This window comes from Pantoea sp. DY-15, assembly GCF_019795935.1.
Lineage (GTDB): Bacteria > Pseudomonadota > Gammaproteobacteria > Enterobacterales > Enterobacteriaceae > Pantoea > Pantoea leporis.
In genome coordinates, this window is sequence record NZ_JAIMIF010000003.1 from 517,463 (window position 1) to 574,971 (window position 57,509).

52 protein-coding genes, 1 tRNA gene, 3 pseudogenes and 1 other annotated feature (2 of these 57 running past the window's edge) are annotated in these 57,509 nt (G+C 53.8%); of the genes and pseudogenes, 29 read left to right on the forward strand and 27 right to left on the reverse strand.

What is annotated here, in order from left to right; all coding sequences use genetic code 11:
• The 3 genes from K5Y32_RS14910 to gndA all read left to right on the forward strand — a co-directional run.
• Positions 1-442: the 3' portion of a glycosyltransferase family 1 protein gene (locus tag K5Y32_RS14910; RefSeq protein ID WP_222184801.1), read on the forward strand. It extends 725 nt beyond the left edge of the window; the window shows 442 of its 1,167 coding nt (coding positions 726-1,167); its start codon lies beyond the left edge, outside the window; its stop codon occupies positions 440-442.
• Positions 439-1,554 (forward strand): glycosyltransferase family 4 protein, encoded by a 1,116-nt coding sequence (locus K5Y32_RS14915; protein ID WP_255602664.1) that lies wholly within the window; start codon positions 439-441, stop codon positions 1,552-1,554. The genes K5Y32_RS14910 and K5Y32_RS14915 overlap by 4 nt, the downstream gene beginning before the upstream one ends.
• A 134-nt stretch (positions 1,555-1,688) precedes the next feature.
• Complete coding sequence (gene gndA / locus K5Y32_RS14920; protein ID WP_222184803.1) at positions 1,689-3,098, forward strand: NADP-dependent phosphogluconate dehydrogenase; 1,410 nt, start codon at positions 1,689-1,691, stop codon at positions 3,096-3,098.
• Positions 3,099-3,220: 122 nt separating this feature from the next.
• Here gndA and K5Y32_RS14925 read toward each other — a convergent pair whose 3' ends face one another.
• The 15 genes from K5Y32_RS14925 to hisL all read right to left on the reverse strand — a co-directional run bounded on the left by K5Y32_RS14925 (position 3,221) and on the right by hisL (position 16,923).
• Complete coding sequence (locus tag K5Y32_RS14925; protein WP_222184805.1) at positions 3,221-5,188, reverse strand: hypothetical protein; 1,968 nt, start codon at positions 5,186-5,188, stop codon at positions 3,221-3,223.
• Positions 5,189-5,192: 4 nt separating this feature from the next.
• A complete protein-coding gene (locus tag K5Y32_RS14930; RefSeq protein WP_222184806.1) occupies positions 5,193-5,531 on the reverse strand; it encodes an EamA family transporter in 339 nt (112 codons plus the stop codon).
• Positions 5,528-6,997: a UbiA family prenyltransferase gene (locus K5Y32_RS14935; RefSeq protein WP_222184816.1), complete on the reverse strand. Its 1,470-nt coding sequence runs from the start codon at positions 6,995-6,997 to the stop codon at positions 5,528-5,530. Before K5Y32_RS14935 ends, K5Y32_RS14930 begins: the two co-directional genes overlap by 4 nt.
• A gap of 32 nt (positions 6,998-7,029) precedes the next feature.
• Positions 7,030-8,145 carry a succinylglutamate desuccinylase/aspartoacylase family protein gene (locus tag K5Y32_RS14940; protein WP_222184818.1) on the reverse strand — a complete coding sequence of 372 codons (1,116 nt, stop codon included), beginning with the start codon at positions 8,143-8,145 and terminating at the stop codon, positions 7,030-7,032.
• 112 nt (positions 8,146-8,257) lie between these two features.
• Positions 8,258-9,055 (reverse strand): ABC transporter substrate-binding protein, encoded by a 798-nt coding sequence (locus tag K5Y32_RS14945; protein WP_222184820.1) that lies wholly within the window; start codon positions 9,053-9,055, stop codon positions 8,258-8,260.
• 66 nt (positions 9,056-9,121) lie between these two features.
• Positions 9,122-9,598, reverse strand: coding sequence for a YbaK/prolyl-tRNA synthetase associated domain-containing protein (locus K5Y32_RS14950; protein WP_222184821.1), 477 nt, complete (start codon positions 9,596-9,598; stop codon positions 9,122-9,124).
• Between the two features lie 88 nt (positions 9,599-9,686).
• Positions 9,687-10,298, reverse strand: a complete 612-nt coding sequence (gene hisIE, locus K5Y32_RS14955; protein ID WP_101763386.1) for a bifunctional phosphoribosyl-AMP cyclohydrolase/phosphoribosyl-ATP diphosphatase HisIE — start codon at positions 10,296-10,298, stop codon at positions 9,687-9,689.
• Entirely contained in the window at positions 10,292-11,068 is a 777-nt protein-coding gene (gene hisF, locus K5Y32_RS14960) for an imidazole glycerol phosphate synthase subunit HisF (protein ID WP_222184823.1), read from the reverse strand. Before hisF ends, hisIE begins: the two co-directional genes overlap by 7 nt.
• Entirely contained in the window at positions 11,050-11,787 is a 738-nt protein-coding gene (gene hisA / locus K5Y32_RS14965; protein ID WP_101763388.1) for a 1-(5-phosphoribosyl)-5-[(5-phosphoribosylamino)methylideneamino]imidazole-4-carboxamide isomerase, read from the reverse strand. Before hisA ends, hisF begins: the two co-directional genes overlap by 19 nt.
• Positions 11,787-12,377: an imidazole glycerol phosphate synthase subunit HisH gene (gene hisH, locus K5Y32_RS14970; protein WP_101763389.1), complete on the reverse strand. Its 591-nt coding sequence runs from the start codon at positions 12,375-12,377 to the stop codon at positions 11,787-11,789. Before hisH ends, hisA begins: the two co-directional genes overlap by 1 nt.
• On the reverse strand, positions 12,377-13,444 hold the full coding sequence (hisB, locus tag K5Y32_RS14975; RefSeq protein ID WP_137386098.1) for a bifunctional histidinol-phosphatase/imidazoleglycerol-phosphate dehydratase HisB: 1,068 nt from the start codon (positions 13,442-13,444) through the stop codon (positions 12,377-12,379). The genes hisH and hisB overlap by 1 nt, the downstream gene beginning before the upstream one ends.
• On the reverse strand, positions 13,441-14,517 hold the full coding sequence (hisC, locus tag K5Y32_RS14980; RefSeq protein ID WP_222184825.1) for a histidinol-phosphate transaminase: 1,077 nt from the start codon (positions 14,515-14,517) through the stop codon (positions 13,441-13,443). Before hisC ends, hisB begins: the two co-directional genes overlap by 4 nt.
• Positions 14,514-15,821: a histidinol dehydrogenase gene (gene hisD / locus K5Y32_RS14985; RefSeq protein ID WP_222184826.1), complete on the reverse strand. Its 1,308-nt coding sequence runs from the start codon at positions 15,819-15,821 to the stop codon at positions 14,514-14,516. The genes hisC and hisD overlap by 4 nt, the downstream gene beginning before the upstream one ends.
• Positions 15,822-15,825: 4 nt before the next feature.
• Entirely contained in the window at positions 15,826-16,725 is a 900-nt protein-coding gene (gene hisG / locus K5Y32_RS14990) for an ATP phosphoribosyltransferase (RefSeq protein ID WP_137386095.1), read from the reverse strand.
• Positions 16,726-16,778: 53 nt separating this feature from the next.
• Positions 16,779-16,900: a sequence feature (His leader region), on the reverse strand.
• Entirely contained in the window at positions 16,876-16,923 is a 48-nt protein-coding gene (gene hisL, locus K5Y32_RS14995) for a his operon leader peptide (RefSeq protein WP_100396937.1), read from the reverse strand. (Overlaps the previous feature by 25 nt.)
• Positions 16,924-17,099: 176 nt before the next feature.
• Here hisL and K5Y32_RS15000 point away from each other — a divergent pair, with 176 nt between their 5' ends.
• Positions 17,100-17,927: an SDR family oxidoreductase gene (locus tag K5Y32_RS15000; protein WP_222184828.1), complete on the forward strand. Its 828-nt coding sequence runs from the start codon at positions 17,100-17,102 to the stop codon at positions 17,925-17,927.
• Positions 17,928-18,027: 100 nt separating this feature from the next.
• Here K5Y32_RS15000 and K5Y32_RS15005 read toward each other — a convergent pair whose 3' ends face one another.
• Genes K5Y32_RS15005 through puuD form a run of 3 tightly spaced genes read right to left on the reverse strand, consistent with a single transcriptional unit; the run spans position 18,028 to position 20,648 of the window.
• Positions 18,028-19,305 (reverse strand): FAD-binding oxidoreductase, encoded by a 1,278-nt coding sequence (locus tag K5Y32_RS15005; protein WP_222184830.1) that lies wholly within the window; start codon positions 19,303-19,305, stop codon positions 18,028-18,030.
• Positions 19,306-19,329: 24 nt separating this feature from the next.
• The gene (gene puuR / locus K5Y32_RS15010) at positions 19,330-19,887 is read right to left on the reverse strand and encodes an HTH-type transcriptional regulator PuuR (protein ID WP_008104818.1); all 558 of its coding nucleotides are present in this window, start codon (positions 19,885-19,887) and stop codon (positions 19,330-19,332) included.
• A complete protein-coding gene (gene puuD / locus K5Y32_RS15015; protein WP_222184831.1) occupies positions 19,884-20,648 on the reverse strand; it encodes a gamma-glutamyl-gamma-aminobutyrate hydrolase in 765 nt (254 codons plus the stop codon). The genes puuR and puuD overlap by 4 nt, the downstream gene beginning before the upstream one ends.
• 213 nt (positions 20,649-20,861) lie before the next feature.
• On the opposite strand from puuD, the gene K5Y32_RS15020 reads away from it, so the two are divergent.
• Positions 20,862-22,277 (forward strand): glutamine synthetase family protein, encoded by a 1,416-nt coding sequence (locus K5Y32_RS15020; RefSeq protein WP_255602665.1) that lies wholly within the window; start codon positions 20,862-20,864, stop codon positions 22,275-22,277.
• 371 nt (positions 22,278-22,648) lie between these two features.
• Positions 22,649-24,007, forward strand: a complete 1,359-nt coding sequence (locus K5Y32_RS15025; protein WP_101763400.1) for an APC family permease — start codon at positions 22,649-22,651, stop codon at positions 24,005-24,007.
• 170 nt (positions 24,008-24,177) lie between these two features.
• Here the strand turns inward: K5Y32_RS15025 and ygbI are convergent, their stop codons facing one another.
• Complete coding sequence (gene ygbI / locus K5Y32_RS15030) at positions 24,178-24,939, reverse strand: DNA-binding transcriptional repressor YgbI (RefSeq protein WP_222184833.1); 762 nt, start codon at positions 24,937-24,939, stop codon at positions 24,178-24,180.
• Positions 24,940-25,198: 259 nt separating this feature from the next.
• Between ygbI and ltnD the strand changes: the two genes are divergently transcribed.
• From ltnD to K5Y32_RS15055, 5 genes are all read left to right on the forward strand, one after another.
• A complete protein-coding gene (ltnD, locus tag K5Y32_RS15035; protein ID WP_154190111.1) occupies positions 25,199-26,107 on the forward strand; it encodes an L-threonate dehydrogenase in 909 nt (302 codons plus the stop codon).
• Between the two features lie 2 nt (positions 26,108-26,109).
• Positions 26,110-27,369 carry a 3-oxo-tetronate kinase gene (gene otnK / locus K5Y32_RS15040; RefSeq protein WP_255602666.1) on the forward strand — a complete coding sequence of 420 codons (1,260 nt, stop codon included), beginning with the start codon at positions 26,110-26,112 and terminating at the stop codon, positions 27,367-27,369.
• Positions 27,366-27,992, forward strand: a complete 627-nt coding sequence (locus K5Y32_RS15045) for an aldolase (RefSeq protein WP_222184835.1) — start codon at positions 27,366-27,368, stop codon at positions 27,990-27,992. Before otnK ends, K5Y32_RS15045 begins: the two co-directional genes overlap by 4 nt.
• Positions 27,992-28,771 (forward strand): HPr family phosphocarrier protein, encoded by a 780-nt coding sequence (locus K5Y32_RS15050; protein WP_222184837.1) that lies wholly within the window; start codon positions 27,992-27,994, stop codon positions 28,769-28,771. The genes K5Y32_RS15045 and K5Y32_RS15050 overlap by 1 nt, the downstream gene beginning before the upstream one ends.
• Positions 28,772-28,887: 116 nt before the next feature.
• Entirely contained in the window at positions 28,888-30,240 is a 1,353-nt protein-coding gene (locus tag K5Y32_RS15055) for a GntP family transporter (protein ID WP_137386087.1), read from the forward strand.
• 97 nt (positions 30,241-30,337) lie between these two features.
• Here K5Y32_RS15055 and sbcB read toward each other — a convergent pair whose 3' ends face one another.
• Positions 30,338-31,759: an exodeoxyribonuclease I gene (gene sbcB / locus K5Y32_RS15060; protein WP_110866679.1), complete on the reverse strand. Its 1,422-nt coding sequence runs from the start codon at positions 31,757-31,759 to the stop codon at positions 30,338-30,340.
• A gap of 201 nt (positions 31,760-31,960) precedes the next feature.
• Here sbcB and dacD point away from each other — a divergent pair, with 201 nt between their 5' ends.
• From dacD to tmaR, 4 genes are all read left to right on the forward strand, one after another.
• Positions 31,961-33,127: a serine-type D-Ala-D-Ala carboxypeptidase DacD gene (gene dacD / locus K5Y32_RS15065; protein ID WP_192233442.1), complete on the forward strand. Its 1,167-nt coding sequence runs from the start codon at positions 31,961-31,963 to the stop codon at positions 33,125-33,127.
• Between the two features lie 88 nt (positions 33,128-33,215).
• Positions 33,216-33,680 carry a GyrI-like domain-containing protein gene (locus K5Y32_RS15070; protein ID WP_222184839.1) on the forward strand — a complete coding sequence of 155 codons (465 nt, stop codon included), beginning with the start codon at positions 33,216-33,218 and terminating at the stop codon, positions 33,678-33,680.
• A 283-nt stretch (positions 33,681-33,963) separates the two neighbouring features.
• On the forward strand, positions 33,964-35,022 hold the full coding sequence (locus tag K5Y32_RS15075) for an FUSC family protein (RefSeq protein WP_222184841.1): 1,059 nt from the start codon (positions 33,964-33,966) through the stop codon (positions 35,020-35,022).
• Between the two features lie 161 nt (positions 35,023-35,183).
• Positions 35,184-35,504: a PTS system regulator TmaR gene (gene tmaR, locus K5Y32_RS15080; protein WP_222184843.1), complete on the forward strand. Its 321-nt coding sequence runs from the start codon at positions 35,184-35,186 to the stop codon at positions 35,502-35,504.
• 83 nt (positions 35,505-35,587) lie between these two features.
• On the opposite strand, the gene K5Y32_RS15085 is transcribed toward tmaR, so the two are convergent.
• The 3 genes from K5Y32_RS15085 to K5Y32_RS15095 form a co-directional block, all read right to left on the reverse strand.
• Complete coding sequence (locus K5Y32_RS15085) at positions 35,588-36,415, reverse strand: glycosyltransferase family 8 protein (RefSeq protein WP_222184845.1); 828 nt, start codon at positions 36,413-36,415, stop codon at positions 35,588-35,590.
• Positions 36,416-36,433: 18 nt separating this feature from the next.
• Positions 36,434-37,816, reverse strand: coding sequence for a D-arabinono-1,4-lactone oxidase (locus K5Y32_RS15090; RefSeq protein WP_222184847.1), 1,383 nt, complete (start codon positions 37,814-37,816; stop codon positions 36,434-36,436).
• 74 nt (positions 37,817-37,890) lie between these two features.
• Positions 37,891-38,532, reverse strand: a complete 642-nt coding sequence (locus K5Y32_RS15095) for a TetR family transcriptional regulator (RefSeq protein ID WP_222184848.1) — start codon at positions 38,530-38,532, stop codon at positions 37,891-37,893.
• 213 nt (positions 38,533-38,745) lie between these two features.
• Here K5Y32_RS15095 and K5Y32_RS15100 point away from each other — a divergent pair, with 213 nt between their 5' ends.
• From K5Y32_RS15100 to K5Y32_RS15120, 5 genes are all read left to right on the forward strand, one after another.
• Positions 38,746-39,573: a MetQ/NlpA family ABC transporter substrate-binding protein gene (locus K5Y32_RS15100; protein WP_222184850.1), complete on the forward strand. Its 828-nt coding sequence runs from the start codon at positions 38,746-38,748 to the stop codon at positions 39,571-39,573.
• A gap of 12 nt (positions 39,574-39,585) precedes the next feature.
• Complete coding sequence (locus K5Y32_RS15105) at positions 39,586-40,716, forward strand: methionine ABC transporter ATP-binding protein (protein WP_222184852.1); 1,131 nt, start codon at positions 39,586-39,588, stop codon at positions 40,714-40,716.
• Positions 40,697-41,353: a methionine ABC transporter permease gene (locus K5Y32_RS15110; RefSeq protein WP_192233454.1), complete on the forward strand. Its 657-nt coding sequence runs from the start codon at positions 40,697-40,699 to the stop codon at positions 41,351-41,353. The genes K5Y32_RS15105 and K5Y32_RS15110 overlap by 20 nt, the downstream gene beginning before the upstream one ends.
• Positions 41,354-41,450: 97 nt before the next feature.
• Entirely contained in the window at positions 41,451-42,650 is a 1,200-nt protein-coding gene (locus K5Y32_RS15115; protein WP_222184854.1) for a M20 family metallopeptidase, read from the forward strand.
• A gap of 11 nt (positions 42,651-42,661) precedes the next feature.
• Positions 42,662-43,954, forward strand: coding sequence for an NtaA/DmoA family FMN-dependent monooxygenase (locus K5Y32_RS15120; protein WP_222184856.1), 1,293 nt, complete (start codon positions 42,662-42,664; stop codon positions 43,952-43,954).
• A 75-nt stretch (positions 43,955-44,029) separates the two neighbouring features.
• On the opposite strand, the gene K5Y32_RS15125 is transcribed toward K5Y32_RS15120, so the two are convergent.
• Positions 44,030-44,105: transfer RNA gene (locus K5Y32_RS15125), tRNA-Asn, on the reverse strand.
• A gap of 507 nt (positions 44,106-44,612) precedes the next feature.
• Here K5Y32_RS15125 and K5Y32_RS15130 point away from each other — a divergent pair.
• From K5Y32_RS15130 to cbl, 5 genes are all read left to right on the forward strand, one after another.
• Positions 44,613-45,536 (forward strand): sugar ABC transporter substrate-binding protein, encoded by a 924-nt coding sequence (locus tag K5Y32_RS15130; RefSeq protein WP_061717661.1) that lies wholly within the window; start codon positions 44,613-44,615, stop codon positions 45,534-45,536.
• Between the two features lie 33 nt (positions 45,537-45,569).
• The gene (locus K5Y32_RS15135; protein WP_222184858.1) at positions 45,570-47,054 is read left to right on the forward strand and encodes a sugar ABC transporter ATP-binding protein; all 1,485 of its coding nucleotides are present in this window, start codon (positions 45,570-45,572) and stop codon (positions 47,052-47,054) included.
• Positions 47,055-47,068: 14 nt separating this feature from the next.
• Positions 47,069-48,100, forward strand: coding sequence for an ABC transporter permease (locus tag K5Y32_RS15140; protein ID WP_222184860.1), 1,032 nt, complete (start codon positions 47,069-47,071; stop codon positions 48,098-48,100).
• A gap of 570 nt (positions 48,101-48,670) precedes the next feature.
• Positions 48,671-49,588, forward strand: a complete 918-nt coding sequence (gene nac, locus K5Y32_RS15145; protein WP_008109351.1) for a nitrogen assimilation transcriptional regulator NAC — start codon at positions 48,671-48,673, stop codon at positions 49,586-49,588.
• A gap of 172 nt (positions 49,589-49,760) precedes the next feature.
• Positions 49,761-50,720 (forward strand): HTH-type transcriptional regulator Cbl, encoded by a 960-nt coding sequence (gene cbl, locus K5Y32_RS15150; protein WP_008109354.1) that lies wholly within the window; start codon positions 49,761-49,763, stop codon positions 50,718-50,720.
• Positions 50,721-50,783: 63 nt separating this feature from the next.
• On the opposite strand, the pseudogene K5Y32_RS25045 reads toward cbl, so the two are convergent.
• Positions 50,784-51,120, reverse strand: a pseudogene (locus tag K5Y32_RS25045) (transposase).
• A gap of 69 nt (positions 51,121-51,189) precedes the next feature.
• On the reverse strand, positions 51,190-51,792 hold the full coding sequence (locus K5Y32_RS25050) for a transposase (RefSeq protein ID WP_370635111.1): 603 nt from the start codon (positions 51,790-51,792) through the stop codon (positions 51,190-51,192).
• Positions 51,793-51,947: 155 nt separating this feature from the next.
• Here K5Y32_RS25050 and K5Y32_RS15165 point away from each other — a divergent pair, with 155 nt between their 5' ends.
• From K5Y32_RS15165 to K5Y32_RS15180, 4 genes and pseudogenes are all read left to right on the forward strand, one after another.
• On the forward strand, positions 51,948-52,793 hold the full coding sequence (locus K5Y32_RS15165; protein ID WP_222184862.1) for a GNAT family N-acetyltransferase: 846 nt from the start codon (positions 51,948-51,950) through the stop codon (positions 52,791-52,793).
• Entirely contained in the window at positions 52,793-53,719 is a 927-nt protein-coding gene (locus tag K5Y32_RS15170) for a glyoxylate/hydroxypyruvate reductase A (RefSeq protein ID WP_222184864.1), read from the forward strand. Before K5Y32_RS15165 ends, K5Y32_RS15170 begins: the two co-directional genes overlap by 1 nt.
• 144 nt (positions 53,720-53,863) lie before the next feature.
• Positions 53,864-54,569, forward strand: a pseudogene (locus K5Y32_RS15175) (aminotransferase class III-fold pyridoxal phosphate-dependent enzyme).
• 118 nt (positions 54,570-54,687) lie between these two features.
• Positions 54,688-54,867, forward strand: a pseudogene (locus tag K5Y32_RS15180) (Lrp/AsnC family transcriptional regulator); the annotation flags it as partial.
• Positions 54,868-55,184: 317 nt separating this feature from the next.
• On the opposite strand, the gene K5Y32_RS15185 reads toward K5Y32_RS15180, so the two are convergent.
• A protein-coding gene (locus K5Y32_RS15185; protein ID WP_222184866.1) for an Ig-like domain-containing protein crosses the window boundary here: on the reverse strand, positions 55,185-57,509 show its 3' portion. It continues 129 nt past the right edge of the window; 2,325 of the gene's 2,454 nt are visible here — the last part of the coding sequence; the start codon falls outside the window, past its right edge — the gene reads right to left on this strand; its stop codon occupies positions 55,185-55,187.

Sequence of the window (57,509 nt, forward strand, 5' to 3'; positions counted from 1 at the left end):
CTTAGTTATTAGCGGTTATAATGGCTGGGATAATGAGGACCTTTTTAGATTGTTTCGTAAGGGGCAAAATGAGGGTTGGTTGAAATATCTCGGGTTTGTTCCGGGGAATGATCTTCCCGCATTATATAGTGCTGCAAATAGTTTCGTTTTCCCTTCAATTTATGAAGGCTTTGGTTTACCTGTGCTAGAAGCAATGGCTTCAGGTACGCCAGTAATATGTTCCAACGTGAGTTCTTTACCAGAAGTCGTTGGTAATGCTGCACTAACACATGATCCACAAGACGTTGATAATCTCTCTTTTTATCTTAGAATGATGATTGAAGATATTGATAAAAGACAGTTAATGATAGATTCGGGGCTTGCCAGAGCAAAGCAATTCACTTGGTCACTATGTGCAGATAAGACAATCGAAGCCTATAAGCAGGTCGCTGAATCCTTATGATAAAAGTTCTTCATTGCTACAAAACATATTATCCAGACACATTTGGCGGTATTGAGCAGGTTATCTATCAACTTGCTGAGGGAGGGGGAAGGGCAGGTATTGAGTCTACTGTTTTCACTCATAGTCCCCATGGTGCAAGTAATAACGAAAAAATAGACAGTCACTCTATTTATCGAGTTAAAACTTTATGTGAATTTGCTTCTACGCCGTTCTCATTTAAAGCCATTAGAGACTTTAAAGCTCTTGCGGCTGTCGCTGATATTATCCATTATCATTTTCCCTATCCTTTTATGGATTTTATGCATTTTGCATCGCGCATAAAAAAACCTTCTGTAGTGAGTTACCATTCAGATATTGTTAAGCAGAAGTCTTTATTAAAAATTTACTCTCCATTAATGAATGGTTTTTTAAAGAGTGTTGACCGAATAGTAGCGGCTTCACCAAATTATGTGGAAAGCAGTCCTACACTACAACAATTTAAAAATAAAGTTGATGTTATTCCCTATGGTTTGGATAAGAAGTTTTATCAAAATACTTCTTCAGCTGTGCTTGATAAGTGGCGCGCACGCTTTAGGTCTGGTTTTTTCCTTTTTGTTGGTACTTTTAGATATTACAAAGGGCTTCATATTCTTATCGAAGCCGCACAAAATAGCGTTTATCCGATAGTTGTTGTTGGTGCAGGCCCGATTGAAGCTGAACTTAAATATCAAGCAGATCAATTGGGCGTCAATAATATCTTCTTCTTAGGGGCGCTTGAAAATGAAGATAAGTCGGCGTTGTTACAACTTTGCACCTGTTTGGTTTTTCCTTCTCATTTACGGTCAGAAGCGTTTGGTATTTCCTTACTCGAAGGAGCACTGTATTCCAAGCCTCTTATTTCGAGTGAAATCGGTACGGGAACTACCTATATCAATATAGATAAGTTGACTGGATTGGTCGTACCGCCTTCAAATCCTGCCGCACTGCGGGCCGCAATGGATTCCATCTGGAACAATCCATCGCAAGCCCAAATCTACGGCAAAGCCGCATATGAGCGTTTTGAAGCTTTGTTCACAGCAGATCGGATGATTGAAAGTTACACAAATCTCTATAATTCCCTGTTAAATAAGTAGTTAATTTTAAGATTATTTCATTCCATCACCGCACCAATCATTACCCTTTATTGGCTATCCTGAGTTAACATATTGGTCACTTATAGGGTGGTGTTACTGGTAACACCATGCGGGACAACTGACAGGAGTATGTAATGTCCAAGCAACAGATCGGCGTTGTAGGTATGGCAGTTATGGGCCGTAATCTGGCTCTTAACATTGAGAGCCGCGGTTACACTGTTTCTATCTTCAACCGTTCGCGTGAAAAGACTGATGAAGTCATCGCTGAGAACCAAGGTAAGAAACTCGCTCCTTTTTATACTGTTGAAGAGTTTGTTGAATCATTGGAAAAACCACGTCGTATTCTATTGATGGTACAAGCAGGTGAAGCGACTGATAAAACTATCGCATCCCTTACTCCTCACTTGGACAAGGGCGATATCCTTATCGATGGCGGTAACACCTTCTATAAAGACACCATCCGTCGTAACAAAGAGCTGTCAGATCAAGGTTTCAACTTTATCGGCACCGGTGTTTCAGGTGGTGAAGAGGGCGCATTGAAAGGCCCTTCAATCATGCCGGGCGGTCAGAAAGAGGCTTACGAGCTGGTTGCACCAATCCTTGATGAAATTGCTGCACGTGCGGAAGATGGTGAAGCCTGTGTTGCCTACATCGGCCCGAATGGCGCTGGTCATTACGTGAAGATGGTGCACAATGGCATCGAATACGGCGATATGCAGCTGATTGCTGAAGCTTATGCTTTGCTGAAAGGTGCGTTAGGTCTGAACAATGAAGAGTTGGCTAAAACCTTCACTGAATGGAACAATGGTGAGCTGAGCAGCTACCTTATTGATATCACCAAAGACATCTTCACTAAGAAAGATGAAGACGGTAAATATTTGGTTGATGTAATCTTGGATGAAGCGGCGAACAAAGGGACCGGTAAATGGACCAGCCAGAGTTCACTGGATCTTGGTGAACCTCTGTCGCTGATCACTGAATCAGTATTTGCACGTTACTTGTCTTCGCTTAAGTCTCAACGTGTCGCAGCTTCTAAAGTTCTCAGTGGCCCGCAAGCTAAAGCCTTTACTGGTGATAAAACTGAGTTTGTTGAGAAAGTTCGTCGCGCTCTGTATTTGGGTAAAATTGTTTCTTATGCTCAAGGCTTCTCTCAGTTGCGTGCTGCATCAGAAGAGAATAACTGGGACCTGCATTATGGTGAGATTGCTAAGATCTTCCGTGCTGGTTGCATCATCCGCGCTCAGTTCTTGCAGAAAATCACCGATGCGTATGCAACAGATGCAAACATTGCAAACCTTCTACTAGATCCGTACTTCAAGAATATTGCAGACGAATATCAGCAGGCACTGCGTGATGTTGTTTCATATGCAATCCAGAATGGTATACCAACGCCAACCTTCTCTGCGGCAATTGCCTATTACGACAGTTATCGCTCAGAAGTTTTGCCAGCTAACCTGATCCAGGCTCAGCGTGATTACTTCGGTGCGCATACTTATAAGCGTATTGATAAAGACGGTGTGTTCCATACAGAGTGGCTAGATTAATTTTCGTGTAATTAAAAACGCTCCTTAGGGAGCGTTTTTATATAATTAATGGCACCAATGAAAACAAGTATCTAATAAAATCTTATGAGCCTGAAGAATTTTTTAGGGCTCAAGAAGCAATTTTACTGTAAAAATTCTAAACTTTTGAAAGCAAAGCTAATGTGTCGAAAATCACCATTATTTGGTTTGGCTGGGTTTTTCCAAATAATTTTTAAAATGTTGTTTTTCTTGAATAATGAGCCTTTTGATATTGGTAGTTTTAATGAGCCTTTAATCAAATCAAGTTTACCGTCAAATATCTTATTGCCATTTAATAAAATGCTCACTTCAGTGTCATCTTGATATAAAAAACCATTCAATTTTAATTGGCTAGGCATTGGTGAGTTGAAGTCAAAATCAAATGGAATATAAGATTCATCACCATCGCTCCAGCGAAATCCGTTCTCAACCACACTCCAGCCAATGCTATAGTTTAAATTCTCCAAGTTAAAATTGATAGGCGATAGCAAAGATGCTGTAGGTAACGGGTAAGGTATTACTCCAGATATTTTATCTCTGAATAATAAACAGCCAGCTGCAATGTTTTTATAAAGAATATTTTCCACGATTGAAACACTTCTAAAAACGCAAGTTGGCACAGTTTGTGAAGAATTACCCATTTCCTTTACGAGATTGCCATCTTTTATAACCATCAGGCTTTTTCCTTTTTTGAAATAATCCCTTGCATTAATCTCAGAATTTATTGAGCGCTCAACGATTATTTCATTTGTTGGGTTATAAAATCTTGGGTGATTTTCAATCATAAATTTTGCAGGTAATGATAATTGTGATGAATCACGTGCAAACCATTTGGTCTGGTTGATCATCAATAAAACTATTAGATGCGATAATACATACAGAGATAATAAAATCCTTTTTGAAGATTCTTTAGTGTATGAATTTATCAATTCGGCAAATGAAAAAACTATAAACACTGAATTCCAATAAACGTATCTTAGAACATCCGAGCCACCGGGATTCCAATTAGGTGTTGTTAAGCAGGGAATAGCGGTAATTATACTAATAAAAAGGAATAAAAATGATAATTGTAAACTCTCACTTCTATTGATTTTGGGAATATTAAAGACTAATAGTAACAATGCAATCAAAGAAAATGGCACGAGCAGAATCATACCTTGGTTTAAATCGAAATAAAACTCCCATAGACGATTTAAAGAAATTAAGCTTTTATCTGAATAACCATTGGCTACTATTAAATTACTTATTCCGTATTTATGATAGTAAAAAATACTCGGCATCAAAATAATGGCTGACATTAATGCGCCAAAAAACAAATGCTTTATAAATGATGGGGATAGTCTAAGTATGCTATCTTTCAACTTCTGACCAAAACCCATGTCAATTTTAACTGAATAGATAAAAATAATTACAGCTGCAAATGCAAGTGGTGGGTTTTGCATTGAGCAAGCAGCAAATATAAGTGAAGATGTTATGGGTTTTTTTTCTTTAAAATATATTAGTGCGATTATAATGGAGCTAAAGGTAATTGACTCCGGATGGTTCCAATTCAGATATTTAAACGTTGTCGGAGTTAACGTTGTCATTATTAGTATTATTTTGTAAAAATAACTCTCCTTAAGTTTAACTATTATAAGGATTATGGCTAATAAAATAAATACACTGTTCGTAAAAGCAAATGATACAGTTGGTGACTTTCCTAGTTTTTGATAAAAAAAGTATGCTGGAGCGTTAATGGCTGAGTAGCCAAAAAAGTGCCAAGAATAATAATCACCACTCTTTGATTCAAAATAAGCATGATTTTTAATATTTTTTTCAATACACACCCTTTCAGTAGCACACTCAAAAAAGGGATCATTGAAATTAGCATCCGACTTTTTAAAATAATGCAAAACATTCGAAGCATCATTTTGAGTCAACTCAGGAGATAAGTGGCTGCTTATGCCTTGTGACATTAGAATATACTCTTTGCCATCGCCAGTTATAGGATAATTTTTTTTGGCAAAATAAAAGAACAGCAAAGGAAGGATAATTAAAAACACTAAGGCTGAAATCAGTTTTTTATTAGTCATAAAATTATTTGTAGTTGATGATAAATATGCCAAGTATGATGAGCGCTGCACCGATGAAAATTTTAGCATTGAGTTCCTCACCAAAATATCCACCTAAAGCAATCAGTTGCAGTACTGCGAATGAAACCATTATTGGATAGGCTTTTGAGACAGACGCGTATTTCAAAGCTATTGAATATAAAATAAAACCAGCTCCGTAAAGAAAAATCGCAGGGATTTTACTTATCAGAATATTTTCAAAGATTTGAAATTTAAAAATACGGTCAGAATATTTTATCGCAACACTTGCTAGTGCGCTAAATGTTGCGCTTAAAAATAAAAGTAATAGGCTAATGTTATTCAATTGAGTGTGCCCGCTGAAAAAATAAATATAACTATGATTATCAATCCAATAATTTTACTTGGCAGATCTTTTAATGCAAAAGCAACAGGGTCATCATGCATTTCATCTCGCCATGTTAAAAGCCATATTCGGGTAAGCCAAATAAATAACAACGGCGATATAAAGTATAAAATTTCATAATTTGCAAGTGCTGATGTTTGCCTAACACTTTCAATATACAAAGTGAAAACGAGTATAGATATGTACCCGGCAGATATACCTGCTGATACAAGTATGGGAAGGTCGGATGGAGTATAGCCACGGCCAGCAATTTTTTTATTTAAATCAACTGCGCTTCTTAATTCAACAACTCGCTTTATAATTGCAAGGCTAAAAAATAAAAACATAGAAAAGCTTATTAACCAGTTTGATAAAATTATACCGGAAGCAGCTCCTCCTGCCAGAATTCTGATGGAGTAAAGTAGTGACAAGGTCGCTACATCAAAAACCATTAATTTTTTAAGCCAGAAAGAATAAAGCAAAGTTAATACATAATAAATCACTAAAATACTGATAAATTCTATTGGTAAGATTAAGCATAATAGCAACGTGCCAGCTAAGAGTAGCGTGGTAGCTAATGTTCCTTTGATAAGTGATATGTTCCCTGATGCTAATGGCCTAAATCTTTTCTTGCTGTGTTTCCTGTCAGCTTCTAGATCTAAAAGATCATTTAAAATATAAACACTTGATGCGCACAGTGAAAAAGTAATGAATGCTAAAATACATAAGAGTAATCCATTTATATTGGAAAATTGATGAGCTGCAATAAATGGGACAAATATTAGCGCATTTTTAGCCCACTGGTGTACACGCAACTGTTTCAACCATATTTTTATTGAGGGTTTTGGTGATTGAATTTTTTCAGCTATTGGTGAACTTACTTCACACTCGTATTTCTCAGGAAGATCTACAATTATAGCATTACGTGCATGCTCCCATACTTTTAGATCATCCTTAGAATTCCCCATATAGTCGAAATTCTTTTCACCAATTTCTTTGACAAGCTTTTTTGCTTTTTTACTGGCTGAGAGGTTTATTGTTACATCACTAGCAAGGACTTTATCAAAAATACCAATATGTTGAGCTATGGGATTAGCAATTAACTCATTTGCAGCAGTAACCAACCAAAGTTCTCTTCCTTTACTTTTCTCCGTAATCGCATAATCAATGACTTTTTCATTATAAGGCAATGTTGATGCATTTAGTTTTACTCGTGAGGCGATTTCATATTTAAGGACAGTTTTACCTTTTAGTAACCATAGAAGAATACTAAATACGTAGAATGGATTTTTCTTGACTAACAAGACCGCAGTTTCAACTAAAGTATCCGTACGAACTAAAGTGCCATCAAGATCAATACAGAGCGGAGAATCTACATTTTTCATATCAAATTTTTTTAAATCATAGACAGGAGCAAATAGTAACATTTATTTAGGACAATGCTCAATGTTTCCATAGTTTACCCAACCAGCAAATCGCCACTCCTGTCTGCATTTTCCCCCGCAAGACGTACCACAAGCCCCCCGGTTGTGACGAATTTCATCAAGTTCCTTGCATACAGCACCCCACCAAATTCTGCAACCATCGGTGTGACTTGGTCGGTGATGGGATCGACTACTTCAGCAACCACTTCGCCGGCTTTAATCCGATCACCTAATTTCCGACGGTTGAGCAGTAGACCTGAGTGGGGGGCATAAATATACTCACATCCCGCCAGCGCCGTTGCTGGATGAATCAGGGCAGGGGATTCACCCACTTCACCGGCAATATATCCGCCCTCAATCAGCGCATTGATAATCGCGTCGGCATCTTTCTCCGCCATCTCAGGCGATACATCCGCCACACCACGCAGTTCCAGCGTCACCGGCAGCAAGCCGCGCGGCATTGGATACTCATCACCAAAGCGTTCTGCCAGCGTCAGCCACGGCTCACAGCAAGCCTCATCAAACGGTTCACCACCAGAAATTTGCGCCAGCAACTGCACTTCACTACCTAACCAACGCGCCAGCGGTTCAATATCCGGCCAAGCGTGCGGCGTGGTATAGAGATGCGGCAGCGCATCCCAGTCGCAATGCAAATCAATCATCAAATCGGCCTGGCTCGCCATACGCATCAGCGTAAAGCGCTGGGCATCCAGTTCGGTGCGGGCAATGCGGTCACGATAATGGCGATCAATCGCTTCCCTGATCAGGCGTTTATTTTCGTATTCACTTTGTGTCAGTGAGCCAGCGAGTTCTTCAACTAAGGCTTCACCCAATGCCGGGAAGCGGCGGTTAAAGTCTTGTCCTGATAACGTATGGAAACGCCCCAAATGGCTACCATGCCAATGCTGTCCCATGGCTAAAGGATTGCCCACCGGCACCAATGTGATTTTGGCTTTGAGTTGTCCAGCAGATTCCAGCGCCAGCAGTTTCTGTTTCAAGTACCACGCCACCGCCATGCCCGGCAGCTCATCGCCGTGCAGCGCAGCCTGAATGTAGACGCGTTGCTGTGAATCCGTACCGAAGTGGAAGCTAACAATTTCGCGTTGCGTGCCCAGCGAGGCGCTTAATAGAGGATGATGTTGTTGTTGCATAACGCTATCGATGTCCTTTATTCATGGCACGCTTTCAGCGACGCCAGATGCATTTTCTGATGGAATTATAGTGCTGAGTGCAAAAAGGGCGGCAAAAAAGCCGCCCAAAAGATTACTGCTGAATGGAGATGTCCGTCGCGAAGTACTGTTTCTGAATTTTATCGAAAGTGCCGTTCTTCTTCAGTTCGGCAAACGCGTTATCCAGTGCGGTTTTCAGTTCGGTGTCGCCTTTACGCAGGCCAATCGCGGTGCCCGGACCGATAATCGGATCCTGCACAATCGGGCCGGCCAATTCGAAATCTTTGCCCTGCGGATGTTTCAGGAAACCATTGGCGGCTTGAGCAGCATCGGTAAACACCACATCAAGACGACCCGAAATCAAATCGCTCTCAACTTGTGCCTGATCGCCATAAGGTACAACCTGCACGCCATGCGGCTGCCATTTTGCCAGCGCATAACGCTCCTGCACGGTGCCTTGCTCAACGCCCACGGTTTTGCCTTTTAGCGATTCAGCAGTTGGCAGCAAGCCAGAACCTTTACGCGCAATCAGCTGCGTATGGGTGTCGTACAGCGGCACGGTGAAATCAATCTGCTTCAGACGTTCTTCGGTGATACCCATATCAGACAAGATGGCGTCGAACTTACGCGCTTTCAGCGCCGGGATCATGCCATCGAACTGGCTCTCCACCCACACGCATTTGGCCTGCATCTGCTGGCACAGCGCATTACCGAAATCGATATCAAAACCGACCAGTTTGCCCTGTGGCGTTTTGGATTCGAAAGGAGGATAGGTGGGATCCACTGCGAAACGCACCTGATCAATTTTTGCCTGTGCGCCAAACGCGCAACCTGCCAGCACAGCCAGCGCCAGCGTGTGACGCAGGCGGGCGGTTAAACGAGAACTTGCCATAATATCGGTCTTCTTTTGATGTGATGTTGAGTCAGAAAGAGTACCGCTCAGCGCCAGGCAAGGCAATTAGAGGATTATTTTCATCACGTTACCATTATGCAGCGCCTGATAATCCGTAACATTCAGCACCACCGATTGCTCCAGCAATCCGGCATTAAAGGCGATTTCGTCATAACGTTCAAACAGCAGCGGATCGACCACCAGCTGTAAATCAGGATGGAAGCTAAACGGCGGAATAGCACCGAACACGCAGCCGGTCAGCGTATCCACTTCCGCAGGCGAGGCCAGCGACGCGCGTCGACCGCCAACCGCTGCAGCAACCTTGCTGAGATCCGCTTGCTGATCGGCAGGCAGCACCGCCAGCACATGCTGCTTGATACCGTTGCCTTTCACATGACACACCAGCGCCTTCGCGCCTTGCCCCACTTCTGTGCCACGAATCGCCGCCACCGCTTCACATTTGCCGGTCGCTTCATGCTCCATCACGCGATAGCGCGCCTGATGCTGGTCGAGCAGGGCGAGCAGTTTTTCATGGGTGGTCATGGCGTTTTCCATGCTGATGAATAGCGTAGGGTGCGCATTTATGCGCACCTGGAACATTGGTCGCCATGAATGGCGACCCTACGAAACGTTATTTATGACGTGCGCGCAGATTATTGATGATGGTGCTCAAATCCAGCTCCTGATCCTGCAGCAGCACCATCAGGTGATAAAGCAGATCCGAAGCTTCATTCGTCAACTCGTGACGATCGTTAACCGTTGCCGCCAACGCCGTTTCCACTCCTTCTTCACCCACTTTCTGCGCGATGCGCTTGGTGCCGCTGGCATAAAGCTTCGCGGTGTACGAACTCTCCGGATCGGCGCTTTTGCGTGACGCCAGCAGTTGCTCGAGCTGATAGAGGAACGTCCAGTCTGGCGCAGCCGGTGAGAAGCAGCTGGAAGTGCCGAGATGGCAGGTTGGGCCAATCGGATTGGCCAGCACCAGCAGCGTGTCGTTGTCGCAGTCCGGCGTAATGCTCGCCACTTGCAGGAAGTGGCCCGAGGTTTCGCCTTTGGTCCATAAACGGTTTTTGGTGCGTGAGAAGAAGGTGACGTTGCCCTCGCTGAGGGTTTTTTGCAGCGCCTCTTCGTTCATATAACCGTGCATCAGCACTTCGCCGGAAACGTTGTGCTGGACGATAACGGGCATCATGCCCGCGGTTTTGACCCAATCCAGCCTGGCCAGTTGTTCTGCAGTTAACACGCGCGAATCTCCACACCGTTGTCGATCAGGAAGTTTTTCAACTCGCCGATATTGATAATTTGTTTGTGAAACACCGAAGCCGCCAGCGCGCCATCGACGTTCGCCTGCTCAAAGGCGTCGAGGAAGTGCGGCATCGTGCCTGCGCCGCCGGAGGCGATCAGCGGCACTTTGCAGATATCGCGCACTTTCTTCAGCTGCACCAGATCGTAGCCGTTACGCACGCCATCCTGGTTCATCATGTTGAGTACGATTTCACCCGCGCCCAGCTTCTGCACTTCCTGTACCCAATCCAGAGTTTCCCACGTGGTCACTTTGGTGCGCGCTTCGTCGCCGGTGTACTGATTGACGTGATATTTGCCGCTCACTTCGTCAAACCAGGTATCGATGCCCACTACGATGCACTGCACGCCAAAACGATCGGCCAGGCGCGTAATCAGCGTCGGATCGGCTAATGCTGGCGAGTTGATGGAAATCTTGTCGGCACCAAACTGCAGAATGCGCGCCGCGTCTTCTTCGCTCTTAATGCCTCCCGCCACGCAGAAAGGAATATCGATCACTTCCGCCACGCGCGACACCCAGCTTTTGTCCACGACGCGGCCATCTGATGAGGCGGTGATATCGTAGAATACCAGCTCGTCCGCGCCTTCCTGCGCATAGCGCTGCGCCAGCGGCACGATGTTGCCGATGATTTCGTGGTTGCGGAACTGAACGCCTTTCACCACTTGCCCGTCACGCACATCGAGACAAGGAATTATCCGTTTTGCCAGCATGCGATTGCCTCCGCCACCGTGAATTTATCTTCCAGTAACGCGCGACCAACGATCACGCCCTGTGCGCCGCTGCCGCGTAACGCCGCGATGTCATCCAGCGAACCGATGCCGCCTGAAGACTGGAAGGCGATGTCCGGGAAGGCCGCAGACACTTCTTTATACAGCGCGACGTTGGATCCGCTCAGCGTACCGTCGCGCGAAATGTCAGTGCACAGCACATGCCTGAGGCCAACCGGCTGATACCAGCCAATCACCTCTTCCAGCGTCACGCCCGCCGCTTCCTGCCAGCCGCTGATCGCCACCTCTTTGCGGTTGTTGGCATCAATGCGCACATCTAATGCCAGCACGATGGCGTCGGCGCCAAACTCGTTAAACCAGCTTTTGACTTCTTCCGGTTGCTTCACCGCGGTGGAACCGACCACCACGCGCGTGGCACCCGCTGCCAGCAGCGCCGCCACGTCATCGCGATGGCGGATGCCGCCGCCGACCTGCACCGGCACGGTCACGCCGCGCAGTAAGGTGGTGAGCAGGGGAATCTGACGTTTGGCTGGATCTTTCGCGCCGGTCAAATCCACCAGATGCAACACTTCAGCGCCCTGGCGTTGGTAATCCTGTAAGCGCGGCAGCGGATCGCTACCGTAATCGCGCTGCTGGCCATAGTCGCCCTGATGCAGGCGCACCACTTTGCCGTCGATTAAATCTAATGCGGGGATAATCATCACATCTCCAGGAAATTTTTCAGCAGCTGCGCGCCGGCTTTGCCCGAACGCTCCGGGTGAAACTGCACGCCGAAGAAGTTATCTTTTTGCAGGGCAGCGGTGAACGGATAGCCGTAATCGCACTGGGCGATGGTGGCGGCATTCACCGGCATGGCGTAGCTGTGCACGAAGTAGAAGTAGCTGCCATCGGGAATGTCGCGGAACAGATGATGGCCGGCTTTAGCGGTGATCTGGTTCCAGCCCATGTGCGGCAGCGGTAAATCCTGCGTGTCCATCAGCGTGACGGGCTCATCAACCAGGCCGAGCGTGGTGACGCCGCCATTCTCATCGCTACCGCGACCGAGCAGCTGCATGCCGAGGCAAATACCGAGCACCGGCTGAGTACAGGCTTTGATTAAGTCGATGAGATCGCGCTCCTGCAGCTGATTCATCGCCGCCTGCGCGGTGCCCACGCCGGGCAGCAGCAGCTTGTCGGCATGCAGCACCACATCCGGGTCGCGGCTCACCTGCGGCGTATAACCGAGGCGCTCAATGGCCCACTTCACCGACGACAGGTTGGCGCAGCCGGTATCGAGGATCACCACGTTCATCACAGCACTCCTTTCGAGCTCGGCAAGGTGTTGCCTTCCACGCGAATCGCCTGGCGCAGCGTGCGGCCAAAGGCTTTGAACAGGCTTTCAACACGATGGTGATCGTTACGGCCTTTGGTTTTCAGGTGCAGCGTGCTCATCATCGCGTAGGAGAGGGAGCTGAAGAAGTGCTCGACCATCTCGGTGCTGAGATCGCCGACGCGCTGGTAGCTGAACTCGGCTTTGAATTCGATGTGCGGACGGCCGGAGATATCCAGCGCGCAGCGTGCCAGGCACTCATCCATTGGCAGCACAAAGCCGAAACGGCCGATGCCACGTTTGTCGCCGAGCGCTTTCAGCAGCGCTTCGCCGAGCGCCAGGCCGGTATCTTCCACGGTGTGGTGATCGTCGATGTAGAGATCGCCTTTCACATCGATGTTCATGCGGAAGCCGCCGTGCACCGCAATCTGGTCCAGCATGTGATCAAAGAAGCCGACGCCGGTGTTAATTTTGCTGCCGCCTTCACGATCCAGCCACACTTCGACTTTAATCTGCGTCTCTTTGGTGTTGCGTTGCACCAGCGCGTAACGATCGCGTTTGGTCAGGCGCGCCTGAATCGCATCCCAATCTTCGCCTTCCGCGCCGTAACGCAGGCCCTGAATGCCCATGTTCTGCGCCAGCTGAATATCGGTCAGACGATCGCCAATCACGTAGCTGTTGGCGGTATCGAGCGCACCGGCGGCCAGCCAGGCTTCCACCATTTTGGTCTTCGGCTTGCGGCAATCGCAGTTATCTTCCGGCATATGCGGGCAGATCAGGATGTCGCTGAAATTCACGCCTTGTGAGCGGAGAATCTGCATCATCAGGTTGTGCGGGCCGTCAAAATCGGCCTGCGGGAAGCTGTCGGTGCCGAGGCCATCCTGATTGGTGATCATCACCAGCTGATAGCCCGCTGCCTGCAACGCCAGCAGCGCCGGAATGGCATTCTTCTCAAACGCCAGCTTCTCCATGCGATCCACCTGATAATCGGTGGGTGGCTCAGAGATGATGGTGCCGTCGCGGTCGATAAAAAGGATTTTCTGACTCATGCTTGCTCCACTGATAAGGCTTGCAGCGCGGCGATCAGGCGCTCGCACTCTTCACGGGTGCCGATAGAGATGCGCAGGCATCCCGCAAGGCCGGGGTTTTTGTTTTGGTCGCGCAGAATAATGCCTTGATCCCACAGCGTTTTAAACACTTTTGGCGAATCAGTGAAGCGCGCCAGAATATAGTTGGTTTCACTCGGGAACACCTGCTGCACCACGCTTATCTGCGGCAACTTCTCAAACAGCCAGGCACGATTGGCGTTCAACTCGGCAACGTGTTGACGCATGAGCGCAATGCCTTGCTCGCTCAGCGCTTGTCCAGCCACATCCGCCACCGGCGTCGCCAGCGGATAGGGCGCAATCACCTTCATCAGCAGATCGATCACCGGCTTGTTCGCGAGGGTGAAGCCGCAGCGCAAACCGGCCAGCGCAAAGGCTTTGGACAGCGTGCGCAGAATCACTAAGTGCGGATATTCCTGCAGCCAGCCCGCCAGCGTCGCGTCCGGGCAGAACTCGATATAGGCTTCATCGGCCACTACCAGCGCTTTACCGGCGGTCATCGCCAGCAGCGAGCGGATGTCATCCTGATTGATCAGGTTGCCGGTCGGATTATTCGGGCTGCACATATAGACGACTTTTACGCCGTCGAGCTGGTCAGCAATCGCCGGCAGATTCAGCTGCCAGTCATCAAGTGCCGCTACGGTGCGGTATTCAATGCCGATGGTTTCGGCGCTGACGCTGTACATGCCGTAGGTTGGCGGGCAGAACAGAATCGCATCTTTTCCCGGCTCACAAAACGCGCGCATCAGCAGTTCGATACCTTCATCCGCACCGCGGCTCACCAGAACCTGCTCCGGCGTCAAACCGGCGTAAGCGGCGTAGCGCTCAATGACAATCTTTGGCTGGCATTCCGGATAGCGATTCAGCGTCTGCTGCGACAGCTCAAACGGCACCGGCAGCGGGAATTCGTTGGCATTCAGCCACACATCACCGTTACCACCCAGACGACGCGCCGATTGATACGGCGTCAGCGCTCGCACGTTAGCGCGCGCTAACTCTTCAATATTCAGGCTCATGCTTGCTCCTTCAGCGCGGCAACACGCAGGGTAACGGCATTTTTGTGGGCTTCCAGCTGCTCGGCGGCGGCCAGCGTTTCAATCGTCGCGGCAAGATTGAGGAAGCCTTGCGGCGTCAGCTCTTGCACCGTCATACGTTTCTGGAAATCGGCCAGGCCAAGGCTGGAACAGGTCGCGGTGTAGCCGTAGGTCGGCAGCACGTGGTTAGTGCCGGACGCGTAATCGCCCGCCGATTCCGGGGACCAGTCGCCAAGGAATACCGAACCGGCGCTGGTGATGCTTTCGACCAGATCGCGCGGCTGGCGCGTCTGAATGATCAGGTGCTCCGGGCCGTACAGGTTGGAGATCTCGATGCACTGATCCAAATCGCGCAGCACAATCAGGCGGCTGCTCGCTAACGCCTGACGCGCGGTAGCCGCACGCGGCAGCTGCGCCAGTTGCTCTTCAACCGCTTGCGCCACGCCTTCGGCCAGTTGCAGCGACGGCGTCAGGAGAATGACCTGCGAATCCGGGCCGTGTTCCGCCTGCGACAGCAAATCAGATGCCACGAACGCGGGCGTGGCGCCTTCGTCGGCGATCACCAGCACTTCCGATGGACCGGCTGGCATATCAATTGCCGCGCCATCTAAACGCTGGCTAACCTGACGTTTGGCTTCGGTGACGTAGGCGTTGCCAGGGCCAAAAATTTTGTCCACTTTCGGCACGGTTTCGGTGCCGAAGGCGAGGGCGGCAATGGCTTGTGAACCGCCCACCTGAAACACCTCTTTCACGCCACACAGCTGTGCCGCGTAAAGAATTTCATCGGCAATTGGCGGCGGCGAGCACAGCACCACGCGACCGCAACCGGCGATGCGTGCCGGTGTCGCCAGCATCAATACGGTTGAGAACAGCGGGGCGGAACCGCCAGGAATGTACAAACCCACCGATTTCACCGGACGGGTAATCTGCTGGCAGCGCACGCCAGGCTGAGTTTCCACATCCACTTCCGCCAGAATCTGCGCGTTGTGGAAGGTCTCGATATTACTCACGGCCACGGCCATCGCCTGCTTCAGCGTGTCGCTCAGACGATCGCTGGCCGCTTGCATCTCTTCGGCGCTGACGCGCAGGTTATCCACCTGCGCTTTATCGAAGCGTGCGCTAAATTCACGCAGCGCCGCATCGCCACTCTCTTTCACTTGCACTAATACGTCGCGCACGATCTGGCTGATAGTTTCTGAAGCCGAAATCGCCGGACGCATCAGCAGCGCTTGCTGCTGCTCTGCGCTGCATTGCTGCCAATCAATGGGTGTCATCAGCGTGCTCATCGTATTACTCCAACATTTTTTCAATTGGCAGCACGAGGATCGAGCTGGCACCCAGCGACTTCAGCTTTTCCATGGTTTCCCAGAACAGCGTTTCGCTGCTCACCATGTGCATCGCCACGCGGCTCACATCGCCGGCCAGCGGCAGCACGGTTGGACGCTCAGCACCCGGCAGTAACGCAATCACCTCATCCAGGCGCTCGCTTGGCGCGTGCAGCATGATGTACTTGGATTCACGCGCTTTAATTACGCCCTGAATACGCGTCATCATTTTGTCGACCAGCTCTTGCTTGGCGGCCGGCAGTTCGCCGTCGCGCTGGATCAGCACCGCTTTAGAGCGGTAGATCACTTCCACTTCGCGCAGGCCGTTGGCTTCAAGCGTGGCGCCGGTTGAAACCAGGTCACAAATCGCATCGGCCAAACCCGCGCGAGGAGCAACTTCAACCGATCCGTTCAGCAGGCAGGATTTAAAGGCGATGCCTTGTTTATCGAGGTATTTCTTCAGCAGGTGTGGATAAGAGGTGGCGATGCGGGCGTTATTCAGGCATTGCGGGCCGGTGTACTCTTCATCAACCGGCATCGCCAGCGACAGGCGACAACCGCCGAAATCCAGACGACGCAGCGTGAAGTAACGCGGATCTTCGCCCTGAGCACGGCGATTCAGCAGCTCCTCTTCCAGCACGTTTTCACCGACGATACCGAGATCGACCACGCCATCCATTACCAGGCCAGGGATATCGTCATCGCGCACACGCAGGATGTCGATCGGCATGTTCTCCGCAAACGCAATCAGACGCTGCTGCTGAAGGTTAATTTTGATACCGCAGCGTGCCAGCAGTTCGCGTGATTCATCACTTAAACGGCCAGATTTCTGCATAGCTATGCGAATACGGGTGTTATCTAACATGGTTCCTGTCCTCTTATTCAATCCTGTCTGAACGTGTTGGTTGGCGTTCGCCCATAAAAAAACCCCCGGAAGATGATCTTCCGGGGGCTCTCTTTGCGTTCGCACCACTGGAAGATCCTAATCGTCTCCCAGCACACATCGCCTGAAAGACTAGTCAGGGTGATGGTGATGATGGTGGTTGAACTGAACGCGTGTCATAGTAAATTCCGTTGCTGAATGAGTATTCATTTGCGTGCTGAATAACCTAACGAAGATGGTGACAATTGGCAACCCTTTTTTAACCGTCAATTTCCGGAATCTCCCGAAACAGTTTGCGCTGGTTTGGCACATCTACCCGCACTAAGATGAAGTGTGAGCCCATAGCAGGAGTCGATATGAAAAAGGTCGCGATTGTAGGTCTGGGATGGCTGGGTATGCCGCTGGCGATGGCGCTAACGGCACGCGGCTGGCAGGTCACCGGCAGTAAAACCTCGCCGGATGGCGTGGACGCCGCACGCCGCTGTGGCATTGAAGCCTTCCAGCTGGTGCTAACCCCCGAACTGGAGTGTGAAGCCGAAGAGTTAGATACGCTGATGGCAGTCGATGCGCTGGTGGTGACTTTGCCTGCCAGCCGCACGGTGAAAGGCGGTGAAGATTACATGCAGGCGGTGCAGAACGTGGTGGATACCGCGCTGGCGAAGAAAGTGCCGCGCATTATTTTCACCAGCTCAACCTCAGTGTACGGCAGCGGTGAGGGTGTAATGAAAGAGAGCAGTCCGCTGCAGCCGGAAACCGTCGCCGGCAAGACGTTGGTGGAGCTGGAAAATTGGCTGCACGATTTGCCCGGCACCAGCGTGGACATTGTGCGTCTGGCGGGATTAGTGGGGCCGAATCGTCATCCGGGGCGTTTCCTTGCCGGTAAAACCGGGCTGGAAAACGGCGGTCATGCGGTCAATCTGGTGCATCTAGATGATGTGGTCGATGCGATTGTGCTGCTGTTGCAAACCCCGAAAGGCGGGCGTGTTTACAATTTGTGTGCCTCTAAACATCCGTCGCGCGACAGTTTTTATCCTAGCGTTTCGAAGCAGTTGGGGCTTGAACCGCCGACGTTTGTCGCTGAGCCCGAGCGTTCTAACGGCAAGGTGATTGATGGCTCGAAGATCGCGAGTGAGCTGGGGTTTGAGTATACGTATGATGACCCGATGAAAATGCCGCTGGAGTAATTTCTCCTCAACCTAATCCTCTCCCGCAGGCGGGCGAGGGAATCTTTTACTCCCTCTCCCGTAGCAGAGGGCCGGGGTGAGGGCATCAGCGCGCAGCAGATTAAACTCCAAACCGATCCCTTAACGCATACCACGCCGCTCCCATCGCGGTGAGCGGCACCTTAAACCGTCTCCCACCTGGAAACGGCAGATGCGGCAATTTCGCAAACGCATCAAATCTCTCCGCATGCCCACGCAGCACTTCAGCAATCAGCTTCCCCGAAAGATGCGTACAGGTCACGCCGTGTCCGCTGTCGCCCTGCATAAAGAACGCATTCTTCTCCACCTGCCCAAACTGCGGCATGCGCGATAGCGTGAGCAGGAAGTTGCCGCTCCATCGGTGGCTGATTTTGATATCCCGCAACTGCGGAAAGGTGCGCAGCAGCTTGGGGCGAATCAGCGCTTCGATGTCATCCGGCTCGCGCGCACCATAAACTACGCCGCCGCCGTAGAGCAGGCAGTTATCGGCGGTGAGGCGGAAGTAGTCGAGCAGGTAGTTACAATCTTCAACGCAGTAATTGTTAGGCAGCAAACCCAGCGCCTGATCGCGCGTTAAAGGTTCGGTGGTGACGATCTGCGAGCCGCACGGCATGCTTTTGCCCGTCAGGCGCGGTTCAAGCTGTGACGGCAAATAAGCGTTACCGGCAAAAATCACGAAAGTGGCGCTGACTGCGCCCTTAGCGGTTTTTATGCGATGCGGTGCACCGTATTTCACTTCAATCGCCGCCGACTGCTCATAAATGCGCCCGCCGTGACGACGAATCGCTTCGGCTTCGCCCAATGCGAGATTGAGCGGATGCAGATGCCCGCCGCGCTTATCGAGTAAGCCACCGACGTAGCGATCGGTCGCTACTTCGCGCCGAATGCCGCGTTCGTCGAGCAGCTCCAAATCGTGATTGCCGTAGCGTGCCCAAAGGGCTTTTTGGCTGCGCAGGTGGCCCATTTGCCGCTGATTCAGTGCGGCGAAAATGCCGCCGGGACGATAGTCGCAGGCGATAGCGTAACGGTCGATGCGGTCGCGAATGATCTCCGCGCCTTCAAACATCATGCTGCCAAGCATTTGTGCGGTCTGTTTGCCGTAGCGCTGCTCAATCACATCCACGTCGCGGCTGTAGGAGTTGACGACCTGGCCGCCATTGCGGCCGCTGGCGCCAAAGCCGATTTTCGCCGCTTCAAGCAGCACCACATCGTAACCGGCTTCGGTGAGAAACAGCGCGGACGAGAGCCCGGTAAAGCCGCCGCCAATAATGCAGACATCGCACTGCACTGACTCTTGCAGCGCCGGCCACGGCTCATGGGCGTTGGCGGTAGCGGCGTAATAACTTCCCACATGTTGCATGACATCCTCCTTAAGCGCGAAATCTTAGAAATTGGCGGGCGTATGCGCGCTAACAATGCGACACGGCTGATCTGAGGTATTGGTAAAACTGTGCGGCAAGCCGGTATCAATCACATAGCTTTCACCGCGATAGAGATGGTAACTCTGGCCGTTGACCACCAGCGTGATTTCCCCTTCCAGCACGGTGCCGGTTTCCTCGCCGGGATGGCGTAACTTCTCGCCGGTGCTGGCGCCGGGTTCATAACGCTCCAGCAGCATCGCCAGCGCGCGCCGTGCAGCACCGTTATCGATCAGCATCAGCGATACGCCAAGGCTGCCGATCTCCACGCACTCTTCCGGGCGCACAATCACCCGCGGCGTGGCATTGATTTTGGGTTCGGAGAAAAACTCTGAGAGCGAAAGCCCGTAAACTTTCAGCAGCTTCTGTAAGGTGCTGACGGCCGGGCTCACTTTGTCCTGTTCGATAGTGCTAATGGCGCTGTGCGTTAAACCTGATAACTCAGCGACGCGACGCTGAGACAATCCCAACTCCTGCCGAATCTGCGATAAGCGACGTCCGGGTGCCAGAGTGGCATCATTCATGGCTGTTTTTCCTTGTGATAACAGACAGCGGCGTGGATAAAGGCCTCAAACAGACGGCGCGAGACCGGATCGCGATCGGAGTGCCATTCCGGATGCCATTGCACCGCAAGAGCGAAAGGGTGCTTTGGCAGGCTTACGGCTTCAACCAGCCCATCGGGCGCGCGCGCTTCGACACGCAGCTGTGGACCGGTTTCGCGAATGCCTTGCCCGTGCAGCGAATTCACCGCAAAAGGTTCGGCTTTGCCGAGCAGTTGGCTCAGCATGCCATCCACTTCTGGCTGCACGGTATGCACCGGCGCATATTGCTCGTCCAGCGGCAGCGCGTCGTTTTCACGATGCTCCTGAAACAGATGTGTCATATGCAGCTGGCGATACAATGCGCCGCCGTTAGCGACCACCAGCTCCTGCAAACCGCGACAGATGCCGAACATCGGCATCTTTTTACCGATCGCATGGGTGATGAGCCCGAAGGCGAGGCGATCGCGCGCCGGATCGGCATGCGCCTCAATACCGTCTGCGCCGTAATGCCAGGGTTCAATGTTGCTGGGACTGCCGGTCAGCAAAATGCCATCCAGCACGGTCATACTGTTTTCTAATAGATGAGGTGCCTGCATCAGTTGATGCGGCAAGGGCAGCGGCACGCCACCGGCAAGCACAATAGCGTCGAGATATTTGTTGTGAACCGTTTGCCCTGCGTGGCTGCCAATAAAGTTCTGGCACATCACTACGCCAATCAAGGGCTTGTCAAAAATAATGCCCATAACGTCTCCGCGTTGCTGTTCAATATTTTCGCCGGAAATGCGCGGCTGGCCTTAAAAGTGTGCAATATTTTGTCAATCTAGCAACCGATCGTTCATTCCTCAAACAGAATTGTTACATTTGCACACTTTTTGCGTTAGCGCTATGTTAGTGGAGTGGCTGTTATTTTGAGCATTGCGCGCACCAATATTAAACGGTAAAGGGCGGGTGGGATCATGACGAACCTCGTAGAAGTAGAAGACTTCACGCGACACAGTGAAGAGAAACGAACAAGCGCGTTCCAGCTGGAGGTCAAAACCTGGCTGGAACGCCATCCTGAAATGCAGTATGTCGATATTCTTCTTAATGATTTAAATGGGGTATTTCGCGGTAAACGCATTCCCATCTCCGCATTGGCAAAACTGGAAAAAGGGTGTTACTTCCCGGCCTCGGTTTTCGCTATGGATATTCTTGGTAACACCGTCGAAGACGCCGGACTGGGTCAGTCACTGGGCGAACCCGACCACCTCTGCATGCCGGTGCCCGGCACCTTAATTCCTTCTGCCGCCGATCCCAAGCACGTCGCTCAGCTGTTGCTGACCATGTGTAACCAAGATGGCACTCCCTTTGACGTTGAACCCCGTAATGTCCTCAATCGGCTGTGGCAACAGCTGCGCAATCGAGGATTGTTCCCGGTGGTAGCGGTAGAGCTGGAGTTCTATCTGGTGGATAAAAAGCGTGATGCGGAGGGCTTCATTCAGCCGCCGTGTTCGCCGGGCAGTGACGAACGCAATATGCAGAGCCAGGTGTATTCGGTGGATAATCTCGATCACTTCGCCGACGTACTGCGGGATATCGACCATCTCGCCAAGCTGCAAGGCATTCCCGCCGATGGCGCACTGGCGGAAGCTTCGCCCGGCCAGTTCGAAATCAACCTGCATCACACGCGCGACGTGCTGAAAGCCTGCGATCACGCTATTCAGCTGAAACGACTGGTGCGTCAGGTGGCGGAAAATCACGGCATGACCGCCACTTTCATGGCCAAGCCTTACGAAGAGTACGCGGGCAGCGGCATGCATGTGCATATCAGCATGCTGGATGCCGCCGATCACAATGCTTTTGCTTTGGATGACGGCAGCGATTCACCGCTGATGAAACGGGCGCTGGCGGGCATGATCGATTTAATGCCGGCCTCGATGGCGCTGCTGGCGCCAAACGTAAACGCCTATCGCCGCTTCCTGCCAGAAGCTTATGTGCCATTGCAGGCCTCGTGGGGACATAACAACCGCACGGTTGCGCTGCGTGTGCCTTGTGGCGATGCGGATAACCATCGCATCGAGTATCGCGTGGCCGGTGCGGATGCAAATCCCTATCTGGTGGTGTCAACAATTCTTGCCGGTATTTTGCACGGTCTGGATAATCAGCTACCTTTACCGCATGCGGTGCAGGGCAATGGACATGAAGCAGAAGGGCTGGCATTACCGATTCGGCAGAGTGATGCGCTGTATGAATTCGAGAATAGCTATCCGCTGCAAAAGCTGCTGGGCGAGCGTTTTAGCGGGGTGTGGCACAGCTGCAAACAGTACGAACTGATGCAGTTTGAGCGCTTAATCACCTCGACGGAAATCGACTGGATGCTCAAGAATGCCTGAGTGCCGGAAGAATTGATCTAACGTCTTGTGCCGATGGCATAAGTTGGGGCAAAATACGCGCCCTGCAAAATGAGAACTAACCGACGTTAACCGCGTCGGTTATTTTTTTGCATGATGTACTCACTGACATTCACACGAGGCCGGACACGCATCCGGATAGATAGATACTGACAAACACGCTTGTGCGTGAGATTTGAGGAAAACAAAGATGGGACTGTTTAACATTGCACCAGCGCAGGCTGGTTCTCGCTTCCGTGATGACTACGGCGCCGCGACAATCGTAAACACTTATATCACTTCTCACTGCAGCAAATTGCGCAGTAGCCCTGTAGCCCAACCGATCGCGGTTGTCGTCTGCGGGGGCCTGAACAATGTCGCTTAACACCTCTGCCGCACCTCAGCGTGCACACCTGAAAAAATCTCTGACCCTGATCCCGGTTGTCATGATGGGCCTGGCGTATATGCAGCCAATGACCCTGTTTGATACTTTCGGTATCGTGTCTGGATTGACCGACGGCCACGTCGCCACCGCTTATGCTTTCGCCCTGATCGCGATTCTGTTTACTGCCGTGAGCTACGGCAAGCTGGTACGCCGCTTCCCATCTGCGGGCTCCGCTTACACCTATGCTCAGAAGGCAATCAGTCCGCACGTCGGCTTTATGGTTGGCTGGTCATCACTGCTGGACTACTTGTTCATGCCGATGATCAACATCCTGCTGGCGAAAAGCTACTTTGAGACGCTGGTGCCGGGCATTCCGTCATGGATTTTCGTGGTGCTGCTGGTGGCCTTTATGACCATCTCCAACCTGCGTGGAATCAAAACCGTTGCCAACTTCAACAGCGTGATCGTGGTGCTGCAGGTGGTAGTGATGGTAGTGATTACCGGCATGGTGGTTTACGGTGTGGCACACGGTGTTGGCGAGGGGACATTGACCAGCAGCAGACCGTTCTGGTCTGAGAATGCGCACGTTGTCCCGATGATTACCGGTGCGACCATTCTCTGTTTCTCGTTCCTTGGCTTTGACGGTATCAGTTCGCTGTCAGAAGAGACCAAAGATGCTGAACGCACGATCCCGCGCGCGATTTTCCTCACCGCGCTGATTGGTGGTGTGATCTTTATCGGTGTTTCTTACTTCCTGCAGCTGTACTTCCCGGACATCTCGCGTTTCCAGAATCCGGACTCTTCACAGCCAGAGATCATGCTGTTCGTGGCGGGTAAAGCGCTGCAAATTGGCATCCTGATCTTCTCGGTGGTGACGGTGCTGGCATCCGGTATGGCCGCGCACGCAGGCGTTTCGCGTCTGATGTACGTGATGGGCCGCGATGGCGTGTTCCCGCAGCGTTTCTTTGGCTTCGTGCACCCGAAATACCGCACGCCGTCACTGAACGTGCTGCTGGTAGGTGCGGTAGCGCTGATGGCGATCAACTTCGACCTGGTAACCGCAACTGCGCTGATTAACTTCGGTGCGCTGGTGGCGTTCACCTTTGTGAACCTGTCGGTGATTGCGCAGTTCTGGATCCGTGAGAAGCGTAACAAGACGCTGAAAGATCACATCAACTATCTGGTGCTGCCGGTGATGGGCGCTCTGACAGTCGGTGCGTTGTGGATTAACCTGGAAGAGACCTCCATGGTGCTCGGCCTGGTGTGGGCAGCGATTGGTATTATTTACCTCGCCTTTGTGACCCGCACCTTCCGCAACCCGGTTCCGCAGTTCAGCGAAGAAGTGTGATTTGATCGACGTCGCTGTCCCCCTCCTCGGTCCTCCCCCATAAATGGGGGAGGAAGATGCTGCCATATGTTCGTTCTGAAGCTGCATGTGGCAGCGTCTCCTTCCCCCGCTTGCGGGGGAAGGCCGGGATGGGGGACAGCGAGCACGGATCGAGTAGGGGACAGCACGCACTATCCCGCCAACACCAACTCCCAACTCCCCGCACCTAACGCCTCGCGTCCCGCTTTACTCAACCCCGCATCGGTAATCAAGGTATCAAACCGCTCCAGCGGTAACGCCAGATGCGTCGCAATCTTGTTGTACTTCGAACTGTCGCTTAACAACACGCGCTTACTACTCACATCGCTCGCCGCCAGCTTCACCGGCACCTTATCCTCATCCGGCGTAAACAGCCCGCGCGGGCCCCAGCAGGACGCGGAGATAAACGCGATATCAATCGCCAACTGGCGCAAACTTCTGGCGGCCGCTTCACCGACGCTGGAACGGTTCTCACGACATACCGTGCCGCCGGTGTGAATCAACTTGCAGCCGCTGCTCTCCATCAGCAGGCGCGCAATCACGAAATCGTTGGTCACCACCAGCAAGTCATCACGATCAAGCAACTCGCGCGCCAGCGCCAGTGTGGTGGTGCCGGCATCGAGATAGATGCAGCTATTACGCGGAATATGACGCGCGGCATACTGCCCAATCGCCATCTTCTCGCCGCTGTACATATTGGTTTTCGCCAGATGCGATGGCTCCGCCGCCAGGCGATCTGCTGAGCGCACGCCGCCCGAAACAGACAATACCGCACCTTGCTCTTCCAGCTTCTGCACATCGCGACGTATCGTCATATGCGACACACCCAAGCGCTCAGTGAGCTCGGCAATGCTAACCACGCCGCGTTCGCCCACCAGCGCTAAAATTTGTTGATGACGTTCAACCGGAATCACAATGCTCTCCCTGAATTATCATTTTTTCACATTGTAGATCATCGATTCACAGCTCGCAGCACAATTTATCTTGCCGTAATCTAAGCAGAAATCCCATCTGGACTGACTTCGAAGCGCTAACCTCCGGCTGTGAATCCATGTTAATCAATGAGCAGCTAAGTTAATTTTTGTGATATCACGCACGTTTATTCGCCACTGACTGCGGCAGACTTAACACCAATGAACAAATTATCACTTAAATTAACAATGGAGGTTTGCTATGTCAGCAACCGTGAATAACATCGGCGTGATTGGTTTAGGTTCCATGGGCATGGGTGCAGCGCAGTCTTGCATCCGTGCAGGATTAAATACCTGGGGTGTTGATCTCAATCCGCAGGCGCTGGAAACCCTGCGTCAGGCCGGTGCGCGGGATGCGCAAACCTCCGCTGCCCGCTTTGCCGCTGAACTCGATGCGGTACTGCTGCTTGTGGTGAATGCCGCGCAGGTTAAAGCAATCCTGTTCGGTGAAAACGGCGTGGCGGCGCAGCTCAAGCCCGGCACCGTGGTCATGGTCTCTTCTACCATCTCTTCACAGGATGCGCAGGCGATTGAACAACAGCTGGCGCAGCATCAGTTGCTGATGCTGGATGCACCGGTTTCCGGCGGCGCAGCCAAAGCCGCAGTTGGCGAGATGACGGTAATGGCGTCCGGCAGCGATGAAGCTTTTGCCCTGCTCAAGCCTGTGCTGGATGCGGTGGCGGCGAAAGTCTATCGCGTGGGCAGCGAAATCGGTCTCGGCTCAACCGTAAAAATCATTCACCAGTTGCTGGCGGGCGTGCACATTGCTGTGGGCGCTGAAGCGATGGCGCTGGCCGCGCGCGCTGGAATCCCGCTCGACACCATGTATGACGTGGTGACCAACGCCGCCGGTAACTCATGGATGTTCGAGAACCGCATGCGTCACGTGGTGGATGGCGATTACTCGCCGAAATCAGCGGTCGATATCTTCGTTAAAGATCTCAATCTGGTGGCGGATACCGCCAAGTCGCTGCACTTCCCGCTGCCGCTGGCTTCTACTGCGCTCAATATGTTTACCGAAGCCAGCAACGCCGGCCACGGTCGTGAAGATGACAGCGCGGTGATCAAGATCTTCAGCGGCATCACGCTGCCGCAGGCGAAGGAGAAGTAATCATGCGTTTAGGCGTTATTGCAGACGATTTTACCGGCGCAACCGACATCGCCAGTTTCCTGGTGCAGAACGGTCTGCCGACCATCCAGTTCAACGGCGTGCCGGAAAGCCACGACGAGCTGAGCGCGCAGGCGATTGTTATCAGCCTGAAGTCACGCTCATGCCCGGCGCAGCGGGCGATCGATCAGTCGCTGGCCGCGCTGCAGTGGCTGCAACAGCAGGGCTGCAATCGTTTCTACTTCAAATATTGTTCCACCTTCGACAGCACCGAGCAGGGCAATATCGGCCCGGTGACCGATGCGCTGCTGGCAGCCTTGGGCGAAACGCAAACGGTGATCTCGCCGTCGCTGCCGGTTAACGGTCGCACGGTGTATCAAGGCTATCTTTTTGTCGCCGATCAGCTGCTGTCCGAATCGGGCATGCGCCATCATCCGGTAACGCCAATGACCGACAGCAATCTGGTGCGTTTGATGACGCGCCAGGCCAAAGGCCAGGCCGCAGTGATCAACGCCGCGCAGCTCGATCAAGGTGCTGATGCGGTGCGTGCGCAGCTGGATACCCTGAAAGCGCAGGGCATCAACTATGTGGTGCTGGACGCGCTGCACGAGCAGCATCTGCTGACGCAGGGCGAAGCGCTGAAAGAGACGCGCCTGGTGACCGGCGGTTCAGGCCTGGCGATCGGTATCGCCCGCGCCTGGGCAACGCAGCAGCAGAACAGTGATGCTGAACACGCCGGGCGCCCACAAGGCGATCGCGCGGTGGTGATCTCAGGCTCCTGCTCGCAAATGACCAACCGTCAGGTGCAGGCGTATCGTCAGCAAGCGCCATCGCACGAAGTGTTGGTGGAGCGCTGCCTCGACAATGTCGAAAGCTATGCACAGGAGCTCTGTGACTGGGTGGAAGCCAATCATCAGTCCGAACTGGCACCTTTGCTGTTTGCTACCGCCGATGCCCAGCAGCTGCAAGCCATTCAGCAGCAATACGGCGCGGCGCGCAGCAGTGAAGCGGTTGAGCAGCTGTTTGCTGCCGTAACGCGTGAGCTGAAAACCCGCGGCTGGCAGCGCTTTATCGTCGCCGGCGGTGAAACCTCGGGCGTGGTGGCACAAAACCTTGGCGTTACCGCATTCCACATTGGCCCGATGATTTCGCCGGGCGTGCCGTGGGTGCGCGATATCCATCAGCCGCTGTCGCTGGCGCTGAAATCAGGCAACTTTGGCGACGAACAGTTCTTTGCCCGCGCACAACAGGAGTTTTCAGCATGACGGAACAACAAGCACGGGAAGAAATGGTGCAGCTCGGCGCGTCCTTCTTTCAGCGCGGTTACGCCACCGGTTCAGCGGGCAATTTGTCGCTGCTGCTGGAGGATGGCAACTTGCTGGCGACGCCAACCGGCTCCTGCCTCGGCGAACTGCAGGCCGATCGCCTGTCGAAAGTGACGATTCAGGGCGAATGGATCTCCGGCGACAAGCCGTCGAAGGAGGTGGCTTTTCACCGCGCGCTCTACCTGAATAATCCCGCGTGCAAAGCGGTAGTGCATCTGCACAGCCACTATTTGACGGCGCTCTCCTGCCTCAACGATCTCGACACTGAAAACTGTATTCGTCCGTTCACGCCGTATGTGGTGATGCGCGTCGGCGATGTGCCGGTGGTGCCGTATTACAAGCCGGGCGATCAGCGCCTGGCAGACGATCTGGCCAATCTGGCCTCGCGCTATAACGCCTTCCTGCTGGCCAATCACGGTCCGGTGGTGGTGGGCAAATCCCTGCGCGAAGCTGCCAATAACACTGAAGAACTGGAAGAGACCGCGCGCCTGATGTTTACGCTCGGTGACCGCTCGATTCGTTATCTGACCGATAGCGAAGTCGCGGAATTGAGGAATGTTTAATGCCTAAGTTTGCAGCCAATCTATCTACGCAGTTCGGTGAGTTGCCGTTTATCGAACGCTTTGCCGCCGCGGCCAATGCCGGTTTTCGCGCCGTTGAATTCCTGTTCCCGTATGACTTTCCGGCCGAGGTGATTAAAGCCGAGCTGGAAAAACATCAGCTGGAGCTGGTGCTGTTCAACACCGCCGCCGGCAATGTGCAAGCGGGCGAGTGGGGCGTTTCTGCCATTCCGGGCCGTGAACAGGAAGCGCGTGGCGATATCGATCGGGCGCTGGAGTATGCGCTGGCGCTCAACTGCCAGCAGGTGCATGTGATGGCGGCAACGGTGCCAAACGGTGCCGATCGTGCCGCCTATGAAGAGACTTTCGTGCGTAACATGCACTATGCCGCCGAGCGTTTTGCGCCGCATGGCATTCGCCTGCTGCTGGAAGCGCTCAATCCGGTCACCAAGCCGAATTATCTCTACTCCAGCCAGCATCAGACGCTGGCAATGATGGCGCGGATCGATCGTCCCAACGTCTTTACCCAGCTCGATCTGTTCCATGCGCAGCTGGTGGACGGCAATCTGACCCATCTGATTCGTGAATACGCGGGTCGTTATCGCCATATTCAGATCGCCTCTGCGCCGCATCGTCACGAGCCGGATGAAGGCGAGATCAACTATTCCTATCTGTTCAACCTGCTGGATGAAGTGGGTTACGACGGTTGGGTGGGATGTGAATATATCCCGCGCGGCCGCACTGAAGCGGGCCTCGGCTGGTTCGCGCCTTACGCTGAATAACCACTGATTTATCACCAACGCAGCGGCATGTCCGCTGTGTTGGGTTAGTCATATCTGAATCTGCCAATACCAGAGAAAGCTGTACCCTAAAAATACTTATAAAATAGAGGATTATCATGTCAACCGCGTTGTTGTTAGCTATCGCTACCGCCAGCATCGTGATTTTGCTGCTGCTGGTGATTAAAACCAAAGTACACCCCTTTGTGGCGCTGCTGATTGTCAGCTTGCTGGTGGCGATTGCTACCGGCATTCCAGCCGACAAAATCATGGAAACCATCTTTAGCGGGATGGGGAACTTGCTGGGGCATATCACCATCATCATCGTGCTGGGGGCGATGCTCGGCGCAGTGATTGAAGCTTCCGGCGGTGCGGAGTCGCTGGCGCAACGCTTCAGTAAATCGCTGGGCATCAAGCGTACCGTGGCGGCGCTGACCATGGCGGCGTTTATCCTCGGCATTCCGGTGTTCTTCGAGGTCGGCTTCATCATCGTGATTCCGCTGATTTATGGCTTCACCAAAGTGGCGCGCGTGTCACCGCTGAAGTTTGGCTTGCCGATGGCGGGCGTGATGCTGACGGTGCATGTGGCGCTGCCAACCCATCCCGGTGCGGCGGCAGCAGCGGGCATTCTGCACACTGATATGGGCTGGCTGATGATGCTCGGTATCCTGATCTCGATTCCGGTGGGTATCGTCGGTTATTACGTCGCGAAAGCGATGAACCTGCGCCAATATCATCTTTCCGTTGATGTATTAGAACAGTTGCAGCTGGCGAAGCCGGAAGGCAAGCCGAAGAACGACGCGCCAGCGCCGGGTGCGCTGACTATTACCGGTCTGATTGTTGTGCCGATTCTGTTGATCGTCATGGGCACCGTTGCGCACACCACGCTGGCCGAAGGCAGCACGCTGCGTGCGGTGATGACGGTGATCGGTACGCCAGCCATTGCGCTGCTGATTGCGCTGGGACTGGCGGCGTGGCTGCTCGGCGTGCGTCGCGGCTGGAGCAAAGAGAAGTTAGAAGATCTCACCGGACGTGCGATTCCCAGCTCTGCCAGCGTGATTCTGGTGGCGGGCGCGGGCGGCGCGTTTGGTAAGGTGCTGGTGGAATCGGGCGTGGGCAAAGCGCTGGCGTTGACGCTGGAAACCTTGCATCTGCCATTAGTTCCGGCGGCCTTTATTCTGTCGCTGGCGCTGCGCGCTTCGCAGGGATCGGCGACGGTGGCGATTCTGACCACCAGCGGTTTGCTGAGCCAGGCGGTGGGCGATGTAACGGATATGCAGCGTGTGCTGGTGACGCTGGCGGCCTGTTTCGGTGGGTTAGGTTTGTCGCACGTCAATGATGCGGGCTTCTGGGTAGTGACGCGCTATCTGGGCTTGTCGGTGGCCGATGGCCTAAAAACCTGGACGGTGTTGACTACGGTGATGGGGCTGAGTGGTTTTGCACTGACGTGGCTGGTGTGGGGGATGATTTAGGTTTTCAGGTCGCCATAAATGGCGACCCTACAAAAACCAACTCTCTCAATCCGTAGGGTCGCCATTCATGGCGACCTCAATCAACATCCGCAGAGGACTAAGACACCAACTCCTGCGCATACAAATACAGCGCCTTCAGCTGCGCCATCTTCTCCGTATTCCCCTCATGCAAACTCGCCAGCGACTCCAGCTCCAGCAAGAACGCCTGCACGCGCTCGGCATTCAGCGCTTCGCGGCGATGCTGCAACCAGCGCTGCTGTTCGGCGTCATCCAGGGTGCCAGGGAAGTTGCGCGCACGGTAGCGGAACAGCAGTTTAGCAATGCGCTTATCGTCGAAGGTCAAATCCAGCGCCGGTAAATTTTGCGGCGGCGTCTGGCGGATGATATTCATGCCAGCGCGATCGGCATCGCTAAAGAAACCGTCATACAACTGCGCGTCAACATCATCTGACGGGGTAAACGGCTCGGCGTCGGCAAACAGCGCCACCACTTTCTCACGCACTTCCGCGTGGTCACGCAGCAGCTTGAGATTAGCGAGGCACTGCTGACGATCGATGTTGAGCCGCGCGGCATCTTCCGGACGCAGCGTGCTGGCGGGCGCCAGCACGGGACACTTATTAATGTGCACCAGCTTGATCGGCACCGCAGGCAGATCGCCCAAATCGCTGTGGCGGGTATATAAACGCTCGCGCAGTTCGTCAGATTCCAGCGTCAGCAGCGGCGACATATCACCGGCCAGATCGGCGACAATCAGCGCGTTACGGTTATCCGGATGCCACGCCAGCGGCACAATCCAGCTGGTGTTACCGCGCGCCGCGCCGAACATGCCGGAGACGTGCACCAGCGGTTTCATCTGCGGGATATCAATCAGCGTCATCAGTTTCTGTTTGTTGCGATGGGTAAACAGAAACTCAAACAGCTTCGGCTGCTTCTCTTGCACCAGTTTCGCCATCGCCAGCGTGGCATAAACGTCGGACATCGCATCGTGCGCCTGTTCGTGCGCCACGCCGTTGGCCTTGGTGAGATGCTCCAGCTTGAAGCTGGGGAAGCCATCGTCATTCTCCGGCCACTCAATGCCTTCCGGACGCAACGCGTAGCAGGCGCGCATCACATCGAGTAAATCCCAGCGCGAATTGCCGTTCTGCCAGCTCCAGCCATAGGGATCGAAGAAGTTGCGATAGAAGATATTGCGCGTCACTTCATCATCAAAACGCACATTGTTGTAACCAATCACACAGGTTTGCGGCTCGCTAAACAGGCCGTGAATGCGTTCGGCAAACGCCGCCTCGGTCACGCCGCGCGCTTTGGCGGTTTGCGGCGTAATGCCGGTGATCATCACCGCTTCCGGCTGCGGCAGATAATCGTCGGCTGGCTGGCAATAAAACACCTGCGGTTCACCTACTGCATTGAATTCTTTATCGGTACGCAGGCCCGCGAACTGCGCCGGACGGTCCAGCGACGGGCTTTTACCGAAGGTTTCATAATCGTGGAATAAAAAGGTGAACTCAGAGGCGGGCACGGCGTTATCCTGGCAATGGAGAATCAACGCACAGGATAGTCGTCCCTGGGTAGCAGTACAACCTCGATCATCCTCGCTGCGAGCGGGCGCGCAGCATTTATGCTCAGTTCATACTTTTTTTCAATTTATTCAGATCTGTAAGCGCTATTTGCCGTAAAACGTGCGGCGGTAAATTCATTTTATGATTTTGAGGAAGAAGTGTTGAAAAGGCGTCTGCTGGTAACTGTATCTGGAATAATTATTTGGGCATCGTGGGCGCAGGCTGACGACAGCATGCCGTTTCCCCTGACACCACCGCCGATTGATGCGGCTTCATGGGTGTTGATGGACGCCACCACCGGACAAATTCTCACCGCTGGCAATCCGGATGAAGAGCGTAACCCGGCCAGCCTGACCAAACTGATGACCGGCTATGTCGTGGATCGCGCTATCGATCAGAATAAAATCAGCCGCGATGACAAAGTCACTATCGGCAAAGATGCGTGGGGCGCAGGCAATCCGGTGTTCAAAGGCTCGTCGCTGATGTTCCTCAAGCCGGGCGATCAGGTCACGGTGCGCGACCTTATGCGCGGCGTGATCATCGATTCCGGTAACGATGCCTGCGTAGCGCTGGCGGATCACGTGGCCGGCAGCGAAAGCAGCTTCGTCACCATGATGAACAGCTACGTGCAGAAACTCGGCCTGTCGCACACCCATTTTGAAACCGTGCACGGCCTCGACGCGCCGGGCCAGCACACCACCGCACGCGATCTGGCGGTGCTGTCGCGCGCCATCATCAGCGGCGAGCCCGATTTCTACGCCATGTACGGTGAGAAAACCCTGACGTGGAATGGCATCACCCAGAACAACCGCAACGGCTTGCTGTGGGATCAAAATCTGCACGTCGATGGTCTGAAAACCGGCCACACCGAAAGCGCCGGTTTTAACATCATCGCCTCTAACGTCGTCGGACGTCATCGCTTGATTGCGGTGATCATGGGCGGCAAGAGCCCGAAAGGGCGTGAAGATCAGGCGCGCAAGCTGCTGGTGTGGGGCCAAAACAGCTTTGATACCGTGCAACTGTTCCACGCAGGCAAAAAAATCGGTAGCGAAAACGTCTGGTACGGCAATCCGCATAAGGTCGATGTCGGCACCACGCAGGATATCTATCTGTCGCTGCCGCGCACCGAAGTGGCCAACGTGATGGCGAAATACGTTATCGATCGCAAAGATCTGGAAGCGCCGCTGAAAGCGGGCGAGCAGATTGGCGAAATTCAGGTGATGGACAAAGATAAGCAGCTGGCCAGCTATCCGCTCTACGCGCTGCAAGCGGTGGAAGAGGCAGGCATCATTACGCGCATCAGCGATTACGTAAAACAGAAACTGTAATCCGCCGCGTATTTCAGCGTCATCATCGTCGCCGTTATGCGGCGGTGATGGCACAATCGCTGTTTCTGCTACTGACAAGAGGCAAGGTATGAAAGCATCGATTGTTGAACGTAATCCGCAAAGCTGGCTCGGTTACCATTTGCAAGGTCCGTGGCAGGAAACCGTGCCGCGCGGCTTTAACCAGCTGAAACGCTGGGTGAGCGAGCACCACGCTGGAGGTGAATGGCTGGCGATCTATTACGGCAATCCGCAGGAGCTGCCGCCTGAAGAGCTGCGCGTGGAAACGGTGATTACCGCGCCAGAGGATGTGATTCCAGCGGCGGGCGACGATATCGAAAAAGGGTTATTGCCGGGCGGCCGCTATTTTCATGCGCGCGTTGAAGTGCTCAACAACGATTTCTTCGGCGCGTGGCACAGTTTGTTTGATAGCTTAAACGCGCAGGGCGGCTGGCAAGTCGACAATCGTCCGTGCTTTGAGCATTACCTTTCTGATGGATCCGAGAGCGGTAACTGGCTGGTGGATATGTATATCCCGGTACGTGCGGCTGAATAAATTTCGCGGTCACCATAAATGGCGACCCTACAAAACCGCACCCGTCGATTCACCATGAATGACGAACATACAGCTCCGCATCCGTAGGGTCGCCATTCATGGCGACCTTTTTCAATGCCCGCACAAAACTGTATGCGTTACATCAATGTTTCCATTGGGAAAATCAGATGTAGCGCCCATGTTGTATTTCAGCAAAAGACGAAAAAAAATTGCGTTCTACCCTAATGATGCAGTCGTCGCCAGGGTAACATAGCGCGCAAATTTTTAGCGTTCCCGGACAACCATGTTACGCGCTGACAAGCCCATCTCGCAGATTGAGTTCTGGTTCTACCGCCACTATCGCGCCGTGCACGGCGTGCGCATCGCTATCGCTTTTGTGCTGTGTTTCCTGTTTGTGCGGCTCACCGACATTCCCGAAGGCACCTGGCCGCTGATTACGCTGGTGGTGGTGATGGGGCCGATTTCCACTTGGGGCAACGTGCTGCCGCGCGTGGTGCAGCGTATAAGCGGCACCTTTGCCGGACTGATTTCTGGTCTGATCGCGCTCAAGCTTGAGCTGTTTTCACTGCCGGTGATGCTGGTGTGGTGCGCCGTAGTGATGGTGGTCTGCGGCTATCTGACGCTGGGAAAACATCCCTACATGGCGCTGCTGATTGGCATCACGCTCGGCGTGGTGGTTGGCGCACCGGCCGGGGATTTCACCATCGCCATGTGGCGCGGTGGCGATGTGATTCTCGGTTCACTGATGGCGCTGCTGTTTAGCGCCATCTGGGCGCAGCGAGCCTATACGCATTGGCGCATCCAGTTATCGGATGCGTTTATCGCCATGGCCAAACTGCATCACACCGGCTTCTCCGCCAATTTGCTGGAGAAACCGCGGCTGAATAAACCTTTTCAGAAATTGCTGAGTAGCGTGATCAAAATGCGCGCGTTGCTGGAGCCGGCGAGTAAAGAGACGCGCATTCCGAAATCGGTGTTTGAGGCGATCCAAACCATCAATCGCAATCTGGTCAACACCATGCAGATGCAGATTGATGCATGGTGGTCGTCGCGTGAAAGCCACTTGATTATGCTTAACGCGCCCACGCTGCGCCGCACCCAGCAGATGACGGAAGACACGTTGAATGCGCTGGCAACGCTGATGGTGAAAGGCGAAACCGAGCAGATCACCGCCAACAGCCACGCGCTGGAAGAGATCACCCAGGAACTGGAGCAGCTGATTGCTAATCGCAGCGGACGTTCCGAAACCACGGCGATTTACGGCTACGTCTGGTTGAGCCTCGAACAGGCGCGTCAGCTGGAGCGTATGACCGATTTAGTGCGTCTGGCGCTGCGTAAATAGTTTTCTCAGGCAAGGACTTAATGTGAATCACCCTTTCTTTGCGCTAAGATAAGCGCCAGTCCGAATTTAGCGGTGAGAATTGCAACCCTGGCGGCCAAACCGCTAAGCTAAACGTTATGACTATTCCGCCTGCCGACGCAGGCCTCAAGAAAGGTGCCAACATGGAAAATGCCAAGCAATCATTTCAGGACGTACTGGAGTTTGTGCGTATGTTCCGTCGTAAAAACAAACTGCAGCGCGAAATCGTGGATAACGAGAAGAAAGTCCGTGATAACCAGAAACGTGTGCTGCTGCTGGACAACCTGAGTGAATACATCAAACCAGGCATGAGCATCGAGGCGGTGCAGGAAATTATCGCCAGCATGCGTGTGGACTATGAAGACCGCGTTGATGAGTACATCATCAAAAACGCTGACCTCTCCAAAGAGCGTCGCGAGCTGTCGAAGAAGTTGAAAGCGATGGGCGAGCCAAAAGCGCATTAAATCGTAGGGTCGCCAATAATGGCGACCAGGCGCGCAGCAATGCGCAATCCATATGAAACAGCGCGACGAATCGCGCTGTTTTTTTATTCCGCCGCCAACTCCCACCACAGCTTATCCAGCGCGTAGTAGCGGTCGCGTTCGGACTCGGGCTGATTCAAGTCGCGTTTCCACGGTTTCGCCAGAATAAAGTGCAGATTCTTCACTTCATCTTCGCGCCACATCTTGCTGTGCTGGAACGGCAATGTTTTCAGTGCATTGTATTTATACGAAAGCGGCAGCCAGCGATCCTCGAACACTTCATTAAGCAAATCCTGCTCGGAGAACGGATAGCGGCGCAGATCGGTAATGCCCGCCACTTTTTCCTGCAGCCACTCAAATACCGCCAAATCCGGCTTCAGCACCAGGAAACCGCCGTTCAGGTAGCGATCGAGCGTAGATGGTGCCGGTTCGCCGCGATCCTGCCAGGTATAGTGACAATTCTCTGGCTGCCAGCTGGCGGGATAGCTGGCGATCTTGTTGGGGTTGCAGCGACAGGCGTGGCACGCTGCCAGCGCATGCTTGCCCAGATCGAGCGTAAACAGCTCATCCATATTGTGCAGCACCAGCATGTCGGCATCGAGAAATACTACGCGCTCACAATCAACCAGCTCCCACGCGCGCAGCTTGCTCCACACTTCACCGAACTGCGCCGAAGCGTAATGCTGCTCCAGTTCGGCATTCGGCATCAGCGGCTCCACCGGATGGATCACGCAGCCCAGCGCCTGCAACGCTTCACGCGTCTCCAGATCGATGGCGTCGGTGACCATCACAATCAGCGGCCAGCGGGTTTCACTGCGTTTCAGCGAGCGGTGCAGCGCCTTCACGCCAATAAAATAGTCCGGCTGCGTTAACAGCGTTACCCATGCAAACATGGTTTCTCCCCTTCAAACTTAATCAAACAAAGCAGTGACATAGTCATTGCTAAAACGGCGTTGTGGATCGAGCTGGTCGCGCACTGCGCGGAAAGCATCCCACTGCGGATAGATATCGCGCCACTGATAGCGCTGCGGATCGTAATATTTGCCCCAGTGCGGACGTCCGCCTTCGGCCGCCAGCAGCTTCTCGACTTCAGTGAGAAAATGCAGGCCATCCTGCGACAGCGAACCGTCATCAGCGTAATAGACCACAAAGCCAAAGAAGCAGGTGGCGTGCTGATACGCCGGGCTGAGCCAGCCTTCAGACGCGCCGGTACAGCGCAGAATGATCGGATAGTGCATGTGCGGATGATTCTCGGCGTACCAGGCTTTGATCTTGCTGATAATCTGCGGCGTTTTCTCTAGCGGCACGCCGATCTCGACGTTGATCTGCGGCACGGCAATGCCGCGACAAAATAGCTGATAGATATCGCCGCTGATGTCGGTGAAATCGCGGAAACGCGTCACGGTGCGGAACTGTTTACCCCCTTTGCCGTGAATCTGCGTATCGCGATGCATCTGCGCCAGCGTCTGGTCGATGGTGTCATTCAGGCTGCTGTCGGTGTCATCGCCATGCTCAATCACCTCGCGCTGATTGGCGTGCCATGCCTGCGACTCTTCAGCGCTGGCTTCGTGCGCGTTCCACACGTGCATCAGGTTGTCATCGACAAACCACCAGGCTTTGCTCATCTCATACTGCTGGTTCCATTCGATTAGATCGTTCTCCAGCGTATCGGCGGAGACGGCGAATTTGTGGCAGGTAAACAGGCGGAAAGGGCGGGTGCGCAGCGTTACGGCCGTCACAATGCCCAGGGTGCCGAGCGAAACCTGTGCGGCAGCGAAATCGGGCTCGCCGCGCACAAATTCACGCACGCTGCCGTCAGCCAATACCATGCGGATGCGCAGCGCTTCATCGGCGATTGAGCTTTGTGCTAAACCCTGGCCGTGCGTGCCGGTAGCCATCGCGCCCGCCAGCGTTTGCACCGCAATCACGCCCGGCGACGAGGCCAGCATGCGATCCATCTCGGTTAAGGTGCTGTAAACCTGTTCCAGCGGCGTGCCGGCGGCAAAGGTGACGCTGTCTTCGTCTTGCGCAAGCATGCCGTTGAACGCGCTGAGATCCAGCAGCAAATCCTGCTCATCAACGCCGAGCATGCGGCCCGGCGACAAGCGGTTGCCCAGCACGCGCACTTTACCGCTGGCGGTGCGCAGCAGTTGTTGCAACTCCGCTTCAGTTTGCGGCTGTTGTAACTGACTACGCTGACCAACCACCGTGTTTTGCGCCCAGTTCCACAGTGCGCTGTCCTGATCGGTATTCTGCGTATGACGTAAGGGATAAAGGTGGGGATCTTTGTTCACTACGGCGTTCCTTAGTCTGTGGTCTGTGACGGTCCCAAATTTAAAAGCGTAGACCATCAGCGCGCAGCCGCAGCCTACGGGGCTTTGCGCACATAACGCAGCGTGGCGGTGACGGCTAACTGGCGGTTTCGGCGGATGCTGTCTTCCTCGCTATCGTTCGGCGTGAACAGCGTATGAAAGGTGTAGCGATTGGAGACGTGGTGCACACAAATGCTGCTCAGCAAGCGGTGCACATCCACGGTGTCCAGCCCATCCATAAACAGCCCTTGCTGCTGGCCGCGCGTCAGAATGTCATCCAGCACATCGAGTGCACTTTTGTTCAGCGCCTTGATGCGTTCGGATTGCATGATGTAGCGCCCGCGCAGCAGGTTTTCGGTACACACCAGCCGCATAAAGTCCGGGTGCGAAACGTGGTAATCAAAGCTGGCTTCCACCAGCTTGGTCATCGCCAGTTCCGGTGCCATCTCGGCGAGATTAAGGCCGGTTTCATGCTGGCGAATCGCCTGATACACCTGCTCCAGCACCTCAATATAGAGCTGCTCTTTATTGCCAAAGTGATACACCACCATGCGTTTGGTGGTTTGTGCGTGCTCAGCGATCTGCTCCAGCCTTGCGCCCTGCATACCAAACTCGGCGAACATTTTCAGCGCACCGGCGAGGATGCGTTTCTTCAGCCCTTCAGGGTCATTTTTTCGTTTAGGTGTGTTGTCCGACATAGCGCTCAGTAACAAGTCCATCAAAAGGGAGAGGATAACACAGCCATTTTCTCGCTTGTGGCGATGCGAGCGGCGCTGCGGCTTTATGCTTTTCAGGAATAGCATTTCTGAATAAATCATAATGCAGGAATAAGCAACTGCGTATACTGCGGTCATCTGTCGTTACGACAGCTTATTTTGACTCGCGCAATTATAACGATTAGGAAGCATTTTATGCACACACGTCTGTCATCAGTAAAAAATAAATTCCTGTTAACGGCTGGCGCCTTACTGCTGGCCAGCGCGGCGCTGTCGCCGCTGTCCATCGCCCACGCGGCGGATAAAACCTCGGTAAAAGTCGGCATTATGAGCGGCGAGGATGAAGATGTCTGGCGCGAAGTGATCAAACAGGCGGCGGCAAAAGGCTTAACGGTGAAAACCGTGATCTTCAACGATTACAACCAGCCGAACGAAGCGCTGCAAAACGGCGAAGTGGATGCCAACGCCTTCCAGCATCAGCCGTTCCTTAATAACCAAATCAAGGTCAATCACTACGACATCGTGCGCGTCGGCGATACCGCCGTGTGGCCGATTGGTCTCTACTCGAAGAAAGTGAAAAGCGCCAAAGCGCTGAAAGAGGGCGCGGTGATTGGCGTGCCAAACGATCCCTCTAACGAAGCGCGCGGTCTGGTGCTGCTTGAGCAACAAGGCCTGATCAAGCTGAAGCCGGGCGTCGGCATCGCGGCCACCACCGCCGATATCACCTCGAATCCGCATCATCTGAAAATCAAAGAGCTGGATTCCGGCATCATCGGCCGCTCCGTTCCTGATCTGGATGCCGCCGTCGTCAACACCGATTGGGCGCTGAAAAGTGGCCTGACCGCAGAAGACCGTATTGCGCAGGAGCCGGTAAAAGATAATCCGTACAACAACTTTATTGCGGTGAAGAAAGAGAACGTCAGCGCGCCGTGGGTGAAAACGCTGGTGGCTTCTTATCAGAACGATGCCGTGAAGACCGTGTTTGACAAGGTCTACAAAGGCACGGGCGAAACGGCCTGGTAAGGAACGAATAAGATGACGTTATTCTCAGCAGCCGAAACGCCCTTTACCGCCGTCAAACGCGGCGTGGTGGAAAGTGCCCACGACGAGGCGCAGGTGAAGTTTCGCGACAGCGGCAGCGTGGTGCGCCTGCAAGGCGTGTCACGTCGCTTTGGACAAACCCAGGCGCTGCGCGATATCTCGTTGACGGTGCAGAAAGGCGAAATTCTTGGCCTGATTGGACGCAGCGGCGCGGGGAAATCCACGCTGATCCGCTGTCTCAACGGGCTGGAACAACCTGATGAAGGCGTCATTGAAATCGAAGGCCGGAACATCACCGGCCTGTCGGAAAAACAGCTGCAAACGGTGCGCAGCCGCGTTGGCATGGTGTTCCAGCACTTCAATCTGTTATCAGCAAAAACGGTGGCGCAGAACGTTGCGCTGCCGCTGAAAATTGCCGGCATGGATAAAGCGCAACGCCAGCAGCGCGTGGCGGAACTGCTGGAGCTGGTAGGGCTGGCGGACAAGGCGCAAAGCTATCCGGCGGCGTTATCCGGCGGCCAAAAACAGCGCGTTGGTATTGCCCGTGCGCTGGCGGCCAGCCCGGCGCTGCTGCTGTGCGACGAAGCCACCTCGGCGCTCGATCCGGAAACTACGCGCTCGATTCTTGCGCTGCTCAAATCCCTGAATCAAAAACTCGGCATCACCATTCTGCTGATTACCCATGAGATGGAAGTCATCAAATCTGTGGCGCATCGCGTGGCGGTAATTGATGCCGGTGAAATTATTGAACAAGGTCCGGTTTGGCAGGTGTTTGCGCATCCCAACTCGCAATTGACGCGCACGCTGCTGCGCGGTTTGCTGCCGCAGCTGCCGGAAAATATTGCCGCGCGCCTCAGCGATGAGATACAGGGCGACGCCATCTACAGCGTGCACTTTGCCGGTGACGATGCGCAGGGCGATCTGCTAACCCGCTTTGCCGGCGCGCTGCCGGGCAAATTCCGCCTGCTGCAGGGCGGCATCGATCACATCCAGCACTACGCGGTGGTGCGTTTCTTTATTGCGCTCCCGGCGGCGAACGCGGCCGACGAGCAACAGATTCTCAGCTGGCTGCACGCGCAGCAGGCTCAAGTGGAGTTGGTGGGTTATGTCGCCAGTCATGATTGATCTTTTACTCAATGCGTTAGGCGAAACGGTATTAATGACGGTGATTTCCGGCCTGTTTTCGCTGGTGGCCGGCTTGCCGCTTGGCCTGATTCTGGTGATGACCAGCCCCGGCGGCATCGCCGAGCATCGCGGCGTTAATCGCGTGCTGGGCCTGATCATCAACAGCTTCCGCTCGCTGCCGTTCATTATTCTGCTGGTGGCGCTGATCCCCTTTACCCGTTTTCTGGTTGGCACCTCGCTCGGCACCTGGGCCGCGATTGTGCCGCTGTCGATCACCGCCACGCCGTACTTCGCGCGCGTGGCCGAAGTGTCGTTGCGGGATGTCGATCGCGGCCTGATTGATGCGGTGCGCGCCATGGGCGCTAGCAAGCTGCGCATTGTCTGGGATGTGCTGATCCCGGAAGCGTTGCCCGGCATCCTCTCTGGTTTTGTGGTTACGCTGGTGGCGCTGATTGGTGCTTCGGCCATGGCCGGCGCGATTGGCGCAGGCGGACTGGGCGATCTGGCGATCCGTTATGGCTATCAGCGCTTTGAAACCTCAGTGATGATCGCGGTGATCGCGGTGCTGATTGTGCTGGTGTGCGGCATTCAGTGGCTCGGCGACCGGTTAGTGCAGCGTATTGATAAGCGCCATTGATTATCACTGATGCGCGATAAATCGCGCCGCTACGAATACGTGCATCTACGGTAGCGGCGCAATCTATTGCGCATTGTTTTGCCAAAGGAGAATGCTCATGTCGCTGAATCCACTTCAGCTCACGCTCGAAAACAGCCTCGAACAACACAGCGCCGCTTACCTCAAGGTATCGCAGGCGATATTTCAAAATCCTGAAACCGGCAACAACGAATATTTCGCCAGCGAGCAGCTGACACAGTTACTCAGGGCGCAGGGTTTTGACGTCACACTTAACGTCGCGGGGCATGAAACCGCGTTCTACGCGGTCAAGGCCAGCGACAAACCGGGCCCCACCATCGCTTTTCTCGCAGAATATGACGCGCTGATCGGCATCGGTCACGCCTGCGGTCACAACCTGATTGGCACCACCAGCGTGGCGGCGGCCATCACGCTGTCGCAGGTGCTGGATCAAACCGGTGGACGCGTGGTGGTGTTAGGCACGCCAGCGGAAGAGGGCGGATTAGCCGGACCGGGCGGACCCAAAGGCAACGTGAAAAAGCGCTTTGTCGAAGCCGGCTACCTCAAAGATGTCGACGTGGCGCTGATGGTGCATCCTTCGGGCAAAACCCGCCTGACTGAATCCACGCTCGCCAATAATCATCTCTATTTCCACTTCTATGGCAAGCCGTCACACGCTGCCAGCGCGCCGCATGAAGGGATTAACGCGCTGGATGCGCTGGTGCTGCTCTACAACGGCATCAGCGTGCTGCGTCAGCAGTTGCCAGATGGCGTGCGCGTGCATGGCATTATCACCAACGGCGGCCAGGCCCCAAACGTGATCCCGGAATACGCGTCGGCGCACTACTACATCCGCGCGGACAGCCGCGAAGTGGTGGAATCCCTTGAGCCGCGTCTGCGCGCCATTGCCGAAGGCGTGGCGCTGGCGACCGGCGCGCGCGTCGAGATTGACCATCAGATTGGCCCGCGCGATTTCAAACTCAACTCAGCGCTGGATGCCTTGCTGCTGGAGGAGTTCAGCGCGGCTGGCGAGCAGGTTGATCTCTCGCCGCAGAAGAACAAAGTCTCGACCGATGCCGGCGACATCAGCCACGCGGTGCCGACGGCGCATCCGTGGCTGAAAATCGGCTCCGACGATCTGATTTTCCACACCGTGCCCTTCCGTGAAGCGGCCAACTCTGAGCGCGGCTATCAGGCGCTGCTGATTGGCGCGCGCGTGCTGGCCCGCACCGGCTTACGTCTGCTGATCGATGCGGACGCCTTAAACAACGTCAAAGCGGATTTCGCGCGACAACCATAAAGGAGAGTGTTGTGTCGCAAACGTATCGCAGAAAACTGAAAACGCTGGTCGGCGCCAGCAGTGTGATTTCCGCCGCCAATGACAGCCAGCCAGGCGTGGGCATCACGCGCGCCATTGAACTGGCGAAGATTGCCGAGCGCGAAAAGATCACCGGGCTGTTTACCGCCGATTTGCTGCAGGCCGATCCGGCCGGATTAGCCGGCACCACCGGCACGCAAGATCCGCTGATTGCGCTGGCGGCATTGAGCCAGGTGACTTCGCACATCGGTTTAATCGCCACCGTCAGCACCAGCTGGCTGCATCCGTATAATCTGGCACGTCAGGTTGGCACGCTCGATCACATCAGCGGCGGCCGCGCGGGTTGGAACGCCGTGACTTCATCAGTTGGCGAGGAGAACTTTGGTGAAAGCCAGCTGCCGCCACCGCAGGAGCGCTACGCGCGCGCCACCGAGTTTATCGAAGTGATGAACGCGCTGTATGACGCCAACGAACGCGCGGCAGTGCAGCGCACGGCCAGCGGCGGCATTCGTCTCGATCACAGCAAACTGCACCCGATTAACTATCGCGGCGACTATTTCCAGGTGGCGGGTCCGCTTAACGTACCGCCGCCGCCACAGCGTCGTCCGGTACAATTCCAGGCGGGACAATCCGAAGCGGGCGTAACCCTCGGCGCACGTTATGCCGAAGTGATTTACACCTCGCAGCCCACCTTCGATGCCGCGCAAACCTTCGTGGCTGATGTGCAGCAGCGGGCGCGACGTTTTGGCCGCGAACACAATCCGCCGCTGATCATGAACTCGTTCCACGCCATCATTGGCGACAGCGACGCCGATGTGGCGCGCCGTTTGCGCGATAAGCATGAACGCATCAACTATGAACAGGGCAGATTGCGCGTGGCCGACATGCTGGGCGGCGAGGTGGATCTACGCGATTTGCCGCTCGACCAACCGCTGCCCGCCGCGTTGATTCCCGAACTGGCGCAGGTGCATCGTCGTCAGGGGCGCGCCGCCATTTTCCGTGGCTATGCGTTGGAAGGATTAACCCTGCGCGAGCTGATCATTAAAGCTGAAGAGACCGGCCACTGGTTTGTCGCCGGAACGCCAGCAACCCTGGCCGATGCCATCGAACAGCGCTACCGCGCTGGCGTGCTGGATGTGATTTCGCTGCATGGACTCGGCCAGCCCGATCAGCAGGATTTGCTGCTCAACGGCCTGCTGCCAGAACTGCGTCGCCGCCAGCTGATCGATACAGATTATGTCGGCAACGATTTCCGCAGCAGTTTGGAGCTGGCTCCGCTTGCGTAGTTGCTCGTGGTAACCTGGCAAATCCTCAAAAACACAAAACCCCGCTCAGGTTTCCCTGAGCGGGGTTTTTGAATTTGGCTCCTCTGACTGGACTCGAACCAGTGACATACGGATTAACAGTCCGCCGTTCTACCGACTGAACTACAGAGGAATCGTGTGAACGAGGCGCATATTAGCGATGCCGATCCCCGTTGTCAAAGCCCGACTGCACACTTTTGATTTAAGTGCGCGTAAAAGCAGCGGAATGCTGCTTTTCTGACTTGAATGATCAGATTCTAAACTGCCAGCAAGATCTCACTTTAAACGCAATTCCTTTGAGATGTTAGAGGCATGTCAAAGTTTTGTTATTTGCCGATTTTAAAACAATCATTTCAGTGCTTTTATGATGAAAGTTTCAAATGTCAATCAGATGAAATAAATGAACTGCTTATCATCACCGGCGAAACGACTTCACTCATCTGAAACGGCATTTTGAAAATAACTGGCTGATAAGTAGTAAGTTACACCGAAAAGATGCAGTAAACCGATAGCGTTAGACCAGAAGCCTTACCTCTACAACCACAAAAAAAACGCCAGCGACGTTGGGTGAATGTAAAAGATATTTTTCATTCGCGGTCTCAGCCAACCTGAGCATGTTAACGAATAAGAAGGGTTACCTATGAAATTCAAAAAAGCGTTATTAACTTCCCTGTTAGTTTGCATGTTACCTGCCGCTGTCATGGCAAAAGATCTTCAGGTGGGCGTTTCTATGGCGCTGTTTGATGACAACTTCCTCACCATTCTGCGCACCGCGATGCAAAAAGAGATGACCAAAGATGGCGTTAAAGGCCAGGTCGAAGATGCCAAAGGTGACGTTTCACAGCAGCTGCAGCAGGTACAGAACTTCATTGGTCAGGGCGTTGACGCCATCATCGTTAACCCGGTGGATACCAACGCGGTGAAACCGCTGGTGGATGCCGCAGCGAAAGCGGGCGTGCCGCTGGTGTTCGTCAACCGTAAACCGGCGGGCGAGTTGAAAGACAAAATGGCTTACGTCGGTTCGGATTCCGAACTGGCCGGCCGTCTGCAGATGGAAGCCCTGGCGAAAGCGCTGAACGGTAAAGGCAACGTCGCCATTCTGATGGGCGACCTCGCTAACGAATCGACCCGTGACCGCACCAAAGGCGTGGAAGCGGTGGTAGCAAAATATCCGGGCATCAAAGTGGTACAGAAACAGACCGCTAAATTCATGCGTAACGATGCGGTAGACGTGGTGAGCAACTGGCTGACCGCCGGTGACGATATCCAGGCGATTGCCTCCAACAACGATGAAATGGCGATTGGTGCGCTGCAGGCGCTGGGTAAAAACCCGAACCACATCCTGATTGCCGGTGTTGATGGAACGCCAGATGCGTTGCAGATGCTGAAGAACGGCAAAATGGTTGCCACCGTATTCCAGGACGCGAAAGGTCAGGGCGAAGGTGCGGTGCAGGCGGCAGTGAAACTGGCAAACGGCGAGAAAGTGGAAAAGGTCATCAACATTCCTTACCAGCTGATCACCAAAGACAACATGGCGCAGTTCGAATCACGTAATCAGAAATAAACCGTAACCGACTCAGCCGTACGGAGGTGATGTATGACCGCTTTTGCGCTTGAAGCCGAAGGCATCAGCAAGTTCTTCCCCGGAGTGAAGGCACTCGACAATGTCTCACTGCGTATTAAACCGGGGTCGGTACATGCCCTGATGGGTGAAAATGGCGCGGGCAAATCCACTTTAATGAAATGCCTTATCGGGATGTATCGTCCCGATAAGGGCACCATTCGCATTAAAGGGGAGCCGGTGCAGTTTCAGGACACCATGGATGCGCTACGTTCCGGCATCTCCATGATTCACCAGGAACTCAATCTGGTGCCTTACATGACCGTGGCCGAGAACATCTGGCTCGGTCGCGAACCGATGAAGTACGGCTTTGTTGACCACGGCAAGCTAAATAAACAAACACAGGAACTGCTGAACAAACTGAATATCCGCTTGAAAGCCGATCGTATGGTCGGCGAGCTCAGCATCGCCTCGCAGCAGATGGTGGAAATCGCTAAAGCGGTTTCCTGGAATTCGGACATCGTGATTATGGATGAACCGACTTCGGCACTAACGGAAACCGAAGTGGCGCATCTGTTCACCATCATCCGCGACCTGCGTGAGCAGGGCAAAGCCATCATCTATATCAGCCATAAGATGGATGAGATTTTCACCATTACCGATGAGATCAGTATTTTCCGTGACGGATCGTGGGTAGGCAGCAACAGCACCAGCGAATACACGCGTCAGTCGCTAATTACACAGATGGTGGGCCGTGAATTAACCCAGCTGTTCCCGAAATTCAACGGTGAAATCGGTGGGGATGTGCTGACGGTGCGCAATCTCACCTGCAAAGATCGCTTCACCGACATCAACTTCACGGTGCGCAAAGGCGAAATCCTCGGCGTAGCGGGATTGGTTGGTGCCGGACGCAGCGAAGTGATGGAAAGCCTGTTCGGCATGGAGAGTTTCGACAGCGGTGAAATCCTGATTGATGGCGTGCCGGTCAAGATCGATTCGCCTTCGACGGCGATTGAGAAGGGCATGGCGTTCCTGACCGAAGACCGTAAAAAGTCGGGGCTGTTCCTGGTGTTGTCGGTGATGGAGAACATGAGCATCGTCAACATGCCCGATTACACCCATAAAAGCGGTTTTGTCAGCCACATCAAAATGGCGCAGGACTGTATGGATCAGATTCGCAAGCTGAACATCAAAACCCCAACCATGGATCAGATCATCAATAACCTCAGCGGCGGTAACCAGCAGAAGGTACTGATTGCCCGCTGGCTGCTAGCACAACCGAAGATCCTGATTCTCGACGAACCCACGCGCGGTATCGACGTGGGGGCAAAAGCAGAGATTTATCGCTTAATCAGTGAACTGGCGAATCGCGGCGTGGCCATCATCATGGTGTCGTCCGAGCTGCCAGAAATTCTCGGCATGAGCGACCGCGTGATGGTTATGCACGGCGGACGTATAACCGGCATCCTCGATAAAGAAGAGGCCAATCAGGAATCCATTTTGTCGTTGGCATCCGAGTGAGGCGTGAGACAGCTATGAGTAACGTAAAAATTACGGCCCCGCAGGCCGCAGATCAGAGTTCTTTCTTTGGCAACTTGCGTCACAAGCTGCCAAAAGACACCGGGATTTTTGTTGTGATGGTGGGCATTGCCCTGATTTTTGAAATTGCCGGTTGGTACGTACGTGATCAATCTTTCCTGATGAACACCAACCGCTTAGTACTGATTATTCTGCAGGTAGCGATCATCGGTATTATCGCAGTGGGTGTGACCCAGGTCATTATCACCACCGGTATCGATCTGTCATCCGGTTCGGTTATCGCCTTAACCGCGGTGGTGGCGGCCAGTCTGGCGCAAACTTCAGACAGTCTGTCGCCGATGTATCCGTCGCTGGTCAACTTGCCTGCGGTGATACCAATTGTTGCCGGTATTGGCGTGGGGCTGCTGTGCGGCGTGATGAACGGCGTGCTGATCACCAAAACCGGTATCCCGCCGTTCATCGCCACGCTCGGCATGATGGTGTCGGCACGCGGTCTGGCGCAGTACTACACGCAGGGTAACCCGATTAGCTTCCTGTCAGATGGCTTCACCTCCATCGGCCAGGGCGCGATGCCAGTCATTATCTTCCTGGTGGTGGCGTTCCTGTTCCACATCGCACTAAAACACACCCGCTACGGCAAATATGTCTACGCGATTGGCGGCAACATGACCTCCGCCAAAGTGTCCGGTATCAACGTTAATAAGTACCTGATCATCGTCTACACCATCGCCGGTGCGCTTTCTGGCCTGGCGGGTGTGGTGCTGGCGGCGCGCGTCAGTAGCGGCCAGTCCAGCATGGGGATGGCGTACGAACTGGATGCCATCGCCGCAGCGGTTATTGGCGGCAGCAGCCTGATGGGCGGCGTGGGGCGCATCACCGGTACGCTGATTGGTGCGGTGATTCTTGGCCTGATCAAGAGCGGCTTCACCTTTGTCGGTGTCGATGCTTACGTGCAGGACATCATCAAAGGCATCATCATCGTCGCAGCGGTTTCAATAGATATGCATCGCAACCGTAAAAAACGCTAATACGCTTCATACTTCACGCTGTAGCGGCGTTGGCTGCGAAAATTCCCCCCGGTCACATAGTTAACTATGCTCCCGGGGCTGAATTTTCTTGCCGCCTTGCTACAGCGCGAATTATTTTGCGTAGTGACATTGTGCACGGTCGGTTCCCTCTCCCGCGCGCGGGAGAGGGTTAGGGTGAGGGACAACGCGCACCGCCCGCCACATAAGTTTTCCAACTGGCTAACCCCCTTCTTTCCCGCTCGTTTTGTTCCATTCCCGCCGTTTCTGTTCACTTTCTGTGTTTTCTGCACCAAACCAGCTCATCCGGTCATCACTTTTTTGCACGCCTGACTCGCATTTTCTGCCCCATCGCGGTGCATTTTGTTCAACGCTTACGCAAATCACGTCATCGTCCGCGCTTATTAACTCCTTCGAGGTAATCACAAACGCTTATTTTCCGTGCCGTTAGGAAAAATCTGGCAACGCAATTTTGCATCGCGAACAAACCTGGCCTGCATATTGCAACTTCATTCCCACAAGCCAGCAGGCTGAGACGCCCAACCTGGGTATTCGGGGATTGACGGAGGCAACATGAATTTAAGACGACTCAAGTATTTTGTAAAAATCGTCGATATCGGCAGCCTGACTCAGGCAGCAGAAGTGCTGCACATCGCGCAGCCTGCGCTTAGCCAGCAGGTCGCTACGCTGGAAAATGAACTCGATCAGCAATTGCTGATCCGCACCAAGCGCGGCGTGACGCCAACTGAAGCCGGTAAAATTCTGTATGCCCACGCTCGCACCATTCTGCGTCAGTGTGAACAGGCGCAAACGGCAGTAATCAACGCCGGTCAGGCATTGAACGGCCAGGTTTCTATCGGTTTAGCGCCGGGCACCGCCGCATCCTCGCTCACCATGCCGCTGCTGCAGACGGTGCGTGAGCAGTTCCCGGATGTGCTGGTGTATTTGCATGAAAACAGCGGCACCTCGCTAAACGAAAAAGTGATGAACGGCCAACTGGACATGGCGGTGCTGTACGATCGTGCGCCAACGGCGGGCATCAACAGCATTCCTTTGATGAAAGAAGAGCTCTATCTGGTGGGCGCAACGGCGTGTCCGGGGGCGACTGTCGATCTGGCGGAAGTGGCGCAGATGAGTCTTTTCCTGCCACGCGACTACAGCGCGGTGCGTAAACGTGTTGATGAAGCGTTCTCGCTGCGTCGTCTGAGCGCGCGCATCATCGGCGAAATCGAATCGATCTCCACGCTGACTGCGGCGGTGTCCAGCGGCATGGGCGTCACAGTGCTGCCAGAATCTGCGGCGCGTGCGCTGGTGAGTTCAACCCATGCGTGGATGGCGCGAATTAATAGCCCATCGCTGAATCTGCCGCTGTCGCTGAACATCTCTGCGCGTCTGCCGCTGTCGCCATCGGCGCAGGCTGTGAAAAATATTCTGCTGTCGCTGCTGAATAAGCCAGCGGTAGAGGATCGTGAATTGATGTTGGTGGGTTAATCCCGCAGTAATCCCGTAGGGTCGCCATTCATGGTGACCTTTATTTTTTTATCTTCCTCGCAAAACCTCCCTTATTACTATTCCGCATAACACACCGTTTTTTATTATTTGTTGCAATGACACCAACTTCATAACATGGACGAAACAGGGGCAGGAACCAGGAGAAAAGGGTGTGAATTTCCAGCAACTTAAAATTATACGTGAAGCGGCCCGTTGCGAGTTCAACCTGACCGAAGTAGCGAATACGCTGTTTACCTCCCAATCAGGAGTGAGCCGCCATATTCGCGATCTGGAAGATGAACTGGGCGTGGAAATTTTTATTCGTCGTGGCAAGCGACTCTTAGGCATGACCGAACCGGGCAAGGCGCTGTTGACCATTGCTGAGCGCATCCTTGATGAAGCGGGCAAAGTTCGCCGCTTAGCGGATGTGTTTACCAATGAAACCAGCGGCGTGCTGACTATCGCCACCACGCACACTCAGGCGCGTTACAGCCTGCCTCGCGTGATTAAAGCGTTTCGTCAGCTCTATCCTAATGTGCGTCTTGAACTGAATCAGGGATCGCCGCAGGAGATCGTCGCCATGCTTCTGGCGGGTGAAGCCGACATCGGCATCGCCTCCGAGCAGTTAGTGAATAACAGTAGCCTCGCGGCATTTCCGTGGTTCAGCTGGCATCACTCACTTTTAGTGCCGCACGATCATGAGCTGTTGCAGCACCAGCCGGTAACGCTCGCCAGCCTCAGTCGTTATCCGTTGATCACCTATCGTCAGGGCATTACCGGCCGTTCGCGGGTCGATCGTGCTTTCCAGGCGGCAGGACTGAGGCCGGATATCGTGCTGAGCGCGCAGGATTCTGACGTGGTGAAAACCTACGTCGAACTCGGTCTTGGGGTGGGCATTCTGGCCGATCAGGCATGTGATATTTATGAAGGCGAAGACCTGGTAAAAATCGACACGCATCATCTGTTCGATGCCAATACCGTGTGGCTCGGTCTCAAGCGCGGTCAGTTGCAGCGCAATTACGTTTGGCAGTTCCTTGAACTCTGTAATGCGAATCTTTCGTTGGAGGAAATTAAGCGTCAGGCACTTTCCTACGAGACAGAAAACGAACCGGCTATCGACTTTCAGATTTAATGTTATCGGTCGCCATAAATGGCGACCCTACAAAACCATCCTTCGTAGCTACCGTCTTGCCCGTCAAGCGGTAGCTGCATAGTTTTCACTCCACGGCTTTCGTGTTTTCAGTACTCCGAAGCACAGATGCACCAGCTTGCGCATCACCGCGCCCAGCGCAACTTTGTTCGGTTTTACTCTGGCGATTAGTCGCTCATACATCGCTTTTACCGGCGGGTTCCATCTTGATGCAACCACCGCCGCCATATACAGCTTCGCTCTCACCGCGGCCGGGCCCGTTTTTGACATTCTGGACAGCCCCCTTACCGAGCTTCCCGACGTTTTTTCTAGGCACCACGCCCAGCCACGCTGCCACCTGTCCGGCGTTCCGGAACCGGCATGAGCGCAGCACTGACAACATCGTCGTGCCCACCACGCGGCCGATGCCTTTTATTGATTCCAGCAGTTCCCTGTCCTCATCCAGATCATCTTAGTCATCGAAGTGGCTGGATATCAGCGCTTCAATGCGCTTCAGCCCATCCTCATGCGCTTTTTTTGTTCTGTTCAGCGAGTCGATAATTTCGCTGGCCGTTCGGGTGGACTCTGACTTTTCCAGACGGTTCGTCGCGCGCACGATATCCGCCTGTATGGCGTCCCGCAGCCGCAGCAGCTCCTTCAGCTTCCGCACTTCAGGCGAAGGCGGTATCCAAGCGTTAGGCTGTTTCAGCTCGCCGTATCGGGCCAGAACCCAGGCATCAACCGCGTCGTTTTTAGTCAGAATACCCATTCCCCGGGCGAACTCCCGGACGCGCTGAGGATTGCTGATGCAAACCGTCACCGCCGTGTTTTCATGCAGCCCGTAAGCCACATTTTCGTGATAGACGCTGGTCGCTTCCATGACAGCCGTCACCTGCCCGGGGGGACATTTTTGTTTGTACAGCCAGTCGCAGATACTGCGTTCTGCGACATCGTCATTTTTAAGGGTTTTGCTTTTCTTTTTGCCGTTGCCGGGCAACAGGCAGAGGTCTATTTTATTTTTGCTGACATCAATACCGAGATAAATTATCTGCGGACTCCCTTTCACATAAACCATCACGCCATCTAGCCTTGTACATACGAAGTCAGAGCTTCTGGTTACCGTTCAGAGTAGTTGCTGGCGTGAAAGGAGAAACGGAGGGCTTGAAGCTACGATGAAAGATCGGGTCTTAAGGGTCGCCATTTATGGCGACCTCACTAGCAAGGAAAACCATGATCACACTACGCGCAATGACACAGAGCGACATCGAACACGGCTACGCCATCACCCAGCAGCTCAAATGGCCGCACCGCCGGGAAGACTGGCAGCAAGCGCTGGCGCTGGGTGAAGGCGTGGTCGCTGAAGAAAACGGCGAATTCGTCGGCAGCGCCTTTGGCTGGCGCTGGGGCGAGCAGGCGGCAACCATCGGTTTGGTAGTGGTGAATCCGCAGTTTCAGGGCCGCGGCACCGGCAAGCAGCTGATGCTGGCGCTGCTGGAAAAATTCCCCGATTACACCATTCGCCTGCACGCCACCGAAATGGGCAAAGGGCTGTACCAGAAGTTCGGCTTTGAGGTCACCGGCCACATTCAGCAGCATCAAACGCGCGAGCTGGCGTCGGTGCCAGCCGTCAACATTCCAGCCGGTTTAACGCTGCGTAACGCGCAAGCCGCAGACGCCGATCTGCTGATCGAACGCGATCACCAGGCGCACGGCATGTGGCGTCCCGCTCTGATCAACAGCCTGATCACCGATTTTCAAACCGTGCTGTTGCAGGATGCCAAACAGCGCGTGCACGGTTTTGCCAGCCTGCGCCGCTTCGGTCACGGCTGGGCGATTGGCCCGGTGATCGCGCTGAATCTCGACATCGCGCAAACGCTGATTTCCGCCTTGATGCAAGGCCTGCGCGGCGAGTTCGTGCGTATTGATACCGATGGCGCGCTGCCGCTGGCGGCCTGGCTGGAAACCTTGGGCCTGGCGCAGGTCGATGCGCCCACTACCATGATTCGGGGAACGCCGTGGTCACCGCAACAAGGTGAGATGCAGGCATTCGGGTTGATGACCCAGGCGATGGCCTGATGCATATCGTCTACAAATCAGAAGCCACGCGCGGCGCGTACTGGCAGCGCTGGCTGGCGCAACATGCGCCGGATATTCAGCTGCACATCTGGCCGGATATCGGTGATGCCGGGCAGGTTGAACTGCTGGTGGCGTGGCAACCGCCGGAAAACCTGATGAGCACCTTTCCCAATCTCAAAGCGCTGTTATCGGTGGGCGCGGGCGCGGATCAGTTCGATCTCACGCAGCTACCGCCGGATTTGCCGGTAGTACGCATGATCGAACCCGGCCTGACGCAAGGCATGGTCGAATACGTCACCTTCGCGGTGCTCGGTTTGCATCGCGATATGCCGCGCTACTTTCAGCAGCAGCGCGCTGAGCAGTGGCAAACCCATCCGATTCGCACCGCCAGCCAGCGTCGTGTTGGCGTGATGGGCCTCGGCGAACTCGGCCAGGCTTGTTTAAAACAACTTGTGTCGCTGGGTTTTGATTGCGCTGGCTGGAGCCGCACGCCCCGCGAGTTTGCTGGCGTGCGTTGCTGGCACGGCAGCGATCAGCTGGGGGATTTCCTCGCGCATAGCGACATTCTGGTGTGCCTGCTGCCGCTCACCGACAGCACGCGCGGGTTGCTCAATGCGCAGCTGTTTGCGCAGTTGCCCGACGGCGCCGCGCTGGTACAGGTGGGACGCGGTCCGCAGCTCAATGAAACGGATTTACTGGCGGCGCTGGCGAGCGGCAAACTCAGCGCGGCGGTGATTGATGTCACCGATCCCGAGCCGCTGCCCGTCGGGCATCCGTTCTGGCAGCATCCGGCCATTTGGTTGACGCCGCACATCGCCAGCGCAACACAAACCGACAGCGCCGTCGCCGCGCTGCTCGACAATCTGCGCCGCTATCAGCGCGGCGAACCGATGGTCGGGCTGATCGATCGTAAGCGGGGATATTGACTGCGCTGAACGCCAAATTTCCCTGCTGATTCGCTGAGGATTTTGACAGGAAATGCCGCTGTCCGGCGGATTACGGCAGCGTGAGAAACCAACAGGTTGCGATACTTGAGCCATCCGAACGTTACGTGGAAAGGGGTTTTTAGAATGCAGAATGTCATGGCGGAGCAGCAAACATATTCCGATAACTGCTTGTTATTGGACGCGCGTGAGCAGCATGTGCCACGTGGCGTCATCACGGCGCATCAGTTGGTGAGCGAGCGGGCGAAAGGCAGCGAAGTATGGGACGTTGAGGGCAATCGCTATCTCGATTTCGTCGGTGGCATCGGCGTGCTCAACGTCGGGCACAACTATCCGGCGGTGGTCAACGCGGTCACCAAACAACTCGGTTTAGTGTCGCACGCTTGTTTCCAGGTGGGGGCGTATCCGGGCTACATCGAGCTGGCTAAGCGCCTCAATGCACTGGTCGGTGGCGGAGAAGATTTCAAAAGCGTGTTCTTCACCAGCGGCGCGGAAGCGGTAGATGCTGGCGCGATCCAATCAACTCGGCGAGCAGCTAAACGCGCGCCTGCAACAGCTGGCCGAGAAGTATGCTTGCATTGGCGATGTGCGCGGGATTGGCTTTATGCAGGCGGTTGAGATCGTTGATTTCGAGACCAAAAAGCCGGATGCGGCGATGACGCAGAAAATCCTCGACTGCGCCTGTCAGGAAGGTTTGCTGCTGATTAAGTGCGGCATTCATCGCAACACCGTGCGCTTCCTCGCGCCGCTGCTCTCCACCGATTCGCAACTGGAAGAAGCGCTGCATATCTTTGATATCGCGCTGGCGCGTGCCAGCGGTCGACTGGGTTAAAAAGCGCTTCCTCATTGAAATTATTGCAGTAATTTGTAAACCTTCCGCTGGTATAACCAGTTAACGAGATAGCACATTTACCTTAAAGCGTGTTGTATCTTCGGGGGGTTAAACCTAATTGCTGCGCTTTATTACCCGCAGCATTGAACATTACCAGGAAGTGATTGAGAAGATGCTGGATGCGCAGATCGGCATCGATAAATATTTCAGTTATATCGTGATTAAATCACCGATTATGAAAAGCAGCGTGCCGTTGAGATCGTTAATTTCAAAACAGAATTCGGTGGAGTTTGGTTGAGTAATTTCTTTTTTTATTTTGAAAGCGGTCGCCATAAATGGCGACCCTACGAATGTTATCTGCGCGTTTTGTAGGGTCGCCATTTATGGCGACCTGGCGTAAGAGCAGCACTGAACTATTCCCCCGCAAATCCCGTAACGGCGCAATTTATTGCGCAATACCAGGATGGGCGCGATGTAAATTTTGCAGAAATTCAAAAGCAGCGCGATTAATCGCGCTGCTACGAAATGTGCGGTTTTTAATATTGGACACAAAAAAGCCACCGCAATAACACGGTGGCTTGAATTTAAATCACAGAACGAATTAATGATTAAACATCAAACCAGTTCAGTTTTCACTCCTTGCTGCACCAGCAGTTCAGCATCATCGCCGTGGCTATAAACGTTATATTCAACGCCCGCAACCGTAACTGTGCCATCCTGATGCTGCCATTCGCTGATATCGCTGCCTTCCGGCAGGATATCTTTGAGCTGAACCACATCACCTTCATTGCCTTTAACCTGCAACTGCGTTTTACCGTCTTCGATAAACAGATCTTTCTCGCCGTGCTGGAGCAGGGCGTTGAGATCGAGCTTTAGAATATTATCGCCGCTGCCGGTCAGATCGAAAACTTTAACATCTGATTGCTGGGATATAATGTATGAGGCATCTAATGTCATTTCTTCCCCAATGGCTACATATTCACTAGGGATAATGAATGAAGGGTCGTCAGTAGATTCCCAAAAATGAGGGGTAACTTGCGATTCCTCCAGCGATAAAATTCCATTGCTTGTTGGATAATTTCCATCGCCCCATTCAATCCAGTCAAATGCATTGGATAATCCTGACGTTGTTTTTATTTCTATTTGCGTGATGTCCACATTTTTCGAGATGAACTTATAGACGTGATTGTAATTGCTAGATTCTTTATTATGTACTGTTAATGAACCAATGATAGATTTAGTTGAGCTGTAGAAATTGATTTTAGAAATGCTAAATCCTTCTCCTTTCTGACGAACTGCTATATTAACGACATTGGTAGGTGCTGGGATTTCTAATGTAACTCTACTGTCTTTATTTATGCTTAAATTCTCACCGTAATAAAATCCAGATGAGTTTCCTACTTGCCCAGTCCAGCCGAGTTCATTCATTACGATCTTTGCACCGGAGTCCAAATAGTATGTTTGGCCCTCTACAAAATGAAGCGGGTTATAATGAAATTGCTCATTGCCATTTGATGCAGATATAACATTAATATTCAGATGGAACGCATTACCCCAGCCACCTGTTGAGCTCTTACTTGCCTGAAAATCCCACTTGCCCTGGGGCAGAACTGCTGGTGGCGTCCAGGTCCAGTTGCCAGCTGTATCGGTGGTGACGCTGTAAACGGTGGCGTTTGTGCCGTTGGTCGCACGCAGATAAACGATGCTGTTAGCTTCGGCCTGGCCGTTCAGTGTCGGCGTGGTGTCGTCGGTGGTATCACCATTTGCCAGCGCCTTGGGCGTGCCCATATCGTCATAACCGTCGGTGATAACCGGGTTAAAACCGTCGCTGCCGGTGATGCTCAGCGAGAAGGTGTTCGACCAGGCATTGTGACCCTGCGGCTGAACCTCAAAGCTCCAGTTGCCGGCTGGCAGGCCAGAGGCTGGCGTCCACGTCCATTTACCGCTGCTATCGACATCCACAACAACGGTATTCGCCAACTGCCCGACCTGTGTGAATCGCAGCACCACTTTGCCGTTGGCTTCGCCGCGACCGCTGAACGATGGCGTGGCGTCGTCGGTTATCGCACCGCTGCTCAGCTCGCCCTGCCAGGCACCAAAATCATCCTTCACCATTTCGATACGGGTTTTGCTGGCAATGTCAGCGGCGGTGGCGATATCCAGCGTGAACAGGCTGCTGCTGAAGCCGCCGATGCTGGCCTGGAACTCATATTCGCCGTAAGCCAGCGCGCTGCCCGGCGTCCAGCTCCACTCAGTGCCGTTCACCGTCGCGGTGGCGCGGCCGGTCCAGGTGCTGCTGCCCGCCAGACGATAATAAACGGTGACTGCGTTGCCGGCAGAAACGTCACCGCGCAGGGTTGGCGTGGTGTCGTCGGTCAGGGCACCGCTGCTGAGTTTGCCCATGTAGGTGCCAACGTCGTCGATGGCTTCTTTAATGGTGATGGTGTTTGGCGGCAGAACGGACGCGTCTTCACCAATCACAATGGTAAACGGCGCAGAAGGTGAGCCCGTACGGGGCACGTTAGCAAACGTCTCTTCAGCAACCAGTCGCAGATTATTCGTACCGTCTGCAAGGTCCTGCGATGGCTCCATCTTCCACACGCCGGTGTCTTTATCCGCAACGGCGCTGCCGATTTTCTCATTTTTGTCATTGAGCAGGTAAACCGTGGTGCCTTTCTGAGCAACGCCGGTCAGCGTCGGGCGTTTGTCATCGGTTGTATCGCCCGGCTCAAATCCGTGCTTCTCTGCGCCGAAATCATCATAGAGTTTGATCAGCAGCGGTGCTTCAGGCGGCGTGGAATCAACAACAATCGTGGCGAGTGTGGGTTCGGAAAGGTTTCCGGCCTGGTCGTACTGACGCAGCGAGAGGCTGTAGTTGCCATCGGCATACGGCGTGGTCGCCTCCCAGCGCCAGAAGCCATTTTCATCAATCGGGATCAG

Bases quoted from the DNA above. Each gene is read 5' to 3' on its own strand.
- K5Y32_RS15005 (WP_222184830.1), bottom strand. From the start codon at position 19,305: ATGCAACATGTGGGAAGTTATTACGCCGCTACCGCCAACGCCCATGAG.
- ltnD (WP_154190111.1), top strand. From the start codon at position 25,199: ATGTCAGCAACCGTGAATAACATCGGCGTGATTGGTTTAGGTTCCATG.
- hisC (WP_222184825.1), bottom strand. From the start codon at position 14,517: ATGAGCCTGAATATTGAAGAGTTAGCGCGCGCTAACGTGCGAGCGCTG.
- K5Y32_RS15095 (WP_222184848.1), bottom strand. From the start codon at position 38,532: ATGTCGGACAACACACCTAAACGAAAAAATGACCCTGAAGGGCTGAAG.
- hisG (WP_137386095.1), bottom strand. From the start codon at position 16,725: ATGTTAGATAACACCCGTATTCGCATAGCTATGCAGAAATCTGGCCGT.
- K5Y32_RS15165 (WP_222184862.1), top strand. From the start codon at position 51,948: ATGATCACACTACGCGCAATGACACAGAGCGACATCGAACACGGCTAC.
- nac (WP_008109351.1), top strand. From the start codon at position 48,671: ATGAATTTAAGACGACTCAAGTATTTTGTAAAAATCGTCGATATCGGC.
- otnK (WP_255602666.1), top strand. From the start codon at position 26,110: ATGCGTTTAGGCGTTATTGCAGACGATTTTACCGGCGCAACCGACATC.
- K5Y32_RS15110 (WP_192233454.1), top strand. From the start codon at position 40,697: ATGTCGCCAGTCATGATTGATCTTTTACTCAATGCGTTAGGCGAAACG.
- K5Y32_RS15055 (WP_137386087.1), top strand. From the start codon at position 28,888: ATGTCAACCGCGTTGTTGTTAGCTATCGCTACCGCCAGCATCGTGATT.
- K5Y32_RS15075 (WP_222184841.1), top strand. From the start codon at position 33,964: ATGTTACGCGCTGACAAGCCCATCTCGCAGATTGAGTTCTGGTTCTAC.
- gndA (WP_222184803.1), top strand. From the start codon at position 1,689: ATGTCCAAGCAACAGATCGGCGTTGTAGGTATGGCAGTTATGGGCCGT.
- hisA (WP_101763388.1), bottom strand. From the start codon at position 11,787: ATGATTATCCCCGCATTAGATTTAATCGACGGCAAAGTGGTGCGCCTG.
- puuR (WP_008104818.1), bottom strand. From the start codon at position 19,887: ATGAATGATGCCACTCTGGCACCCGGACGTCGCTTATCGCAGATTCGG.
- K5Y32_RS15100 (WP_222184850.1), top strand. From the start codon at position 38,746: ATGCACACACGTCTGTCATCAGTAAAAAATAAATTCCTGTTAACGGCT.
- hisB (WP_137386098.1), bottom strand. From the start codon at position 13,444: ATGAGTCAGAAAATCCTTTTTATCGACCGCGACGGCACCATCATCTCT.
- K5Y32_RS25050 (WP_370635111.1), bottom strand. From the start codon at position 51,792: ATGGTTTATGTGAAAGGGAGTCCGCAGATAATTTATCTCGGTATTGAT.
- K5Y32_RS15000 (WP_222184828.1), top strand. From the start codon at position 17,100: ATGAAAAAGGTCGCGATTGTAGGTCTGGGATGGCTGGGTATGCCGCTG.
- K5Y32_RS15070 (WP_222184839.1), top strand. From the start codon at position 33,216: ATGAAAGCATCGATTGTTGAACGTAATCCGCAAAGCTGGCTCGGTTAC.
- hisD (WP_222184826.1), bottom strand. From the start codon at position 15,821: ATGAGCACGCTGATGACACCCATTGATTGGCAGCAATGCAGCGCAGAG.
- K5Y32_RS15130 (WP_061717661.1), top strand. From the start codon at position 44,613: ATGAAATTCAAAAAAGCGTTATTAACTTCCCTGTTAGTTTGCATGTTA.
- K5Y32_RS14950 (WP_222184821.1), bottom strand. From the start codon at position 9,598: ATGACCACCCATGAAAAACTGCTCGCCCTGCTCGACCAGCATCAGGCG.
- K5Y32_RS15020 (WP_255602665.1), top strand. From the start codon at position 20,862: ATGACGAACCTCGTAGAAGTAGAAGACTTCACGCGACACAGTGAAGAG.
- K5Y32_RS14945 (WP_222184820.1), bottom strand. From the start codon at position 9,055: ATGGCAAGTTCTCGTTTAACCGCCCGCCTGCGTCACACGCTGGCGCTG.
- K5Y32_RS14915 (WP_255602664.1), top strand. From the start codon at position 439: ATGATAAAAGTTCTTCATTGCTACAAAACATATTATCCAGACACATTT.
- K5Y32_RS15170 (WP_222184864.1), top strand. From the start codon at position 52,793: ATGCATATCGTCTACAAATCAGAAGCCACGCGCGGCGCGTACTGGCAG.
- puuD (WP_222184831.1), bottom strand. From the start codon at position 20,648: ATGGGCATTATTTTTGACAAGCCCTTGATTGGCGTAGTGATGTGCCAG.
- K5Y32_RS15045 (WP_222184835.1), top strand. From the start codon at position 27,366: ATGACGGAACAACAAGCACGGGAAGAAATGGTGCAGCTCGGCGCGTCC.
- K5Y32_RS15115 (WP_222184854.1), top strand. From the start codon at position 41,451: ATGTCGCTGAATCCACTTCAGCTCACGCTCGAAAACAGCCTCGAACAA.
- K5Y32_RS15025 (WP_101763400.1), top strand. From the start codon at position 22,649: ATGTCGCTTAACACCTCTGCCGCACCTCAGCGTGCACACCTGAAAAAA.
- hisF (WP_222184823.1), bottom strand. From the start codon at position 11,068: ATGCTGGCAAAACGGATAATTCCTTGTCTCGATGTGCGTGACGGGCAA.
- K5Y32_RS15135 (WP_222184858.1), top strand. From the start codon at position 45,570: ATGACCGCTTTTGCGCTTGAAGCCGAAGGCATCAGCAAGTTCTTCCCC.
- K5Y32_RS14935 (WP_222184816.1), bottom strand. From the start codon at position 6,997: ATGTTACTATTTGCTCCTGTCTATGATTTAAAAAAATTTGATATGAAA.
- K5Y32_RS15140 (WP_222184860.1), top strand. From the start codon at position 47,069: ATGAGTAACGTAAAAATTACGGCCCCGCAGGCCGCAGATCAGAGTTCT.
- K5Y32_RS15105 (WP_222184852.1), top strand. From the start codon at position 39,586: ATGACGTTATTCTCAGCAGCCGAAACGCCCTTTACCGCCGTCAAACGC.
- tmaR (WP_222184843.1), top strand. From the start codon at position 35,184: ATGGAAAATGCCAAGCAATCATTTCAGGACGTACTGGAGTTTGTGCGT.
- K5Y32_RS15085 (WP_222184845.1), bottom strand. From the start codon at position 36,415: ATGTTTGCATGGGTAACGCTGTTAACGCAGCCGGACTATTTTATTGGC.
- K5Y32_RS14940 (WP_222184818.1), bottom strand. From the start codon at position 8,145: ATGCAACAACAACATCATCCTCTATTAAGCGCCTCGCTGGGCACGCAA.
- K5Y32_RS14925 (WP_222184805.1), bottom strand. From the start codon at position 5,188: ATGACTAATAAAAAACTGATTTCAGCCTTAGTGTTTTTAATTATCCTT.
- K5Y32_RS15050 (WP_222184837.1), top strand. From the start codon at position 27,992: ATGCCTAAGTTTGCAGCCAATCTATCTACGCAGTTCGGTGAGTTGCCG.
- hisH (WP_101763389.1), bottom strand. From the start codon at position 12,377: ATGAACGTGGTGATCCTCGATACCGGCTGCGCCAACCTGTCGTCGGTG.